50 protein-coding genes and 1 pseudogene (1 of these 51 only partly in view) are annotated in these 56,739 nt (G+C 73.4%); 26 read left to right on the forward strand and 25 right to left on the reverse strand.

What is annotated here, in order from left to right:
* Positions 1–323 precede the first annotated feature (323 nt).
* Positions 324–1,322, forward strand: a complete 999-nt coding sequence (locus tag LZG04_RS39880) for a class I SAM-dependent methyltransferase (RefSeq protein ID WP_233827149.1) — start codon at positions 324–326, stop codon at positions 1,320–1,322.
* An 85-nt stretch (positions 1,323–1,407) separates the two neighbouring features.
* On the opposite strand, the gene LZG04_RS39885 is transcribed toward LZG04_RS39880, so the two are convergent.
* Together LZG04_RS39885 and LZG04_RS39890 are read right to left on the reverse strand one after the other, a co-directional pair.
* On the reverse strand, positions 1,408–2,478 hold the full coding sequence (locus LZG04_RS39885; protein WP_233827150.1) for a methyltransferase: 1,071 nt from the start codon (positions 2,476–2,478) through the stop codon (positions 1,408–1,410).
* 43 nt (positions 2,479–2,521) lie between these two features.
* Positions 2,522–4,105 carry a class I adenylate-forming enzyme family protein gene (locus tag LZG04_RS39890; protein ID WP_233827151.1) on the reverse strand — a complete coding sequence of 528 codons (1,584 nt, stop codon included), beginning with the start codon at positions 4,103–4,105 and terminating at the stop codon, positions 2,522–2,524.
* Positions 4,106–4,543: 438 nt separating this feature from the next.
* Here LZG04_RS39890 and LZG04_RS39895 point away from each other — a divergent pair, with 438 nt between their 5' ends.
* Genes LZG04_RS39895 through LZG04_RS39905 form a run of 3 tightly spaced genes read left to right on the forward strand, consistent with a single transcriptional unit; the run spans position 4,544 to position 7,358 of the window.
* On the forward strand, positions 4,544–5,659 hold the full coding sequence (locus LZG04_RS39895) for a type III polyketide synthase (RefSeq protein ID WP_233827152.1): 1,116 nt from the start codon (positions 4,544–4,546) through the stop codon (positions 5,657–5,659).
* Entirely contained in the window at positions 5,647–6,213 is a 567-nt protein-coding gene (locus LZG04_RS39900) for a cupin domain-containing protein (protein ID WP_233827153.1), read from the forward strand. Before LZG04_RS39895 ends, LZG04_RS39900 begins: the two co-directional genes overlap by 13 nt.
* A 5-nt stretch (positions 6,214–6,218) precedes the next feature.
* On the forward strand, positions 6,219–7,358 hold the full coding sequence (locus tag LZG04_RS39905; protein WP_374202987.1) for a DegT/DnrJ/EryC1/StrS family aminotransferase: 1,140 nt from the start codon (positions 6,219–6,221) through the stop codon (positions 7,356–7,358).
* A 52-nt stretch (positions 7,359–7,410) separates the two neighbouring features.
* On the opposite strand, the gene LZG04_RS39910 is transcribed toward LZG04_RS39905, so the two are convergent.
* A complete protein-coding gene (locus tag LZG04_RS39910; protein WP_233827155.1) occupies positions 7,411–10,992 on the reverse strand; it encodes an AfsR/SARP family transcriptional regulator in 3,582 nt (1,193 codons plus the stop codon).
* An 890-nt stretch (positions 10,993–11,882) separates the two neighbouring features.
* Here LZG04_RS39910 and LZG04_RS39915 point away from each other — a divergent pair.
* From LZG04_RS39915 to LZG04_RS39925, 3 genes are all read left to right on the forward strand, one after another.
* Complete coding sequence (locus LZG04_RS39915; protein WP_233827156.1) at positions 11,883–12,737, forward strand: hypothetical protein; 855 nt, start codon at positions 11,883–11,885, stop codon at positions 12,735–12,737.
* 381 nt (positions 12,738–13,118) lie between these two features.
* Positions 13,119–15,467: a SpoIIE family protein phosphatase gene (locus tag LZG04_RS39920; RefSeq protein ID WP_233827157.1), complete on the forward strand. Its 2,349-nt coding sequence runs from the start codon at positions 13,119–13,121 to the stop codon at positions 15,465–15,467.
* A 40-nt stretch (positions 15,468–15,507) separates the two neighbouring features.
* Positions 15,508–15,891: a hypothetical protein gene (locus tag LZG04_RS39925; protein ID WP_233827158.1), complete on the forward strand. Its 384-nt coding sequence runs from the start codon at positions 15,508–15,510 to the stop codon at positions 15,889–15,891.
* Positions 15,892–15,939: 48 nt separating this feature from the next.
* On the opposite strand, the gene LZG04_RS39930 is transcribed toward LZG04_RS39925, so the two are convergent.
* The gene (locus tag LZG04_RS39930; protein ID WP_233827159.1) at positions 15,940–16,332 is read right to left on the reverse strand and encodes an STAS domain-containing protein; all 393 of its coding nucleotides are present in this window, start codon (positions 16,330–16,332) and stop codon (positions 15,940–15,942) included.
* Between the two features lie 263 nt (positions 16,333–16,595).
* On the opposite strand from LZG04_RS39930, the gene LZG04_RS39935 reads away from it, so the two are divergent.
* Positions 16,596–16,811, forward strand: coding sequence for a DUF2945 domain-containing protein (locus LZG04_RS39935; protein WP_233827160.1), 216 nt, complete (start codon positions 16,596–16,598; stop codon positions 16,809–16,811).
* Entirely contained in the window at positions 16,808–17,116 is a 309-nt protein-coding gene (locus LZG04_RS39940; protein WP_308199680.1) for a DUF3140 domain-containing protein, read from the forward strand. Before LZG04_RS39935 ends, LZG04_RS39940 begins: the two co-directional genes overlap by 4 nt.
* A gap of 3 nt (positions 17,117–17,119) precedes the next feature.
* Here the strand turns inward: LZG04_RS39940 and crtI are convergent, their stop codons facing one another.
* Positions 17,120–18,592, reverse strand: coding sequence for a phytoene desaturase family protein (crtI, locus tag LZG04_RS39945; protein WP_233827161.1), 1,473 nt, complete (start codon positions 18,590–18,592; stop codon positions 17,120–17,122).
* Positions 18,593–18,603: 11 nt separating this feature from the next.
* On the reverse strand, positions 18,604–19,710 hold the full coding sequence (locus LZG04_RS39950; protein ID WP_233827162.1) for a polyprenyl synthetase family protein: 1,107 nt from the start codon (positions 19,708–19,710) through the stop codon (positions 18,604–18,606).
* A gap of 148 nt (positions 19,711–19,858) precedes the next feature.
* On the opposite strand from LZG04_RS39950, the gene LZG04_RS39955 reads away from it, so the two are divergent.
* From LZG04_RS39955 to LZG04_RS39970, 4 genes are all read left to right on the forward strand, one after another.
* Positions 19,859–20,782 carry a phytoene/squalene synthase family protein gene (locus LZG04_RS39955; protein WP_233827163.1) on the forward strand — a complete coding sequence of 308 codons (924 nt, stop codon included), beginning with the start codon at positions 19,859–19,861 and terminating at the stop codon, positions 20,780–20,782.
* A gap of 16 nt (positions 20,783–20,798) precedes the next feature.
* Positions 20,799–21,761, forward strand: coding sequence for a DUF5914 domain-containing protein (locus LZG04_RS39960; protein ID WP_233827164.1), 963 nt, complete (start codon positions 20,799–20,801; stop codon positions 21,759–21,761).
* An 80-nt stretch (positions 21,762–21,841) separates the two neighbouring features.
* Positions 21,842–22,126 carry a WhiB family transcriptional regulator gene (locus LZG04_RS39965; RefSeq protein WP_233827165.1) on the forward strand — a complete coding sequence of 95 codons (285 nt, stop codon included), beginning with the start codon at positions 21,842–21,844 and terminating at the stop codon, positions 22,124–22,126.
* Between the two features lie 11 nt (positions 22,127–22,137).
* Positions 22,138–23,004 carry a MerR family transcriptional regulator gene (locus LZG04_RS39970; RefSeq protein ID WP_233827166.1) on the forward strand — a complete coding sequence of 289 codons (867 nt, stop codon included), beginning with the start codon at positions 22,138–22,140 and terminating at the stop codon, positions 23,002–23,004.
* Here LZG04_RS39970 and LZG04_RS39975 read toward each other — a convergent pair.
* The 5 genes from LZG04_RS39975 to LZG04_RS39995 all read right to left on the reverse strand — a co-directional run bounded on the left by LZG04_RS39975 (position 23,001) and on the right by LZG04_RS39995 (position 26,365).
* A complete protein-coding gene (locus LZG04_RS39975; RefSeq protein ID WP_308199681.1) occupies positions 23,001–24,527 on the reverse strand; it encodes an FAD-dependent oxidoreductase in 1,527 nt (508 codons plus the stop codon). The genes LZG04_RS39970 and LZG04_RS39975 overlap by 4 nt on opposite strands.
* A complete protein-coding gene (locus tag LZG04_RS39980) occupies positions 24,524–24,799 on the reverse strand; it encodes a hypothetical protein (RefSeq protein ID WP_233827167.1) in 276 nt (91 codons plus the stop codon). The genes LZG04_RS39975 and LZG04_RS39980 overlap by 4 nt, the downstream gene beginning before the upstream one ends.
* Entirely contained in the window at positions 24,777–25,103 is a 327-nt protein-coding gene (locus LZG04_RS39985; RefSeq protein WP_233827168.1) for a lycopene cyclase domain-containing protein, read from the reverse strand. Before LZG04_RS39985 ends, LZG04_RS39980 begins: the two co-directional genes overlap by 23 nt.
* The gene (locus tag LZG04_RS39990; RefSeq protein ID WP_233827169.1) at positions 25,096–25,410 is read right to left on the reverse strand and encodes a lycopene cyclase domain-containing protein; all 315 of its coding nucleotides are present in this window, start codon (positions 25,408–25,410) and stop codon (positions 25,096–25,098) included. Before LZG04_RS39990 ends, LZG04_RS39985 begins: the two co-directional genes overlap by 8 nt.
* 76 nt (positions 25,411–25,486) lie before the next feature.
* The gene (locus tag LZG04_RS39995; protein WP_233827170.1) at positions 25,487–26,365 is read right to left on the reverse strand and encodes an RNA polymerase sigma-70 factor; all 879 of its coding nucleotides are present in this window, start codon (positions 26,363–26,365) and stop codon (positions 25,487–25,489) included.
* A gap of 180 nt (positions 26,366–26,545) precedes the next feature.
* On the opposite strand from LZG04_RS39995, the gene LZG04_RS40000 reads away from it, so the two are divergent.
* From LZG04_RS40000 to LZG04_RS40010, 3 genes are all read left to right on the forward strand, one after another.
* Positions 26,546–27,283 (forward strand): SDR family oxidoreductase, encoded by a 738-nt coding sequence (locus LZG04_RS40000; RefSeq protein WP_233827171.1) that lies wholly within the window; start codon positions 26,546–26,548, stop codon positions 27,281–27,283.
* 207 nt (positions 27,284–27,490) lie between these two features.
* Entirely contained in the window at positions 27,491–29,995 is a 2,505-nt protein-coding gene (locus LZG04_RS40005) for a molybdopterin oxidoreductase family protein (RefSeq protein ID WP_233827172.1), read from the forward strand.
* A 4-nt stretch (positions 29,996–29,999) separates the two neighbouring features.
* Positions 30,000–30,458 carry a hypothetical protein gene (locus tag LZG04_RS40010; RefSeq protein WP_233827173.1) on the forward strand — a complete coding sequence of 153 codons (459 nt, stop codon included), beginning with the start codon at positions 30,000–30,002 and terminating at the stop codon, positions 30,456–30,458.
* 4 nt (positions 30,459–30,462) lie between these two features.
* On the opposite strand, the gene LZG04_RS40015 is transcribed toward LZG04_RS40010, so the two are convergent.
* Complete coding sequence (locus LZG04_RS40015; protein ID WP_233827174.1) at positions 30,463–31,068, reverse strand: dienelactone hydrolase family protein; 606 nt, start codon at positions 31,066–31,068, stop codon at positions 30,463–30,465.
* Between the two features lie 122 nt (positions 31,069–31,190).
* Between LZG04_RS40015 and LZG04_RS40020 the strand changes: the two genes are divergently transcribed.
* Positions 31,191–32,225: a radical SAM protein gene (locus tag LZG04_RS40020; protein ID WP_233827175.1), complete on the forward strand. Its 1,035-nt coding sequence runs from the start codon at positions 31,191–31,193 to the stop codon at positions 32,223–32,225.
* A 137-nt stretch (positions 32,226–32,362) separates the two neighbouring features.
* Positions 32,363–34,312, forward strand: a complete 1,950-nt coding sequence (locus LZG04_RS40025; protein ID WP_233827176.1) for an endo-1,4-beta-xylanase — start codon at positions 32,363–32,365, stop codon at positions 34,310–34,312.
* 4 nt (positions 34,313–34,316) lie between these two features.
* Here LZG04_RS40025 and LZG04_RS40030 read toward each other — a convergent pair whose 3' ends face one another.
* Positions 34,317–34,835, reverse strand: a complete 519-nt coding sequence (locus LZG04_RS40030) for a hypothetical protein (RefSeq protein WP_233827177.1) — start codon at positions 34,833–34,835, stop codon at positions 34,317–34,319.
* A 186-nt stretch (positions 34,836–35,021) separates the two neighbouring features.
* Between LZG04_RS40030 and LZG04_RS40035 the strand changes: the two genes are divergently transcribed.
* Complete coding sequence (locus tag LZG04_RS40035; protein WP_233827178.1) at positions 35,022–35,609, forward strand: superoxide dismutase; 588 nt, start codon at positions 35,022–35,024, stop codon at positions 35,607–35,609.
* 4 nt (positions 35,610–35,613) lie between these two features.
* Here the strand turns inward: LZG04_RS40035 and LZG04_RS40040 are convergent, their stop codons facing one another.
* The 5 genes and pseudogenes from LZG04_RS40040 to LZG04_RS40060 all read right to left on the reverse strand — a co-directional run bounded on the left by LZG04_RS40040 (position 35,614) and on the right by LZG04_RS40060 (position 39,984).
* Positions 35,614–35,919: a GNAT family N-acetyltransferase gene (locus LZG04_RS40040; protein ID WP_233827179.1), complete on the reverse strand. Its 306-nt coding sequence runs from the start codon at positions 35,917–35,919 to the stop codon at positions 35,614–35,616.
* A 215-nt stretch (positions 35,920–36,134) separates the two neighbouring features.
* Positions 36,135–36,797: pseudogene (locus LZG04_RS40045) on the reverse strand (S1C family serine protease); the annotation flags it as partial.
* Between the two features lie 94 nt (positions 36,798–36,891).
* Positions 36,892–38,109, reverse strand: a complete 1,218-nt coding sequence (locus LZG04_RS40050) for an SGNH/GDSL hydrolase family protein (protein WP_233827180.1) — start codon at positions 38,107–38,109, stop codon at positions 36,892–36,894.
* Between the two features lie 186 nt (positions 38,110–38,295).
* Entirely contained in the window at positions 38,296–39,435 is a 1,140-nt protein-coding gene (locus LZG04_RS40055; RefSeq protein ID WP_233827181.1) for a glycosyltransferase, read from the reverse strand.
* Positions 39,436–39,513: 78 nt separating this feature from the next.
* Positions 39,514–39,984, reverse strand: a complete 471-nt coding sequence (locus LZG04_RS40060; RefSeq protein ID WP_233827182.1) for a MarR family winged helix-turn-helix transcriptional regulator — start codon at positions 39,982–39,984, stop codon at positions 39,514–39,516.
* Between the two features lie 75 nt (positions 39,985–40,059).
* Here LZG04_RS40060 and LZG04_RS40065 point away from each other — a divergent pair, with 75 nt between their 5' ends.
* The 3 genes from LZG04_RS40065 (at position 40,060) to LZG04_RS40075 (ending at position 44,639) form a co-directional block, all read left to right on the forward strand.
* Positions 40,060–42,075, forward strand: coding sequence for an MMPL family transporter (locus tag LZG04_RS40065; protein WP_233827183.1), 2,016 nt, complete (start codon positions 40,060–40,062; stop codon positions 42,073–42,075).
* Positions 42,076–42,086: 11 nt separating this feature from the next.
* The gene (locus tag LZG04_RS40070; protein ID WP_233827184.1) at positions 42,087–42,338 is read left to right on the forward strand and encodes a hypothetical protein; all 252 of its coding nucleotides are present in this window, start codon (positions 42,087–42,089) and stop codon (positions 42,336–42,338) included.
* 486 nt (positions 42,339–42,824) lie between these two features.
* Complete coding sequence (locus LZG04_RS40075) at positions 42,825–44,639, forward strand: glycoside hydrolase family 55 protein (protein ID WP_233827185.1); 1,815 nt, start codon at positions 42,825–42,827, stop codon at positions 44,637–44,639.
* A 55-nt stretch (positions 44,640–44,694) separates the two neighbouring features.
* Here LZG04_RS40075 and ilvD read toward each other — a convergent pair whose 3' ends face one another.
* Entirely contained in the window at positions 44,695–46,392 is a 1,698-nt protein-coding gene (gene ilvD / locus LZG04_RS40080; RefSeq protein WP_233827186.1) for a dihydroxy-acid dehydratase, read from the reverse strand.
* A gap of 127 nt (positions 46,393–46,519) precedes the next feature.
* On the reverse strand, positions 46,520–47,248 hold the full coding sequence (locus LZG04_RS40085; RefSeq protein ID WP_233827187.1) for a hypothetical protein: 729 nt from the start codon (positions 47,246–47,248) through the stop codon (positions 46,520–46,522).
* A gap of 179 nt (positions 47,249–47,427) precedes the next feature.
* Here LZG04_RS40085 and LZG04_RS40090 point away from each other — a divergent pair, with 179 nt between their 5' ends.
* Complete coding sequence (locus LZG04_RS40090; RefSeq protein ID WP_233827188.1) at positions 47,428–48,384, forward strand: hypothetical protein; 957 nt, start codon at positions 47,428–47,430, stop codon at positions 48,382–48,384.
* Here LZG04_RS40090 and dacB read toward each other — a convergent pair.
* On the reverse strand, positions 48,381–49,925 hold the full coding sequence (gene dacB / locus LZG04_RS40095; protein WP_233827189.1) for a D-alanyl-D-alanine carboxypeptidase/D-alanyl-D-alanine-endopeptidase: 1,545 nt from the start codon (positions 49,923–49,925) through the stop codon (positions 48,381–48,383). The genes LZG04_RS40090 and dacB overlap by 4 nt on opposite strands.
* A 180-nt stretch (positions 49,926–50,105) precedes the next feature.
* Between dacB and LZG04_RS40100 the strand changes: the two genes are divergently transcribed.
* Positions 50,106–50,522 carry a cold-shock protein gene (locus tag LZG04_RS40100; RefSeq protein ID WP_233827190.1) on the forward strand — a complete coding sequence of 139 codons (417 nt, stop codon included), beginning with the start codon at positions 50,106–50,108 and terminating at the stop codon, positions 50,520–50,522.
* 249 nt (positions 50,523–50,771) lie between these two features.
* Here the strand turns inward: LZG04_RS40100 and LZG04_RS40105 are convergent, their stop codons facing one another.
* The 3 genes from LZG04_RS40105 to LZG04_RS40115 form a co-directional block, all read right to left on the reverse strand.
* The gene (locus tag LZG04_RS40105; RefSeq protein WP_233827191.1) at positions 50,772–51,275 is read right to left on the reverse strand and encodes a general stress protein; all 504 of its coding nucleotides are present in this window, start codon (positions 51,273–51,275) and stop codon (positions 50,772–50,774) included.
* Between the two features lie 206 nt (positions 51,276–51,481).
* The gene (locus LZG04_RS40110) at positions 51,482–52,639 is read right to left on the reverse strand and encodes a HAMP domain-containing sensor histidine kinase (RefSeq protein WP_233827192.1); all 1,158 of its coding nucleotides are present in this window, start codon (positions 52,637–52,639) and stop codon (positions 51,482–51,484) included.
* Positions 52,639–53,292: a response regulator transcription factor gene (locus tag LZG04_RS40115; RefSeq protein ID WP_233827193.1), complete on the reverse strand. Its 654-nt coding sequence runs from the start codon at positions 53,290–53,292 to the stop codon at positions 52,639–52,641. The genes LZG04_RS40110 and LZG04_RS40115 overlap by 1 nt, the downstream gene beginning before the upstream one ends.
* 121 nt (positions 53,293–53,413) lie before the next feature.
* Here LZG04_RS40115 and LZG04_RS40120 point away from each other — a divergent pair, with 121 nt between their 5' ends.
* Complete coding sequence (locus LZG04_RS40120) at positions 53,414–54,808, forward strand: S41 family peptidase (RefSeq protein ID WP_233827194.1); 1,395 nt, start codon at positions 53,414–53,416, stop codon at positions 54,806–54,808.
* Between the two features lie 36 nt (positions 54,809–54,844).
* On the opposite strand, the gene LZG04_RS40125 is transcribed toward LZG04_RS40120, so the two are convergent.
* Positions 54,845–55,738 (reverse strand): LysR family transcriptional regulator, encoded by an 894-nt coding sequence (locus LZG04_RS40125; RefSeq protein ID WP_233827195.1) that lies wholly within the window; start codon positions 55,736–55,738, stop codon positions 54,845–54,847.
* A 76-nt stretch (positions 55,739–55,814) separates the two neighbouring features.
* Here LZG04_RS40125 and LZG04_RS40130 point away from each other — a divergent pair, with 76 nt between their 5' ends.
* A protein-coding gene (locus LZG04_RS40130) for an alpha/beta fold hydrolase (RefSeq protein WP_233827196.1) crosses the window boundary here: on the forward strand, positions 55,815–56,739 show its 5' portion. It continues 122 nt past the right edge of the window; 925 of the gene's 1,047 nt are visible here — the first part of the coding sequence; the start codon lies at positions 55,815–55,817; its stop codon lies beyond the right edge, outside the window.

Below are 56,739 nucleotides of genomic sequence, written 5' to 3' on the forward strand. Positions count from 1 at the left end.
GATCGCCCGCGTCCTGCAACGCATCCTCGCCCTGACCGCCGCCATCTGGCACAACGACCACACCGGCCAGCCGATCATGCGCTCCCTGACCGCCTACGACCACTAACCCTAGGAATCAATCATCTAGTCCCGACCGGACACCCGCGCCCGCCGCGGCGACCGCCGGCACACCCGCCGGCGCCGCCGCGGCGCGCCAAGTCGGCCCCAAGCCGCCGGCAAGCGGGATGGGTGACGGTACTGGGCGTGTGCCCGGGCGCCGGAGTGGATCCGCTCGGCCGTGCCGGCGAGCCCGCGCGCACCCGCACAGGACCCAGGAGGGCAGCATGCACGACACCCAACCGACGCCGGATCGGATAATGCGGCTCATCAACGGCTACTGGGCCACCGGCATCCTCGGCGCGGCCGCGAGCCACTCGTTGTTCACCCACCTCGACGCGGGCGCGGACACCGCCGAGCGGGTCGCCGCCCTCGCCGGCATCTCCGAGCGGGGCGCGCAGACCCTGCTCGACGGGCTGGTGAGCCTGGAACTGGTCGAGGTGCGCGACGGCCGCTACCGCAACACCGCCGACGCGGCGGAGTTCCTGGTCGAGGGCCGACCGGCGGGCCTGAGCGAGTTCGCCAAGCTCAAGCTCGGCCACATGGGCACGATGGCGGCCCTGCCGGACGTGGTGCGCGCCGGGGGACCGGTGAGCGACGCGACGGTGGAGGTGGCCGACAACCCGCACTGGGAGAAGGTGGTCACGGCCATCGCCGCGCAGTCGGTGCCCGTGGCGACGATCGCCGCCGAGGCGCTGGGCCTGGCCGACGCCGGCGAGATCTCGATCCTCGACGTCGGCGGCGGCTCGGGCGTGTACTCCGCCATCTGGCTGTCGCTCAACCCCGACGCCCGCGCGACGCAGCTCGACTGGGGCCCGATCAACGCGATCGCCCGCCGGCTGCTGACCGAGCGTGGCGTGGCCGACCGGTTCACCTGCGTCGACGGCGACCTGCACACCACCGACTTCGGCACGGCCGCCTACGACATCGCGGTGTACTCCCACATCGCCCACCAGGAGGGGCCGGAGGACAACATCGCGACGTTCACCCGGTTGCGTGACGCGCTCAAGCCCGGCGGCACGCTGGTGGTGAACGACTACGTGGTCGACGACGACCGCAGCGGCCCGCCGTTCGCCCTGCTGTTCGCCTCGGAGATGCTGCTCAAGAGCAAGCAGGGTGGCACCTGGCGGCGCGCCGACTACCACGACTGGCTGACCAAGGCGGGCTTCGAGGACATCACGTTCCAGCCCACCTCGTCGCCCGCGACCCTCATCTTCGCCCGCTGACCGCTGACCGCTGACCGCTGACCGCTGACACGACCGCGGCCGTCCCCGTCGCCTGCACGACGGGGACGGCCGCGGTCGGTGCGGATCAGGCGGTCTTCGTCGCCGACAGGACGCCGGGGATCGGGATGACGTCGCCGGGGATCTCGGCCGGGCTCTTGGCGATCGCCTTGGTCACGGTGAACCCGCGCTCCTCCAGCCACCGCCGGTAGGTCGACAGCTTCTGCGGCCCGCCCTGGCCCATGGTGGCGCCCAGGAAGAACGACGGGAAGAAGTCGACGTTGTAGTTGTCGGTGTCCTTGATGTCCTCCGGGTAGACCGGCACCATCACGTGCACCTGCCCGCCCACGTTGAGCGACTTGTGCACGCCGTCGAGGATGCGGAAGACGTCGTCCTGGTCGAACATGTCCAGGAAGTGCTTGATCAGCACCACGTCGTAGCCCTCGGGGATGCTCTCGAACACGTTGCCGCCGATGAACGTGCAGTGCTCGGCCACGCCGTTGGCCCGGAAGTTCTCCAGGGCTTCCTGCTCCTTCTCGGGCAGGTCGAACGTCGTCACGCGCAGGCCGGGCGAGGCCTTGTGCCGGTAGGTGTGGATGGCGCCGAGGCCGGTGTTGCCGGCCAGGTCGAGCACCTGCGCGCCGGCCGGGATGTCGACGTTGTCGAAGAACCACGGGTCGATGCGCTCGGTCACCTTGTCCATCAGCGTGGACCACGCCTCGCGCAGGTCCCTGTGCTCGGCCACGGCGCCGTACAGGGTGCCCTCGAACCCGTAGAGCTCCTTGAGACCCGCCACCGTGCCGGTCCGCACGCTCTCGGTCAGGTAGAACAGCTGCCGCAGCGACACGACCTTGATCAGGTTCATGTAGGCCAGCGCCCGGTTGAGGTCGGGCGCGGGCACCTCGGCGAGCGCGTCGAGACGGTAGCCGTCGGTCGACGCGTCGTGGGCGATGAAGCCCTCCTTGACCGGCAGGTGCAGCAGCTGCTCCACGGCGTCGGCCTTGGCGCCCACCACCTTGCCGAGCTCGGCCGCGGTCGCGCCGGGCCGCTCCCGGATCGCGTCGACGAGGCCGAGCTCGAAGCAGGACAGCAGGTTCATGAACCGCGCCGGCCCCACCATGTACTCACGAAGTCGCGCCAGCGTTGCGTCCGGTGTCATCGCGCTGATCCCCTCGAAATTGGTTGCTTGTCGCGAAAGCTCGTCACGCCCGCTTCTCCAGCTGCTCCTGCAGGCGGCGGGACAACTCGATCCGCTGCACCTTCAGCGTGGCGGTGCGGGGCAGCTCGGCCCGCGGGATCTGGATCGGGTCGGCCAGCTGCGGGAAGTCGGCCACGGCCCGCCGCCACCGCTCCCGGTCCAGCGGCTGGTCGTCGGTGGTGCAGATGACCGGGATCGCCTCGGACTTCGGACCCGTGACGACGACGAGCTCGCTCAGCTCCGGCAGCCGGCCCAGCAGCAGGTCCTCGACCTCCAGGCTGCTCTGCACGCCGGGGATCATGTCGACCTCGCGGTCCAGCATGTGCAGGCAGCCGAACTTGGTGCGGTAGCCGACGTCCCCGGTCCGCCACCACTTGCCGTTGAGGTTCTCCGCGAACCGCTCGTCCTCGCCGTGGTAGTTCTTCGCCACGGCCTTCCAGCTGACCTCGATGAACCCGGGGTTGTCCTTGGACGGCCGCCTGCCGTCGCGGCTGACCACGCGCACCCGCGCGCAGCCCGGCATGGCGTAGCCGACGCAACGCCCGTCCGCCCGGTGCGCGGAGCCGCGGAAGTAGGGCCTGCCGACGGCCGGGCCGACCTCGCTCTGCCCGTAGATCTGGAAGAACAGCGGCCTGCGCCGTTCGGAGGACTTGAGCAGCCTGCTGATCGTGCGCGGGTGGATCGCGTCGAAGGTGGTGCTGAAGTACTTGATGGACGCGAACGGCTTGCGCGGGTCCTCGGCGAGGTGCTCCCAGTCCATCAACGAGTTGGGCAGCACCTCCAGGAAACCCGGCCGGTACCGGCGCAGCACGTCGGTGACCTCGTCGGGGTCGGCCTTCTTGATGAGCACGACCGGCATCGCCCGCACCAGCGCCAGGGCCATCGCCGCGAACATCCGCGAGTGCACGAACGGGATGTGGATCGCGACCGTCTCCCGGTTGCGCATCAACGACAGCAGCCACCGCTGCGGCCGCAGCCGCAGCTTCATGGTCTGCGGCGTGTGCACGACGAGCTTGGGCAGCCCGGTGGTGCCGGACGTGTGCGTGATCATCGCCGGTTCCTCGGGCACCCGGAACACCGGCCGCACGCGCGGCGACCCGGCGAGCTCGGCCAGCGACACCGCGCCCGGCCTGCTCCCGGCGACGACGATGATCCCCGCGGTGCGCTCGGCCAGCGGCACGTCGGCCATCGCGTCGAGCTTGGGCACGTCGGTGAGCAGGTGCGGCCGGTCGAGCCGGTCGAGCAGCGCGCCGACGGTCGGGCCCTTCAGGGCGGGCGACAGCATCACCGGGACCGCGCCGATCCGCGACGAGGCGGTGGCGAGCACCCACGCGTCGAAGTTGGCGGTCTTGTAGATCGCGACGTGCTCGGCGGGCCGGACCCCGGCCGCCCACAGGCGACCCGCCAGGTCGTCCACGTGGCCGGCGAGCTCGGACACGGTCATGCGCCGCCCGGCCTCGGGCAGCACGTCGAGGTCGTGGTCGAGGGTGAGCAGCGTCGAACCGTTCCTGGCCGCGGCCACGTCCGGCAAGATGCCGGGGTAGAAACCGCGTTTCCACATCGCGTTGTGGATCATGGACCCCTTCATCCAGAATTGCTCCTTCCGGGTGTTCGACGACGGTCGGGCCGTCACCGGCTCGGCGGAGCGCGAGGGCACGCCGAGGTGTCGCCGCCTCGGACCGCTTGCGCCGCTGCACGCCTAGCATCGACACCGCGACTTGGCCGGGACTGTGCGGCGGGTTGGCGTCGGCTTGGCGCGACCGGCGGACCGGCTCCCTGATCACACCCGCGCGCCGGGCACGACGTGCGCACCCACCACGACGGCGCCCGGCGGTCGTGCCGCGCGCCCGCGAACCCTTGGTGGGCGAGAAGTCCACGCCAAGCCGATCACAAGCGCCGTGCGGGACAGTGCTGGACGGATGCCCGAGCCGACCCTCGAACCGCGCCGTCGCAGCCCACCGGCTGGCACCGACGGGGCGTCGGGGTTTCGAGGAACACTCTTACGTGCAGGGGGTTGCGGCCAGACATGCCCATCTTATGCAAGCCGTCGGTGCGCGTGCCGGAGCACGTGATCACCATGGAACAGACCCTGGAATTTGCCGAGAGGGTGCATGCCGGGAAGCCGCAGCTCCCGCTGGCGCTTCGACTGATCCAGAACACGGGTGTGCGCAAGCGGCACATCGTGCAGCCCATCGAGGAGACGTTGCGGCACCCCGGTTTCGAGGAGCGCAACCGCATCTACGAGGTGGAGTCCAAGAAGCGGGTGCCGGAGGTCGTCGAGGAGGCCCTGGCCAACGCGGGCGTGGTGGCGCACGACATCGACGCGATCATCTACGTCTCGTGCACCGGGTTCCTGATGCCCTCGTTGACCGCGTGGCTGATCAACACCATGGGCTTCCGGTCCAACACCCGCCAGATCCCGATCGCGCAGCTGGGCTGCGCGGCGGGCGGCGCGGCGATCAGCCGGGCGCACGACTTCTGCACGGCTTACCCCGAGGGCAACGTGCTGATCGTGTCGTGCGAGCTGTGCTCGCTGTGCTACCAGCCCGAGGACGACGGCGTCGGCTCGCTGCTGTCGGACGGGCTGTTCGGCGACGCGGTCGCGGCGGCCGTGGTGCGCGGCAGCGGTGGCACCGGCGTGGCGCTGGAGCGCAACGCCTCGTACCTCATCCCGAACACCGAGGACTGGATCTCCTACGCCGTGCGCTCCACGGGCTTCCACTTCCAGCTCGACCGGCGGGTGCCGGGCACGATGGAACCGCTGGCGCCCGTGCTGCGCGAGCTGGCCACCGACCACGGCTGGGACATCGGCGACCTCGACTTCTACATCATCCACGCCGGCGGGCCGCGGATCCTGGACGACCTGAGCAAGTACCTCGGCGTCGACCGCACCGCGTTCCGGCACAGCTGGGCCACCCTCACCGAGCACGGCAACATCGCCAGCGCCGTCGTCCTGGACGCGCTGCGCCGCCTGTTCGAGGAGGACGAGCCGCTGCCCGGCGCCACCGGCGTGATCGCGGGCTTCGGGCCCGGCATCACCGCCGAGATGGCGGTGGGCCGGTGGGCCGTCGACCCGTCGACGTTGCACCCCGAGCGGGAGTTCGCGCACGAGGCAGGGAGGCAAGCGACATGGACGGCCTGATCGTCCCACCGGGTGGGGGTCGGCGGCTGACCACGAAGGCGCAGGACGTCACCTTCAAGGTCACCGGGGCGCACGGCTCCACCGCGTCGATCTTCGAGGTGGTGGTCCCGCCCGGGTTCGACGTCGGCGCGCACGTCCACGAGCGCACCGGTGAGTTCTTCTACGTCCTCGAAGGCGAACTCGACCTGCTGGCGTTCGAGCCCGTCGAGCGCAAGGGCGACCGGTGGGACGAGTGGGAGGCGCCCGACGGCCGCCGGTTCGTGCGCGGGGGCGTCGGCGCGTCCATGTTCGTCCCGACCGGGTGCCCGCACGCGTTCCGCAACTCGACCGACAAGCCGGCGCGGATGCTGTTCCAGAGCTCACCCGCGCCCGACCACGAGCGGTACTTCGAGGAGATCTGCGAGATCTTCGCGGCGGGCTCGGACGGCGTGGACCCCGAAGCCGTGCAACGGCTGCGCGACCGCTACGACGTCAAGCAGATCACGCCGCTGCGCTACGAGCCGCCGTCGTCCGCCCGCACCAACGGCAACCTGACGTCGGTGAGCGGGAGGTGACCGCGGTGGAACCCGTGCCGCTGGTCAAGGCGAGCCTCGGTGAGCGGGAGCTGGCCGCCGTCGCGGAGGTGTTCGCCTCCGCGTGGCAGGCGGGCCAGGGCCCGAAGGGCAAGGCGCTGGAAGCCGAGCTGATCGCGCGCTACGGCGTCGGTGACGCCGTGGCGCTGAACAACTGCGGCTCGGCGCTGCACCTGGCCCTGCTCGCGCTCGGCGTGCAGCCGGGTGACGAGGTGATCGTGGCCGACTACTCGTTCCCCGCGCCGGCCCACGCGGTGCACTACGTCGGCGCGACCCCGGTGTTCGCCGACGTGCGCGCCGACACCGGCACCGTGGACCCGGAGGCGGTGCGCGACCTCATCGGGCCGCGCACCGTCGGCGTGATCGCGGTGGACACGGTGGGCCTGCCCGCCGACTACGCCGAGCTGGAGGCGATCACCGAGCGGCACGGGCTGTTCCTCGTCGAGGACGCCGCGTGCGCCGTCGGTGCGACCTACCGGGGACGCGAGGCGGGCGCGCTGGCGCCGGTGGCGTGCCTGTCGTTCCACGGGCGCAAGGGCATCACCAGCGGCGAGGGCGGCGCGCTGCTCGCCACCGACCCGGCGGTCGCCGCGCACGCGAGGCTGCGGTCGTCGTTCGGCATCGGCAGCATCTTCGACCAGGCCAAGGTCGTCGGCCTGCCGATCCCGGAGTTCCACGAGATCGGCTACAACTACAAGCTGTCCGACATCGCGGCGGCGATCCTGCTGGTGCAGCTGAGCCGGATCGGCGAGCTGCTGGACCGCAGGCGCGCGGTCGCGGCGCGCTACGCCGAGCTGCTGGCCGACGAGGAGCTCGTCACGCTGCCGCACGTGCCGGAGGACCGCACGCACGCCTGGCAGTCGTTCCTGCTGACGCTGGACCCCGGCGTGGACCGCGCGGCGGTCGCCGCCGACCTGCGCGGCCAGGGGATCGGCTGCGGGCACGGCACGTGGGCGAGCCACCTGCAGCCGGTGTACGAGGCGAAGCAGCAGTGCCCGACCTCGGCGGACCTGTTCCAGCGCCAGCTCGCCATCCCGATGCACGCGGAGCTGCGCATGGACCAGGTGGAACGGGTGGTGGGCGCGTTGCGCACCGCGCTGCGCGCCCACGCCTCGGCCCGGGTCTGACCCGCTCGGTGTCCGTGCCCGCACGTCACGGGCACGGACACCGCAGGGCCGCTCAGCCGCAGGGCGCGGCCTCGAACCGGTGGGCCGGCTCGACCGCGTCACGCACCCTGGCCAACCACGGCAGCGCGCCCATCCGCCGGGCCACGTCGGTGGCCACGGCGAGGTCGGCCAGGGCCGCGTCCGGGTCGCCCAGGGCCAGCGCCGCCTCCGCGGTGAAGTAGGCCACCGGCCCGCTGACCACCAGGTCCGGCGCGGAGCACGCCAGGTGGCGGTAGGGCAGCAGCTGGGCCCGCCACCGCGCCACCAGGTCGGTCTCGCCCAGGCGTGCCGCGGCCAGGAGCGCCCAGCAGCGGGCGTAGAGCCACAGGTGGTCCTCCTCCGGCCCGCGCGGGAACCGGTGCAGGGCGATCCGGGCGTCCCGCGCCAGCCCGGCGTCGACCAGCGCCATCACCAGGATCGCCTGCAACGCGGGCCGGCCCGACGACTCCGCGGCGGAGCGCAGCTCGTCGACCAGGTGCTGCCCGCCGCCGGTGAGGTGCGCCGCCTCCCAGCGCTGGAGCACGCGGTTGAACCTCGCGTCGTCCCAGGACGCCCTGGCGCACCGGTCGTAGGTCGTCCGGCTCACCTCGTCGGCCTCGGCCCACCGGCCGTCGAGCAGGAGCAGCCCGGCGCGCGCCCAGCCCAGCCGCGTGCGCAGCGACGGGCTCTCCGCGTGCTCGGCCGCGAGCTCCAGCTCGGCGGCGGCCTCGTGGACGCGGCCCAGGACGACCAGCGCCTGCGCGCGCAACCGTCGTGCCCGCGCCTGCGCCAGGGGCGGCAGGTCGGGCAGCGCCAGCAGCTCGGCGACGGCTCGCAGGCGTTGGTCGAGGTGGTCGGGACCGCTGAGCGCCACCGCCCGCAGGTGCAGGAGGGTGGCCGACTCCGCGTTGCCGGTCGAGGCCCCGGCCAGCGCCAGCGCCTCGTCCGACATCGCGGCCCGCCCGGCCGGATCTTCGTCGTGGCGGCGGGCGACGGCCAGGCAGGCCAGCAGGCGACCCCGCTGCGCCGGGTCCACCACGTGCGGCAGCGCGCGTTCGATGACGCCGACGAGCCGGTCGTCGACCTCGCCGCGACCGTCCGGGCACAGGTCCAGCTCGCTCACGGCCGCGACCGCCGTGGCGACCAGCCGAGCCGTGTCCGGCGTGCCCGGCGCGGACAGGATCTCCTCCATCGCCCGGGTGAACACCCGCAGGCCGTCGCGGAAGTTCTCCGCCCGGTACAGCGAAGCGCCCAGGCCGATCAGCAGGGAGTGCCGGTCGAGGTCCTCCTGCTCGGCCAGGTCCGCGGCGGCCAGGGCCTGCCGCCACAGCCGCGCGGCGTCACCGGGGAGCGTGGCCTCGGCGACGCGGGCGGGGCCGGTGGTCGCGTCGAGCTGGGCCGCCGGCGGCCGGTGGCGGGCGATCCCGGCGGCCGTCTCCCCGCCGCCGGTCCACACCCGGGCCGCCGCCGCGCCGATCCGCCGGCGCACCAGGGCCCGGCGCATCCGCCCGGTCGTCTCGTACAGCGTCTCGGCGGCCAGGGCGTGGGTGAAGCGGAACCAGCCCAGCCGCTGGTCGTCCTCCACCACCAGCCCCGCCTCGATCGCGCGGTCGAGGGACTCCAACGCCTCCTCGACCTCGACCGAGGCCGCCTGGGCGACGATCTCGACGTCGAAGTGCCTGCCCGCGACGGCGGCCACGGACAGCAGCTCGGCCGTGCCGCGGGGCAGTCGGGCGACGCGCCGCGACACCACCTCGCGCACCGGCGTCGGCACCGGGTGGGGCTCGTCCAGGCCCTGGTCGGCGGCCGACAGCTTGATCAGCTCCCGCAGGAAGAACGGGTTGCCCTCGCTGCGCGACCACAGCGCCTGCGCGGTGTGCCCGCCGACCTCCCGGCGCAGCACGGTGCTCGCCAACGTCCGGGTCTCGTGCACGTCGAGGCCGGTGAGCCGGATCCGCGTCACGTCCGCGCGGGCCAGTGCGGCCAGCGTCCCGGCCAGCGCCGCCGCCTCGTCCGACCGGTAGGCCACGACCAGCAGGAGCCTGCTCGTCGGCGCCGACTCGGCCAGGTGCGCCAGCAGCCGCAGCGAGCCCGGGTCCGCCCGGTGCACGTGGTCGAGCAGGACCACCAGCGGCACGGTGTCCGACACCTCGCCGAGGTAGCGCACGACCGCCTCGAACCGCCGCAGGTCCGAGCCGGGGTCGTCGCCCCGCCGCCGGTCCTCGTCCAGCAGCTCGGCCACCGCCGCCGGCACGGGCACGTGCGGGAAGCAGGTGGCCGCGCCGCGCAGCACCTGTTCCCACAACCACAACGGTGGCGCGTCCACGTGCTCCGGGCCCGTGCCCCAGAGCACCGGCGCGCCCACCCGGTCGGCGAACCGGCGCAGCAGGCTGGTCTTGCCGATCTCCGGCTCGCCGCACACCGTCACCACCCGGCGTCGCCCGGCCGTCGCCGCGGCCAGCGCGTCGGCCAACTGCCGCAACTCCGCCTCACGGCCGACGAACACCTCACCGTCCGGGGCCGGCGTCGGCGGCGCGCCGGTCACGCGGACCTGCGGCACGACCGCTGCTCCGCCTTCCACCCGCGTGGCCGGGATGGTCGGTGTCGCGGGCTTTTGCGCGACCGGTGCCGAGGTGGGCGTGGATGCGGGTGTCGCCGCTGTGGCCGGTGGTGTCGCGGTGGCGGTGGTGAGGGTCGGCGTGGCCGGGGTCGGTGTGGTCGAGGTGGTCTGGGCCGGTTGCCAGTCCAGGCTCGGCGACTGGTTCAGGATCTCGTGCTCCAGCTGCTTGAGCGCGGGGCGCGGGTCGACGCCCAGCTCCTCCGCCAGCCGCGACTGGATGGTCCGCAGCACGGTCAGCGCGTCGGCCTGCCGACCGGCCCGGTACAGCGCCAGGGTCAGCAGTTCGCACCCGTATTCGCGCAGCGGGTGGGCCTGCACGAACGCTTCCAATTCGGCGACCGCGACCTCGTGCGCGCCGACCGCGAGCAGCGCGGCGCAGCGCGCCTCGACAACTGATAATCGCAATTCGTCGAGTCGGGCCACCTCGGGTGCGACCCAGGTCGCCCCGGCCACTTCCGAATAGGGCCGCCCGCGCCAGAGCGCCAAACCGGCCTCGAACTCGCCCAACGCCTGTCGGGAATCGTGCCGGGCCATTGCCTGCCAGCCGGCCGTGGCGTGCTCGCCGAACCGGTGGACGTCGACGTCGACCTCGCGGTCGTCCAGCACGTATCCCTGGGTGCAGGTGCGCAAGACTTTCGCCGGTGTCCGCGGCGCGCGATCCGGTTCCAACACCTTGCGCAAATTCGCCACGTACGCCTGCAACGAGGTCATGGCCGACGGCGGCGGGTGTCCCGCCCACAGCGCCTCGAGCATGACGTCCACCGCCACCGGCTGGCCGACCCGGCTCACCAGCAGCGCGAGCAGGGCGCGCTGCTTGGGCGTGCCCAGGTCGACCGGGCAGTCGCCGACCACCGCTTCGAGCGGGCCCAACGCGCTGATCCGCACCAGGGCCGGTGACGTGCCCGCAGGTCGCGCGTCGGCCCACCGGACGGAGCCCGGCAGGGCGCGACGGGTCGTCCCGACCGGTGCCGCGTCGGTCGTGCGTCGGGTTCTCATGGAAATTCCGGTGCGGTTGAGAAGAGCGGTCCGGTTGTCGCGTAGCAGGCTTCCAGGCAAGTGCGGAGTAGTTGCCGGTAATCGGTCTCTACGTTGCCCGAGTGCACGGAATTGGTCCTACCTTTCCCAGGACTCCACCAGTCATCGTCAACATGCTGCGCGATATTTCGACTTACCTACATCTATAGCATCACGTCGACCGCCGTGCAGACCTCCCACCGAACCCCTTCGAAGCTCGACGAACATGCTCCGGACGCCATTCGACGTGATTCGAATGGCGTCGTGTTCGGTTCGGCTTCGACCGCCCGCGGATCAGGGCGGAAAAGTGCGCCACCGCACGCGGCGGGCGGTCAGCGCTGTGGTCGGTGCCGTGGCCGGCGCTCTACCACCGCCCGGTCCGGCACGTCGATCTGACCGGACGAGCGGCGTCACCCTGATGTCTCCGGGCGCGCTCCTGCGTCTTGTCCGCTTCGCTCGTGCGCTTGGCTGTCACCAGGACCTACCCCCAGCAGGTGTTCACAGAGCCGAAACGTGCGTGGTCAAGGATTTCAACTCCGATACGGGACCGCAACCCCTCGGCGAGCGCAATGCCAAGTCCACCGGACTCGGGCGGGCGGTGCGGGCGGATCGGGCGCGGATCAGGGGAGTTCGGGCGTGCTCACGCGGGTCCGCGCCGGTCCCGTGCTGTCCATTGTGGTCGGTTCGGGTGTTGGGTTCGGGCCCGGCGGCCGGCGGTCGCCGCCCGGGCCCGTCCCGGTCGGCCATACCACCTGCCGCGGCACGCGCCGTGCGCCACCCCGCGGCTGCGCGTCCGAGCCGTTCGGGGCACCCTTGTCCCCGGCCCTGTTGTGCCCGCGCGGGGGTTGCCCACCACTACCGAGGACCGACACGTGACGCTGCCCTACGCGCCCGACGACGACCAAGCCGCCGACCGCTACATCAACGCCGCCCTGCGCAGCCGTGACGCCGAGGCGTGGCGGCTGTTGGCCGCCCAGTCCCACGTCGAGCAGACCGACCGGGTGCTGCGCGCGATGCTGGACCGGATCGCGGTGTCCCGCGTGCGCCGCACGGCCGAACGCGCCACCGCGCGGTCGCGGGCGCTCGACGGGGAGATCAGCCAGGCCGAGTACCAGCGCGACGCGGCCGAGGACGCCGATCGGGCTACGAAGGCGGCCCACTTCGAGACGTTGGTGCGCGAGCACCACCGGGTGATCGCGGCCGCCGCGCGCCGGCTGCGCGGCGACGACGTCCGCGACGAGCTGACCGACCTGGTCGTCGCCCTCGGGTCCGCGATCGACGCCCACCGCGCCGCGGTCCTCGCCGGCAGGGCCGAGCCGAGCGCCGCCGACCGGGCGCTGTGGGCGCGGTTGGCCACGCTCGACGTGCCCGACGACGACGGCCGCACGCCGGTGGAGGACCTGGTCCGACGCCGAGCGGCGCGGCAGGACGACTTCGGGCGGGTGCTGGCCGGGATCATCCTGGACGCGGCGGGCGAAGCCGCGTCGGTGCCGCGCGCCGCCGTGCTGCCCGCGTGGAAGAAGGCGGTCGCGCCGACCCTGGCGGTGGAGGAGAAGAGCGAGTTCGCCGCCAAGGGCAAGGGCTCGCTGACCACCGAGAAGCTGCGCAAGGCACTGGGCCACCTGGAGCGCCTGGGCCTGGTCAAGCGCACCGGCCCGCCGGACGCCCAGACGCTGGACCTGCTCGACCGGCCGGGCTTGGCGGCACTGGCCGACCGAACGGCGTAGTAACCGCCCGCCCGCCGGCAGCGGCTTGACCGGTCGGGCTTGGGAGCGCCGGCCGATCCGGGTGGTGACCGCCCGCCCGGCAGGGGCTTGACGGGGGCTTGGGAGCGCCGGCCGATCCGGGTGGTGACCGTTCGTCCGGCAGGGGCTCGACGGGGGGCTTGGCGGTGCGGCCGATCCGGTCGTGACCGTTCGTCCGGCAGGGGCTCGACGGGCCAGGGTTGGAGGCGTTGATCGGCCGGTCGGCGGCGTGACGTCACGCCCGCCCGCCGCCTCCCGGTGAACGGCCCGCCTCACCCGTCAGCGCACTGCCGGCCGCCACCCGGCACGTTCGGAGTCGGTTCGGCTGGCCGTGCGCGGGTGCGCGGACGATGCTGGACGGCGATGGCAGTCCAGCGGGATCCGAGTGGTTCTGCGCTGGCCGATCTCGTCGCCCGCCAACGCGAGGAGATCGACCGGCTGAGGGCGGCTGCCCGCAGGCAGGCCGTGGTGGAGCAGGCCAAGGGTGTGCTCGCCGAACGGCTGTCGTGCCGGCCCGACGAGGCGTTCGAGGACATGGTGCGGCTCGCCCAGGCCACGGGCAGCGACCTGGTGGTCATCGCCGCGGGCGTGCTCGACGTGCCGCCACCGCCCGGTCCGCCGCCGAACACGCCGCCCATGGCCGCCGAAGGCCTGTTCGACCCGATGCGGTACGTGGGACCGGTCGACATCCCCGAGCCCGCACCCGCGCCCCCGGGCGAGCGCACGCCGCAGCCGGTGGCGCTCGCCGCGGTCGGCACGGCGGCCGACGCCGAGGAGCTGGCCGAGCTCGTCCGCGAGCACGTCCACTGCGACGGCGTGCTGGTCTACCTGGTCGAACCCGACGGCGGCCTGCGGCTGGAGGCCGCCGCGGAGGTGCCCGCCAACGTGCGGCTGGAGTGGGAGCGCGTGCCGTTGCAGCTGGACACCGCCGTCCGCGCCGCGGTCCGCACCGGCCTGCCGCGGTGGCTGCCCGACCTCGACGAAGCACGCGAGCGGTACGTCCTGATCGGCGACCCGGGCGCGGTGTGGACGTCACGCGCGTGGGTGCCGATCCGGGACCAGACGCGCGTGGTGGGCGTGGTCGGCCTGCTGTGGACGGACCGGCACGACTTCTCGGCCGAGGAGCGCTGGGAGCTGGAGGTCCTGGTCCGCGCCGCCGGGTCCACGCTCCTGGCGCTGGTCAGCGCCGACAACGTCGCGCAAGGCCGCAACTGGACCCTGTGGGTGCAGCACCTGCTGGACGTGCTGCCGGGCTCGGTGGCGCTGCTCGGCGCGGTCCACGGCGAGGGCGGCGAGGTGGTCGACTTCCGGTTCGAGGCGGCCAGCCCCGACGCGGTGGACTTCACCGGCCGGCGCTACCGGCAGCTGGTCGGGCGGACCATCCTCACCAGCTACCCGACCGTCGCGGGCACCGAGCTCTGGGACGCCTACCACCGGGTGCTCGACACCGGCGTCAGGGAGGTGGTCAGCATCTTCGACTACGAGGAGAACTCACCCGGCCTGCCGCAGCACGGCCGGTACACGTTGACCATCGGCAAGTTCGGCGACGGCCTGATCCTGGCCTGGCACGAGCACGAGGACCCGTTGCAGCTCGAACGGCTGCGCAGCGTGCAGCGCCTGGGCAACATCGGCTGGGGCGAGTGGAACCTCGTGACCAACGAGATCGACTGGTCCGACCAGCTCTACGTCATCTTCGACCGCGACCCGGCGCTCGGGCCCATGTCGCTGGACGAGATCCGGGCGTCCGTGATCAGCGAGGACCTGCCGATCCTGCAGAACGCCGTGCGGCGGATGCTGGAACGCGGCGAGCGCACCGACTCCGAGCTGCACCTGAAGGCGGGCGAGCAGATCCGGTGCGGCCGGTTCATCGGCGAGCCGGTGCTCGACGTCGAGGGCCGGCCCGTGCGGCTGGACGTGGTGCTCCAGGACGTGACCGCGATGCGGCGCGCGGAGAAGCGGGTGTTCGACCTGAGCGAGCAGTTCGCGCAGGAGCACCAGGTCGCCGACCACCTGCGTTCCGCCGTGCTGCCCCTGCCCAGCCGCCCGCTGGAGCTGCCCGGGATGAAGGTCGCGGTGCGCTACCTGGCGGCCGAGCAGTGGGCGGAGGTCGGCGGCGACTGGTACCACGCGTTCCCGATCGACGACGGCAGCACGGTGCTCGCGATCGGCGACGTGGCCGGGCACGGCCTGGCGACCGCGGCGGCGATGGCGAAGCTGCGGTACGCGCTCACCGGTGCCGCGCTGACCAACCCCGATCCGGCCCGCGTGCTCGACGTGCTCAACCGCATGCTGACCGGTGGCGACGGCGTGACGCTGGCGTCGGCGATCGTCGCCCGGTTCGAGCCGACCACGCACCGGCTGTCGTGGGCGCAGGCGGGCCACCCCGCGCCGCTGCTGCTGCGGTCGCACGAGGTGCACCCGCTGGACCGCCCGGACGGGCCGATCCTGGGCGCGGTGCGGGGCGCGGTGTACGCGACGGCGCGGACGTTGCTCGCGCCCGAGGACACCGTGCTGATGTTCACCGACGGCCTGATCGAGCGGCGGCCGTCCGCCGGCGCCCGCGGCGACGACCTGGAGCGGCTGATGGACGAGATCCGCGGGTTCATCGCGGACCTGGACCCGGTCGAGATGCCCGAGGTCTTGACGTCACGCCTGGTGCCGGCGACGCCGTTGGACGACACGTGCATCGTGGCCGCGACGATCATGGCGTGAAGGCCGGTTGCGCGCGGCCTGAGCGGGTACACGTCCCGGTATGAGCACGGAGGACCTGAACTCTTACTCGGATCCGCAGGCCACCGGGTCGCCCGACGCGGTCGAGACCGACCCGGCGGCCCTGAGCAGCGCCGAGGACCTGGACGAGGACCGGATCAGGAAGGACCCGTTGGAGGCGGGCATGGATCCGCCGGAGCAGTGGTCCGGCGTGACGAAGTACGGCATGACGCCGTGGGAGGAGTCCCACCCGCGGCCGCTGGCCGACCGGCTCGCGGAGGAGCAGCCGGACGTGCGGCCCGAGCAGCCCGCGGGCGACCCGGTGGACCAGGACGAGGGCGTGGTCAGCCTGGACGCCGTGGACCGCCGGGAGTCGGAGATCCGCAGCGAGGCCGAGCGGCGCGGCCAGGCGGCCGACGACAGCTGAGCACCCGCTCCCGTGGTGGTGCCGCGGCACCACCACGGGAACGGATCGTCAGTACGCCATGCGGTGCGACCTCGACGGGGCGTCGGATCTCAGCGCGGCGAGCGCGTCACCCAAGGTCGGGTGGATTTCCACCGTCTCGATGATGAGCGTGATCTCCAGGGGGCGCAGGACCGCACGCCGGTCAGTGGCCACGGCCAGCGCCACGCCCCGGCGCTCGGCGGACGCGACGGCCTCCACGAGCAGTTGGATGCCGGAGGAGCCGAAGAAGTCGACCCGGGTGAGGTCGACGACGAGCCCGGCGGGCCGGTCGTCGAGCAGGGAGGTGAGGACGGCGCGGACCGGCTTCTCGCAGGCCATGTCGATCTCGCCGATGACCTCGACCACGGTGATGTCGTCGTGGTGGTGGACCCGGGTGATCGTGTCGGACGTGGTGTCGCCCACAGGGCACACTCCTCGGGTGGGTTGGTACGAGAACCAACAACCGAGCTTCTGCTCAACCCGAATCGTCGTTCCGCGCAGCTTGGTGTGGCGGTTGACTACCACCACGGTACGGCTCTTGCCTGTGAACCACAACCGCGAAGCGGTGCGGGGTGATACCCAGAGTCTCACCGGGAGCGCTCCCAATGTCACCGGAACGGAGTAATCCGCAGAACGGCAGGCGGAACCTCACTGGTGGGCTTTGTGCGCCGACGCAGACTGCACCCATGGCCGACGAGGAGTTCCACAAGGGCGACAAGGTCACCTGGTCCAGTCACGGGCAGACCGTGCACGGCGAGGTGGTCGAGGAGATCACCGACGACACCGAGGCCGCGGGCAGGCGGGTGCGCGCGTCCGACGAGGACCCGCAGTACCGGGTGCGCAGTGACAAGACAGGCAAGGACGCGGTGCACAAGCCGAGCGCCTTGGGCGACGACTCGTGAGCGACGGGTTCGACGACGCCGTGAACATGACGGCCGCGGAGCTGGAACGGTGGTTGGCGACCGATGAGTCGCGGTCCGTCGGCCAGTCCGACGGCGGCGAGTCGGTCGGGCACGAATCCGGCAGGAGGATCGTGGCGCTCCTGCGCAAGAAGAAGGGCGAGCTGACCGACGACGACCACGCGCACATGCGCAAGGTGGTCGGGTACGTCCACCGCCACCTCGCGCAACGGCCCGACGGCGACGTGGAGCGCACGAGGTGGCGGTACTCGCTGATGAACTGGGGTCACGACCCGCTCAAGGACTGACGGTCACCTCCGCAACCGCTCGGCGGCGAGCCTGCCCGAGATGAGCACCGGCGGGATGCCGACGCCCGGGGTGGTGCCGCTGCCCGCCAGCACGACGTTGCCCTCGCGCGACGGCAGGTTGCGCGGTCGGAACGGACCGGTCTGGGCGAGCGTGTGGGCCACCGAGAACGGGGTGCCCGCCGCCTGGCCCGACCGGGCCCAGTCGTCCGGCGTCACGACGGACAGCACGTCGACGCCCGGGTCGAGCAGCTTGCGCGCGACGAGTTCGCCGACGACCTCCTCGGCGTAGCGGGGGCCGACCACGTCCCACCGGATCGGCGCGACGTCCAGGTTCGGGCACGGCGCGAGCACGTACTGGAGGTGCCGACCTCGGGGAGCGAGCCGGGGATCGGTGAGGGTCGGGGTGGTCAGCAGCAGGGACGGGTCGCTCATGAGCGTGCCCCGGCGGATGATCTCGTCGAACGTGCGCTCCCACGCCCCGCCGAAGGAGATGGTGTGGTGGCCCAGCCCGGCCACCACGCGCGGTGCGCTGAGGTGCACCACCACCGCCGACGGCGACCACCGCAGCGGACGCGGCCGCCGCGGTGCTCCCCCCAGCAGGCGCGCGCTCTGCGCCGGACCCGTGGCGAGCACGGCCGCGTCGCACGGGAAGCGGTCGGTCGCGGTGCGGACGGCGACCACCCGCGAGCCGGCGCGGTCGAGCCGGACCACCTCGGCGTCGTAGTGGAACCGCACGCCCGCCACCGTCGCGGCGTCCGCGAGCGCCCGGGGCACCGCGCGCATGCCGCCGCGCGGGAACCACACCCCGGCGACGGTGTCCATGTAGGCGATCACGGCGTAGGCGGCGAGCGCGTCGGCGGGCGACACCCCGGCGTACAGGGCCTGGAACGTGAACACGCGCCGCAGGCGGTCGTCGCGCAGGAACCGGCCGACCGCCCGGGACAGCGAGCCGAAGCCGCCGAGCCGCGCGAGCGCGACCAGGTCCCGGCCGAGCAGGTCCAGCGGCGAGTCGAAGCTCGAGCCGATGAACCGGTCCCGTTCGACCTCGTGCAGCCGGGTGAGCCAGGCGCGCAGCGCGAGGTAGCCGTCGGCTTCCCGGTCGCCCGCGAACCCGGCGACCTCCCGTGCCATCGCGGCGGCGTCGGTGTGCACGTCGAGGCCGCTGCCGTCGGCGAACTCGGCGCGGTAGGCCGGGTGCAGCGGCACGAGGTCGAGGTGGTCGGCGAGCCGCGCGCCCACCGCCGCGAACGCCTCGTCCAGCAGTTCCGGCATGGTCAGCACGGTCGGCCCGGTGTCGACGAGGTGCCCGGCGACGTCGAGCCTGCCCGCCAGGCCGCCGGGGTGGCCGGCCCGCTCCAGCACCGTCACCTCGTGCCCGGCTCCGCGCAGGTGCAGGGCGGCGGACAGACCGGCCAACCCCGCGCCGACCACGACCACCGAGTCGGTCCGGCCTCGCACCACACGTGCCACGGTCATCCCCTCGTCGGTCAGTCGCGGCGGTGGACGGCCCTGGCCGCCAACCGCTCCAGGTTCTCGCGGGCGACCTCGTCGACGTCCGCGCGGTCCAGCGCGGCGAGACCGCTCGCGGTCAGCGCGTCGATGTGCCGCTCGACGGCCTCGACCGCGCCGAGCCCGACCAGCAGCGCCCGCACGGCGGCGACCGCCTCGTCCGTGACCGGCACGCCGGTGAAGCACTGCCGCAGCACCCGCTGCGCGGCGTGGTCGCCCGCCGCGGTGGCGCGGGCCATCGCGATGGCCATCAGCGGGGTCCGCTTGCCCTCGCGCAGGTCCCCGCCGACGGGCTTGCCGGTCACCTCGCCGTCGCCGAACACCCCGATCAGGTCGTCGCGCAGCTGGAACGCCACCCCGACGTCACGGCCGAACGCCCGCAGGCACTCGACCACGTCGGCCGGCGCGCCGGCGAGCGCCGCGCCCAGGTGCAGCGGGCGTTCGACGGTGTACGCGGCGGTCTTGAGCGCCGCGACGCGCAACGCGCCTTCCATCGACCCGTCCCGGCGCGCGGTCGCGAGCAGGTCCAAGTGCTGGCCCGCCATCATCTCCGTCCGCATCTCCTGCCACGGCCCCCATGCGCGGCGCAGGGCGGCGGCGGGCAACCCGGCCGTGACGAGCGCGTCGTCGGCCCACGCCAGGGCGAGGTCGCCGACCAGGATCGCGGCGCAGTCGCCGTGGTGGCGGGCGCTGCCGGACCACCGGTGCCGCCGGTGCCGCGCGGCGAACACCTCGTGCACGGCCTGCCTGCCGCGCCGGGTCGCCGAACGGTCCATCACGTCGTCGTGGACCAAAGCGCAGCACTGGAGCAGTTCCAACGACACCAGTGCCCGCACGGTGGCTTCCGCCGCGTCACCGCTCGCCGCACCGCCCGCCGCGCGCCAGCCCCACCACGCGAACGCGGGTCGCAGGCGCTTGCCTCCCGCCAGGACCAGCGCACACACCTCGCCGGCGAGGTCCCGCGCGGCCTCCACGTCCGGCCGGGTGCGGAGGAAGCGGTCCAGCGCGACGCCGAACCGCGCCGGGAAGTCCTCGTTGGCCGGGGGACCGGGTGCGCCGGTGTCCGCGTCTGCCAACAGCGACATCGTCGCCCCCTCGCCTGTCGTCGGACTTCGGTGGTTCGAGCTAAGCAGCGCCACCAACGCCGCGCATGACGAGCGGCGCTGGTCGTGCGGAGCCCGGCGGGCCGACTTAGCGTGGGCGCAGTGCCACCGCCGGAAGGAACCACAGAGCATGTCCGCTGATCGGGAAATGGACGCCGCGGGCATCACCGGGCCGCTGCGCGAGGCGTACCGGCGGTGTCGCGCGCTGAACGCCGAACACGGCCGCACCTACTACCTCGCGACGAGGATGCTCAGCCCGGAGCAACGGCCCGCGGTGCACGCGCTGTACGGGTTCGCCCGCTGGGTCGACGACATCGTGGACGACCTGCGCGACGGACCGGAGCGCAAGGCGGAACGGCTCGCGGCCGTCGAGGTCGCCCTCGCGTCCGCGATGGACCGGCGCACCAGCTCCGACGCCGTCCTGAGCGCGTTGCTGGACACCCTGCGGCGCTACGACATCCCCGACACCCACATCCGCGACTTCATGGCGTCGATGCGGATGGACCTGACCGTCACCGACTACGCGACGCGCGCCGAACTGCTGAGGTACGTGCACGGTTCGGCGGCCGTCATCGGCTTGCAGGTGCTGCCCGTGCTGGGCACAGTCGTGCCGCGGCGGGACGCGGAGCCGGCCGCCGCCGCGCTCGGCATCGCCTTCCAGCTCACCAACTTCCTGCGCGACGTGGGCGAGGACCTCGACCGCGGCCGGGTGTACCTGCCCGCCGACGAGCTGGCCGCGTTCGGCGTGGACCGGGACCGGCTGGTGTGGGCGCGGGCCGCGGGGCGGGCGGACGACCGGATCGGTGCGGCGCTGCGCGACCAGGTCGGCCTGGCCCGCCGCGAGTACGCCCGCGCCCGGCCGGGCATCGCGATGCTCGCGCCGCGATCGCGGCCGTGCGTCGCCACCGCCTACCGGCTCTACGGCCGGATCCTCGACCTGGTCGAGGAAGCGGGCTGCGACGTGCTGTCCCGGCGCGTCGCGGTGTCGGGCGGCAGGCGGCTCGCCGTCGCGCTGCCCGCCTTCGCCAGGGCCGTGCTCGCCCGCGCGGCCTGACCACGACAGGAGAGACATGCCGAACCGCTTGCCGCTGCGCACGTTCACCAGCCCTGCCTGGCCTCGGCAGGAGCCGACGTGGCGCGAGGCGAAACCCGCGCTCATCGAGGCGGTGCTGAAACGCGCGACCGCCAAGCCGTCGGGCAACTGGTTCGTGGTCGGCGCGAGCCGCGACGTGGTGCGCGGCAAGGCGTCGGGCCGCACGGTCGCCGGTCGCGAGGTGGTGCTGTGGCGTGGGCCGGGTGGCGTGCTCAGGGCCGGTCCCGGCGCGTGCCCGCACCTCGGCGCGCCGTTGTGCGACGGCGCGGTCGCCGACGGCAGGCTGGTCTGCCGCTGGCACGGGCTCGCGCTGGGCGGTGGGAGGTTCGGGTCGTGGAGCCCGTTGCCCGCGCATGACGACGGCGTGCTGGTGTGGGTGCGCCTGGACGACGTGGGCGGCGAGGAGCCGCTGCCCGCGCCGGTGCTGCCCGCGCGGCCACCGGCGGGCTCGCTGGACGCGGTCGCGACGGTGGTCGGTCGGTGCGAGCCCGAGGACGTGATCGCGAACCGGCTCGACCCGTGGCACGGCGCGTGGTTCCACCCGTACTCGTTCGCGAACCTGCGGGTGCTCCGGACGCCCACCGAGGAGGAGGACCGGTTCCTGGTCGAGGTGACGTTCCGGGTGGCGGGCCGGTTGGGCGTGCCGGTCACCGCCGAGTTCGCCTGCCCGGAGCCGCGGACGGTGGTCATGCGCATCGTGGCCGGCGAGGGGGAGGGCAGCGTGGTCGAGACGCACGCCACGCCGCTGGGCAGTGGGCGGACGGCGGTCGTCGAGGCCGTCGTCGCGCAGTCCGATCGCCGTGGCTTCGCGCTGGCCAGGGCGTTGGCCCCGCTGATCCGGCCGGTGCTGCGCCAGGCCGCCACGCGGTTGTGGCGTGACGACCTGGCCTACGCCGAGCGCCGGTACGCGCTTCGGTCGAAGGGCGCTTTCCCCGGCTGAGCATCGTCAACTTGCATCGGTTCTGAGTCGATTTTAAGGTGGAGTCCGTCACCGAAGTCGACTCGCAGAGGACGTGCGCCATGCCCGAGCTCTCCCGCCTGCCTCGCCCGGTCTCCGAGTCGTGGGACTGGCAGCTGTCCGGCCTGTGCCGCGGCATGGACAGCACCTACTTCTTCCACACGCCCAACGAGCGCGGTGCCGCGCGCGAGCGGCGGGAGGCGATGGCGAAGGCCATCTGCCGTCGGTGCCCCGTCATGCGGCAGTGCCGCGAGCACGCGCTGGAGGTGCACGAGACGTTCGGCATCTGGGGTGGCCTCGGCGAGAGCGAGCTGCGGGCTATGCTCTCCGAACGCGCCAGGAAGTGAGCCCGGAGTCGATGAGCTGGACACCCCGCGCGGTCGCGGCGATGCTCGGCATCTCGCCCACCACGCTGCGCACGTGGGACCAGCGCTACGGGCTGGGGCCGACCGGTCGCACGGCGGGCGGCCACCGCCGCTACCGCGACGACGAGGTCGAGCGGCTGCGGCGCATGGTCGCGCTGACCGCGCAGGGCGTGGCGCCGGCCGAGGCCGCCCGACAGTCGGTCGAGCCCGCGCCGGACCTCCCGCGACGGCTCGGGCAGGCGCTGACGCCGGACGCCGCGCGGTCCTCCCGGCGTGGTTTCCTCGCCGCCGCCGACCGGCTCGACGAGCCGCGGGTGCGCCGGCTCGCCACCGACCTCATCACCCGTCACGGCGTCGTGGCGGCGTGGCAGTCGGTGCTCGGGCCGTTCCTGGTCGAGTTGGGCGACCGGGTTGCCCGGCGCGGCACGGGCGTGGAGGTGGAGCACCTGGCCAGCGCCGGGCTGCTGCACGCGCTGCGCTCGGTGCCGTACCCGGAGGGCGGTGGCGCGCTGGCCGCGTTGCTGTCGTGCGCGCCGGACGAGCAGCACACGTTGGCGCTCGAAGCCCTGGGCGCCGCACTGTCCGAAGAGGACTGCCGGTGGCGCGGCCTCGGCGCGCGGGTGCCCGCGGTGGCGCTGTGCGACGCGCTGGAACGGCTGCGGCCCGCCGTGACCGTGATCTGGGCCCACCGCGCCGACCTCGCCGCCGCCGTGCCGGTCGAGGAGCTGCACCGGCGCGCCGACGCGGTGGTGGTGGCCGCCGGACCGGGCTGGGCCGGGCTCCCGCTGCCCGACTCCGTGCGGCGGCCCGCGACGCTGGCCGACGCCGTGCGACTGGTCGTGGACCAGGTCCGGGTCTAGGGCGTGCGACCCCACCGGCGGGCGGCGGCGCGCAAGAGCGGTGCCCGGCCCGCGGTCGGCACGGACCACAGGTCGGTCCCGGCCACACCCCACCGGCTCAGCAGCCGGTTCGCCGCGGCGAACCCCGTGGTCGCGGCGCGTTCCATCAGCGCGACGGGCAGGTCCACCCGCACCAGGTCGCCCGCCAGCACGAGGAAGTCGTCCGGGGTGCGCACGGTCGGTCGGTGGTCGAACCCGCCCGCCGGGAACAACGGGCAGTCGGCGCGCAACTCGTGGCGCTCGTCCACCACACCGGCCCGCTTGGTCTCGGGGTAGACCTCGGTGAGCTGTTCCCACAGCCGCGCGCGGGCGTCGGGCTCGTCGGACGGCAGCGCGTACCCGTGCAGCTCCACCACCGAACCGCCGGTGCGCGCGGCCCACGCCCGCGCCTCGTGCTCGTAGTGGTTCAGCACCGTCACGTTGTCCAGCAGGCCGTACCCGCTGGTGCCGAGGAAACCCGGCCGGTCCGGGTCCACCGGCCGGTCCAACCAGTACCGCGACACCAGGAACGGCGGCGCGGTGCGCAGGTCGGCGATCCGCCCGCGCCACGCCGCGTCGCCCAAGCGCGGTGACGCGCCCACGAGCCGGCGCAGACCGGGCACGTCGGCGGCCAGCACGACGGCGTCCGCGTCGAGCACGTCACCGGCCACGTCCACCGCGAACCGCTTGGCCCCACCGGGAGCCACCGACCGCACCTCGACGCCCCGGCGCACGACGGCGCCCAGCTCGGCGAGGTGACGGGCCAGCGGCTCCCACAGGCCGTGCGGGAACGGGTCGGCGGCCACGTCGAACAGCAGCCCCTCGGCCGAGCCGAGGAAGTAGATGTGGAACATCAGCGCCAGCTCGGCCGCCGACATGCGGCTCGGGTGGGCGAAGAAGCTGCGGGAGAACACCTCGAACGCCAGCGCGTGCGCGGGCCGGGGGAAGCGGATCCGCTCCAGGTACGCGGCCGCGTCGAGGTGGTCCAGTTCCCGGTAGACGCGCGGCACGGACACGTCCAGCAGCGGCAGCGCGGCCCGCGCGTCCACCGAGGGCAGGTCGGCCCAGCGGAACGTCGGGCTGCGGCGCAGGAAGGCCAGCGCGTTCCACGGCAGCGCCGTGGGCAGCCCGGCGAACCCGTCCCGGTGGCCGTCGGTGTGCCACAGCGGGTAGTCCGGCAGGCCGACCAGGGCCGTGCCGCCGGGGTCGACGCGGCGCAGCAACGCGCGCAGGTTGTAGTACTGCCGGAAGAACGCGTGGAAACCGCGGGTCATCGTGACGTCGCTGCCGTCGGCGAGCCGGGTCGGCCACCCGCCCACCCGGCCGCCGAGGTGGTGCTCCCGCTCGCACACCACGACCCGCGCGCCGCGTTCGGCCAGCACCGTCGCGGCCGCCAGCCCGGCGATGCCCGCGCCGACCACGGCCACGGTCGGCTCGTCCCCGTCGAACCGCGCGCGCCCGACGGGGCCGGCGATGCGCACGGCCTTGCGATCCCGAGGTTTCACAGGTGCTCCTGTCGTGGTGCACGGCCGGTGGACGTGTGCGTGACGCCGGAACCGTTGCGCCGCAGGCGGTCCCCGGTGAGCAGCCTCTCGACCAGCCCGCACATCGCGGTCCGGACGGCCGTGCGCACCGAGCACTCGCGCGGTACCGAGGGCGTGCCGGGGCGCGTCACGGCACGCGCCCCGCAGTCCGGGTCGGGCAGGTCGCGCGCGAGGCAGGCGGCGAACACCGCGCCGAACGACCCCGGCACCTCAACGGCGGTCGACCGAGCCATGCGCGCCCCTCCTCCGTTCCCACAGCAACAGCACCGCGGTCACCATCGCGAAGCCGTACAGGAAGTCCTCGACGGGGATGTCCCACGGGATGCGCACGCCGCTGATCGCCCAGTCCGCGTACAGCACGACCGGCGCGTCGAGCTTGGTCAGCCACCCGTCCACCGGCACCTGGAAGCCGAGCACGATCACCATCGTGATCCAGTAGGCGGGACGGCGGAACAGACCCGTGCGCAGCGCCAGGAGTTCCAGCAGCACCACCAGCACCGCCGCCGCCACCGCGGCGACCAGGTATTCCCTAGCCATCGCGCGCCAACCGGCGGACGGCCTCGTAGGTCAGCAACGCGCACAGCGGGATGGCCACGAAGAACAGCACCTCTTCGATCGGCAGGACACCGGCCAGCACCACGCCGGTCGTGCCCTCGTGGTGGAAGCTCCAGTGCCCGCGCGCGATCGCCACCACGTCCCAGGCCACCAGCACGGCCAGCACGGGCAGCACCGCGCGGGCGACGTCGGGTGCCCGGCGGTACACGCCGCCACCGAGCCACTCCAACGGCGCGGTGACGAGCAGGCACGCGAACAACACGGCCAGGTACTCGTACTGGCTCCTCATCACACCTCCGCGCACTGGTCCCGCCTCGACCGTAGGAGCGCGCGGGACGGTCCGCACGACGAGCGGGCTCGGCGGCTCAGGCGATCGCGCCGAGCTTGTCCGGGTTCATCATCCAGAAGACCCGGTCGATGCCCTCCGCCGACGCCGCCACCGCCAGCACCGCGAACGTGACGCCGTCTCGGCGCAGCACGGCGGCGGTGTCGCCGTTGACCGTCGCCCAGGAGACCTCGACGCCCGTCCAGAAGTGCCCGGCGAACGCCCGGACGTACCTGGCCGCGGTGACCGCGCCGTGCACCGGGATCCGCGAGGCCCGCACCGCGCCGCCGCCGTCGGAGTAGCTGACCACGTCGGCGGCGAACAGCTCCTCCAAGGCGGCCAGGTCGCCGTCCCGTGCCGCGGCCACGAACGCGGTCAGCAACCGGCGCTGCTCGGGACCGGTCACGGGGGCGCGCCGTTCGTCGGCGAGCCGGCGGCGGGCGCGGCTGACGTGCTGCCGGGCCGCCGTCTCGGTGGCCTGGATGATCTCGGCGATCTGGTTGTAGGGGTAGTCGAACGCCTCGCGCAGCACGTAGGCCGCCCGCTGGGTCGGCGTGAGCTTCTCCAGCAGGAAGAGCACGGCGACTTCGAGCGCGGAGTCCCGTTCCGCGCCGAGCAGCGGGTCGGCCGAGGTGTCCACGGGTTCGGGCAGCCAGGGTCCGACGTAGACCTCGCGCCGCGCCCGCGCCGTGCGCCCGGCGTTGATGGCCAGCCGCGTGGTGGCGGTGGCCAGGTAGGCGAGCGGGTCGCGCACGGTCGACCGGTCGCTGGACTGCCAGCGCAGCCACACGTCCTGCACGAGGTCCTCCGCGTCGACGGCGCTGCCCAGCATCCGGTAGGCGATGCCGAACAACCTCGGCCGCACCCGCGCGAACACGGTGGCAGCCTGGTCGAGGCCCGCGCCGGCGGTGTCCTCCATGGCCGTGATCTCCCGTCGTGGAACGCGCCGTCGTCGACAACAGGATGCCCTGCCCGCCGGAGGTCTGATCGGGTGACCGCCATGCCGACGGGTGAACCCGCTGTCACGAACCGGCCCCCTGCACTGTCCTGGTTGGCGAGGGTGTGCCGGACGTGCCGGCCGCCGGTGAGAGGAGTCACCATGAAGGTTGTCGTGATCGGTGGTACCGGCCTGATCGGGTCGAACGTCGTCGCACGGCTCGGCGAACACGGTCACGAGGCGGTGGCGGCCGCGCCCTCGACGGGGGTGGACACGATCACCGGCGAAGGGCTGGCGGAGGCGGTGCGGGACGCGGACGCGCTGGTCGACGTGTCGAACTCGCCGTCCTTCGCCGACGACGACGTGCTGGCGTTCTTCCGCACCTCCACCGCGAACCTGGTCGCGGCCGCGAAGGGCTCGGGTGTCGGGCACTACGTCGCGTTGTCCGTGGTGGGCGCGGAGCGTGCGCCGGACTCGGGTTACCTGCGGGCGAAGGTGGCCCAGGAGGAGCTGGTCCGGGCGTCCGGGCTGCCCTTCTCGCTGGTGCGCGCCACCCAGTTCTTCGAGTTCGCGGGCGGTGTCGCGGACGCGACGGCGGACGGCGTGGTGACGCTGCCCGGCGGCGGCGTGCAGCCGGTGGCCGCCGCCGACGTGGCCGCCGTCGTGGCCCGGACCTCGGTGGGTGCGCCGGTGAACGGCGTGGTGGAGGTCGGCGGGCCCGAGGTGTTCGGCATGGACGCCTGGATCCGCACGGTGCTGCGGGCCCGGGACGACCGGCGCGAGGTGGTCGGCGACCCGGAGGCCCGCTACTTCGGCACGCTGCTGGACGAGAAGACCCTGCTGCCCGGTTCCGACGCGCTGGTCGGCCCGACCCGGCTGGAGGAGTGGCTGGCCGGGTGATCCGCTCACCCGCGCGGGCGACAACCGCCCGCGCGGGCCCGCCGGGGTCCGGCAGCGGGCCGAGGGGTCGGGCGGCTGGGTGCCGAGGGCTTGCCGACCGGCCGGTGCGACTCGGGCGCGGCGCGGGTTCGGCGACGGCCGGCGGGGGTTGGCGGCGACCGGCGTGGGTAGCCACCCGGCGACGGCACCGCGTGGACGGAGGAGCGCATGTCCGACCGGATAGCGGACATCTGGGGCACGCGCACGCCGCACGCGAAGGACGCGCCGTGGCCGGTGCGGGTCGACCTGCACCTCGACGACGGCCTCGCGGAGTCCGACGTGGACCAGTGGGTGCAGTCGGCGTGCGTGTTGTGCAGCAACGGCTGCGGCTGCGACATCGCGGTCAGGGACGGCCGCGTGGTCGGGATCCGCGGCCGCGCGGGTGACGTGGTCAACCACGGGCGGCTGGGGCCGAAAGGGCTGTACGGGTCGTGGCAGCACCTGGGCGAAGACCGGTTGACGCGTCCGCTCGTGCGGCGCGGCGGCGTGCTGGTCGAGTCCGACTGGGACACCGCGATGGACCTGGTGGTGCGGCGGTCGCGCGAGCTGCTGGCCGAGGTGGGGCCGCTGTCGCACGGGTTCTACACCAGCGGGCAGCTGTTCCTGGAGGAGTACTACACGCTCGCCGTGATCGGCAAGGCCGGCATCGGCACGCCGCACATGGACGGCAACACCCGGCTGTGCACGGCCACGGCCGCGGCGGCGATGAAGGAGAGCTTCGGCTCCGACGGCCAACCCGGCAGCTGCACCGACGTCGACTCGTGCGACGCGTTGTTCCTCTTCGGGCACAACATGGCCGAGACGCAGACCGTGCTGTGGTCGCGGGTGCTGGACCGGCTGCACGGCCCGGACCGGCCGGTCGTCGTCGCGGTCGACCCCCGGCGCACCAAGGTCGCCGAGGCCGCGGTGGCGTCCGGGGGAGTGCACCTGGCCCCGCTGCCGGGCACCAACCAGGCGTTGATGAACGGCCTGGTCCGCGAGGTCATCGCGAACGGCTGGGTGGACCGCGACTACGTCGACGCGCACACCCTCGGCTACGACGAGCTGGCCGTCACCGTTGAGCCCTGCACCCCTGAGCACGTGGCCGGCATCTGCCGGGTCGACCCGGACGACCTGCGCCGCGCGGCCCGGGTCTTCGGCACGTCCGACCGCGTGCTGTCCACCGTGTTGCAGGGCTTCTACCAGTCGCACCAGGCCACCGCGGCGTCCTGCCAGGTCAACAACCTGCACCTGCTGCGCGGGCTGATCGGCCGGCCGGGGTGCGGCATCCTGCAGATGAACGGCCAGCCCACCGCGCAGAACACGCGCGAGTGCGGCGCGGACGGCGACCTGCCCGGCTTCCGCAACTGGGACAACCCCGGGCACGTCGAGCAGTTGGCCCGGTTGTGGAACGTCGACCCGCTGACCATCCCGCACTGGGCCCCGCCGACGCACGCGATGCAGATCTGGCGTTACGCCGAGCAGGGCTCCATCAAGTTCCTGTGGATCTCGGGGACCAACCCGGCCGTGTCGCTGCCCGAGCTGCCGCGCATCCGGGAGATCCTGGCCCGGGAAGACCTGTTCGTGGTGGTGCAGGACGGTTTCCTCACCGAGACCGCCCAGTACGCCGACGTGGTGCTGCCGGCGGCGTTGTGGGGCGAGAAGCAGGGCACGTTCACCAACGTCAACCGCACCGTGCACCTGTCGGAGCAGGCGGTCGCGCCGCCCGGCCAGGCGCGGTCCGACCTGGACGTCTTCCTGGACTACGCCCGCCGCATGGACTTCCGCGACCGCGACGGCGAGCCGCTGGTGAAGTGGCACGACCCGGAGGGCGCGTTCGCGGCGTGGCGGGAGTGCAGCCGGGGCCGGTTGTGCGACTACACCGGCCTGTCCTACGACAAGCTGCGCGGCGGCAGCGGCATCCCCTGGCCGTGCGACGAGGACCACCCGGACGGGTGCGACCGGCTCTACGCCGACGGCGTCTTCCCCACCCACCCGGACGTGTGCGAGGACTACGGCCACGACCTGCTCACCGGCGGTACCACCTCGCCCGAGCAGTACAAGGCGCAACGCCCCGACGGCCGGGCGTTCCTCAAGGCCGCCGAGTACGCGCCGCCGCCGGAGCAGCCGAGCGCGGACTACCCGTTCGTGTGCACCACGGGCCGCACCGCCTACCACTTCCACACCCGCACCAAGACCGGCCGGTCGCGGCGCCTGCGCCGGGCCGCGCCCGAGCCGTGGGTGGAGCTGTCCGCCGCCGACGCCGCCGCGCTGGGCGTGCGGGAGGGCGACCTGGTCCGCGTCGAGTCGCCGCGCGGCCGGGTGGAGGCACCCGCCCGGGTCGGGCGCGGCCGCGACGGCGTGGTGTTCGTGCCGTTCCACTACGGCTACTGGGACACCGGCGGCGACGGGCACACGCGCGCGGCCAACGAGCTGACCCTGACCGAGTGGGACCCGGTGTCCAAGCAGCCGCTGTTCAAGGTCGCCGCGGTCCGGGTGACCAAGCTGGCCGACGGCACGCGCCCGGCGCCCGCGCCCACCACGACGGCGTCCGCCCCGCACGACCCGGCGGGCGTCCCGGCGACGGCGGGGGAGGACGACGTGCGCGAGGACGTGACGCCGACCGACCCGCCCGCGCCGCCGCCGACCCCCGAGCGGACGCCGAACGTGCCGCACCCCGCGTCGAAGGGCTGAACCCGTGCACCTGGCCACCTACCTGGGACTGCTGCACTCCTCGCTGACCACCCTCGCCGACGCCTTCCGCCAGGTCGGCCAGGGCCACGGCGACGAGCCCGACGTGTGGCACACCTGCCAGGTCCTCGCCGGTCGCGTCGACCGCCAGACCGAGGCGTTGCTGCCGGTCGTGCGGCGGTACGGCGAGCACCGCGAGACCGAGCCGGAGCGCCTGCACGCCACCGGCCTGGAGTCCACCCGCGGCGGTCCGGTCGGCTTGTTGCGCGACCTCCAGGACCTCTACACGCTGGCCGGCTTGGCCGACATCACGTGGACCGTCGTCGGCCAGGCCGCCCAGGGGCTGCGCGACCGCGAACTGCTCGACGTCGTCACCTCGTGCGAGCAGGACACCGCCCGTCAGCTCACCTGGCTGCGCACCCGCATCAAGCAGGCCGCGCCTCAGGCGCTGATCGCGGCGAGGTGACCGGTCAGGACGTCGCCGGCCGCAGCGGGGTGGTCCCGACGTGCCGGTGGAACCACCACGCGGTCAACCGGGTCACCCGGTCGAGCGATTCGGGCTCCTCGAACCGCTGATCGGCGGTCGGCACGACCTCCACGCGCCCGCCGGACGGCAACCGGCGCGCGGGGTGGTCGTCCCGCTCGGCCACGATGAACAGGGTCGGCGCGAGCACCCGCGTCAGCGCGTCCCCGGCCAGGGACGCCTGCCCGCCGCAGGCGACCACGGCGTGCACGGCGGCCGGCCGCTCCGCGGCGACGACCAGCGCGATCGCCGCCTCGACGTCCGCGCCGAACAGGCCGATCGGGTGCCCGCCGGTCGGGGTCTGGTCGGCCAGCCAGTCCACCACCGCGGCCAGCCTGCCCGCGCGCACCGGCACGTCCCGCTCGCCGTCCGGGCACAGGTCGACCAGCACGGTGCCCAGGTGCTCGTGCCGCAGCGTCCGCGCCACGTGCTCGTCACGCGACCCGCCGCCGCGCGCGAACACGACCACGCCGCTGCCCCGGGTCGGCAGGCACAGGCGGGCGTCCAGGGGGAGCCCGTCCAGCGGGATCCGCACGTCCTCGTCGATGAACACGAGTCCCGGGTTGCCGCCGTCGACCGGTCGAAACCCGCCGGGCGCGACGTCCGCGCGGAGGTTTGCGCGGCCCGCTGCCGGGCAGGTTGGAGGGGCGGGGGTACCGGACGAGGAGTGGTCGCATGACGCGGACGGCCGGTTATTCGTTGACGCCGCCGTTGCCGGGCGAGGTGCAGGTGGAGGTGACCGGCGCGTGCAACCTGCGGTGCCGGATGTGCCTGGTCCGGTACGCGCCCGCGGTGGGCCGGGCCGAGGGCGCGTTGTCCTATGAGGACTTCCGGGCCCTGGTCGACGGCCTGCCCGCGCTGACCCGGCTGACGCTGCAGGGGCTCGGCGAGCCGCTGCTCGCGCCGCACCTGCTGGACATGGTCCGCCACGCCGTCGGCCGGGGCGTCGAGGTGGGGTTCAACACCAACGCCGTGCTGCTGGACCGGCGGTGGTCGCGCGACCTCGTCCGGGCCGGCGCGGGCTGGGTGCACGTCTCGCTGGACGGCGCCACCGCCGCGACCTACGAGGACGTCCGCCACGGCACGACGTTCGCGCCGCGGCCGGGCCAGTTCGACCGGGTGGTGGCCAACCTGCGCGGGCTGCTCGCCGAGCGCGCCGCGGCGGGGGTCGCGCGGCCGGTGGTGAAGCTGGTGTTCGTGGCGATGCGCCGCAACGTCGCGGAACTGCCCGACCTGGTGGCGTTGGCGGCCGACCTGGGCGTGGACGAGCTGTGGGTGCAGAACCTCAGCCACTCGTTCAGCGACACCGACCCCGCCGGGCGGTACGCCGCGATCCGCGAGTACGCCGCCGGCGAGAGCGTGGAGCTCGAACCCCGTGCGAGCCACGAGAGCTTCGCCGCCGCCCGCGCCGTCGCCGCCGAGCGCGGGCTGGCGATCCGGCTGCCGCGCGTCGAGGAGCACGCGCCGGTCGACCCCGGCCGGCCAAGCTGCACGTGGCCGTGGGACTCGGCCTACGTCACCCACCGGGGCGAGGTGCAGCCGTGCTGCATGGTGATGGGCAGCGACCGGGCCACGCTCGGGCGGCTCGGCGGGCGCACGTTCGCCGAGGTCTGGCACGGCGAGGCGTACCAGGCGTTCCGCGCGGGGCTGCTGGACCACCGGCCGGCCGAGGTGTGCCGGGGCTGCGCGTTGTACCGCGGCACGTTCTGATGGCACGTTCCATCGCCCGCCGATCACGCCGTTTGGGCTGAACGGCGGCTGGGCGGGGGTCGAAGCGGCTGCCTATAGTCCGGGCGAGATGTTCTGGGAGCGCTCCCAGAACGCGTCCGACGGAAGAGGGATTCTCGATGAGGAGAGTTCTCGCCGGTGTGCTCGCGACCTCGGTCGTGGCCGGCCTGGTCACGTTGGCGGCGCACGCGAGCCCCCGAGCCGCCGCCGACGAACCCGTGGTCGTCGTCTCCAGCACGTTCGACGACGGCACCGCGCAGGGCTGGACGTCACGGGCGGGCGAGGTGGTCGAGCCGAGCACCGCCGTGGCGCGCAGCGGCACGCACGGCCTCGCGGTCACCGGCCGCGCCCAGAGCTGGCAGGGCCCGACGTTGAGCCTGCTGGACAAGGCGCAGAAGGGGATCCGCTACGACCTGTCGGTGTGGGTGCGCCTGGCCGCCGGGGAGGCGCCGACGCAGGCGCGGCTGTCCGTCGAGCGCCGCACCGCGGGCACGCCGAGCTACGACCAGGTCGTGGGCGACACCGCGGTCACCGCGAACGGCTGGGTCAACCTGCGCGGCAGCTACACGCTGGCCGCCGACGTCGACTTCCTCGCCACCTACGTCGAGTTGAGCAGCGCCACGGCGTCCCTGCACATCGACGACTTCGCCCTCTCCTACACGCCGCTGCCGCCGATCCAGACCGACATCCCGTCGGTGAAGGACGTGCTGGCCGCCCACTTCGCCGTGGGCGCGGCGGTGGAGACCGCGCAACTGCTCAACAACCACGGGCAGCTGCTCGCCAAGCACTTCAACTCGATCACGCCCGGCAACACGTTGAAGTGGGACGCCACCGAGCCGACCGAGGGCGCGTTCCGCTTCACCGACGCCGAGACCCTCGTGGCCTGGGCCAAGGCCAACGGCGCGGCCGTGCGCGGGCACACGCTGGTGTGGCACCAGCAGACCCCGGCGTGGGTGTTCAAGGACGCGGCGGGCAACGACATGACCGCCACGCCCGAGAACAAGGCGTTGCTGCTGTCCCGGCTGGAGGCGCACATCCGCGGGGTCGTCGGCCACTTCGGCGACGACATCGGGGTGTGGGACGTGGTGAACGAGGTCGTCGACGAGAACCAGGCCGACGGCCTGCGCCGCAGCAAGTGGTTCGAGATCACCGGGCTGGACTACCTGCGCACGGCGTTCCGGGTGGCCCGCGAGGTCGCGCCGAACGCCCGGCTGGTGATCAACGACTACAACACCAACGTCCCGGCCAAGCGCGACAAGCTCTACGACCTGGTCGTGAAGCTGCGCGCGGAGGGTGTGCCGATCGACGCGGTGGGCCACCAGATGCACGTCAACGTGCAGTGGCCGGCGCTGGCGGAGACCGAGGCGATGCTGACCAAGTTCGCCGCGCTGGGCGTCGACCAGCAGATCACCGAGATGGACGTCTCGATCTACACCGACAACAGCCAGTCCTACCCGACACCGCCGGCTGACGTGCTGCTCACGCAGGCGTACCGGTACCGGGACTTCTTCGAGCTGTACAAGAAGCACGCGGCCGACATCAGCTCCGTGACGCTGTGGGGCCTGGCGGACGACAGCACGTGGCTGGACAGCTTCCCGGTGACCCGCAAGGACCACCCCCTGCTGTTCGACACGCGCTTGCAGGCCAAGGGCGCGTACTGGGGCGTGGTCGACCCGGGCCGGATCACCTCCACTACCACCACGACCACGACGACCACCACCACGACCACGACGTCCATGACGATGCCGCCGGTGCGGTGCACGGTCGACTACCGGGTCGGCGGCCAGTGGCAGGGCGGTTTCCAGGCCGAGGTCCGGATCACGAACGCGACCACCACCGCGATCGACGGGTGGACGTTGGCGTGGTCGTTCCCGGACGGTCAGCGGATCAGCCAACTGTGGAACGGCGCCCACACGCAGGACGGCGCGGCGGTGACCGTCAAGCACGCGTCGTGGAACAGCGCGCTGCCGCCGGGCGGTTCGGTGTCGTTCGGGTTCCTCGGCACCTGGACGGGTTCGAACGGCAAGCCGGGGCCGTTCACGCTGAACGGCACGCGTTGCGTGGGCTGACGAATCAGGGTTCGGTCACCTTGTAGTAGCGGACCGGGGTGTAGGCGCTCGCCGTCTGCGCCGTCCACTTCCGCTCCACCGGTGGCGCGCCGTCGGGGCCGGTCTGCTCGCGCACGACCGGCTCCGACTTGGCGTCGTCGGCCCAGCGCACGAACAGCGCGGCGTGGTAGGACGCGAGGAGGGCGTCACCGGGGCGCAGGTCGGCGCGGGGGACCTCGGCGGCGACCTCGCGCAACGTGGTCGTGGTGCGGGAGTGGGTGAGGCCCCAGGCGAGCGAGACGTAGCCCGAGCAGTCGGTGCGGTAGCTGCCGTACTCGTTCTCGTGGCACGCCTGCTGGCTGTACGGCACCCGTGCGTCCAACCAGGACTGCGACCGGGTCAGCGCTTCCTCGCGCGAGGTCGCCAGGTCGGCCGACGTCGTGCCGCACGCGATCAACGCGCCGGGATCGCCGGCCGCGTGCGCGACCGGCGCCTGGAACGCCGCCGCGCAGGCGAGTGCGGCGATCAGGGTGCGGGTGCTCATCGAACCCCCTCGGGTCACGGTGTGCCGCCGGCGGTGTGGCGGCGGACTGCCACCACGGGGATTCCCGGCGCCCGCCGGGATCGCGCCCGAACCACTCGGTGGAGTGGTCCGCCGCACCTGCGGTTTTCACCCGGATCGGCGAGGGTAGTCGGCCGGTGATCGCAGCGGACGTGGGAGGGCAGCGGCATGCGCGTCGTCATCGTGGTGGTCGCGCTGTGCGCCGCGACGGCGTGCGGCGGCGGCACCGAGCCGGGTGGCGCCAAGCCGTCCGAGGCGGATGTCGGCACGCGGGAGATCGGCGTGCTGGCGCCACCGGAGGCCGCGGTCACGGCGTTCACCTACGACCAGGCGGCCGCGCCGCCGGGCGCGGAGCTGGAGCTGGAGGTGATCGAGCGCGACGGCGAGACGACCGTGCGGCTCTCGGCCGACCTGCTCGTGCCCGACCGCGGGTACGCCGCCCACGCCCACACCGACCCGTGCGGCAAGAAGGGCACCGACGCCGGTCCCCACTACCAGCACGAGGTCGACCCGGCCGCGACGCCCGAGCGGCCCTCGGTCGACCCGGCCTACGCCAACCCGCGCAACGAGATCTGGCTGGAGCTGACCACCGACGGCCGGGGCAACGGCACGGCGGAGACCACGGTGCCGTTCGTGTTCGGCGACCGCACGCCCGCCTCGATCGTCCTGCACGAACACCCGAAGACCGAGACCGCCCAGGGCCGGGCGGGCAGCGCGGGCGGGCGGATCGCCTGCTTCACCGCCCCGTTCCGCTGACGGCTCAGTCGACCGCGGTCGACTTCGGGGTGCGGTAGACGATGTCGACGTACTCGCGGTGCCGCTCGATGAAGCCCTTGATGAACGGGCACAGCGGCAGCACCGGCTGCTCCCACGCGCGCGCCTGGTCGAGCGCGGCCCGGGCCAGCGCGCTGCCCACGCCCTTGCCCTCGAACGCCGGCTCGACCTCCGTGTGCGTGAACACGATCAGGTCGGGGGTGCGGATGTAGACCGCCTTGCCGGCGGGCGTCCCGTCGACCACCGCCGCGAAGTGCTTCTCCGCGGGCACGTCCCGCACCTCGATCGCCATGGCCCGATCCTCGCACGCCCCACCGCGCGGCGTCCGCGAGGACCGGCCACCGCCGCGGTCGACGGCGAGCCCGGGGGCAACGCTCGCACGCGGCCGTCCCCTGCGCCCCCTGGCTTCGGCGAGAGCGACCACTGCCCGCCCGCGATCGCCGACCACCACACTTCGGCCGACGCGGCGGTCGTTCGCGCGCGTGCGGGCGGCGCGCGGTGGCGTTGTCCGGTGAGTTCGCCGGGGGTGGCGATGACGTCGACCATCGCGCCGTTGCGCAGCACGGTCACCGGCAGGCCGATGGCCTCGGCGAACAGTTGCCGTTGGATGCCTGGGGGGTCGCTGACCAGTGTGCGCCACGCTGAGCACGAGGTCGCCGCCGCGCAGGCACGACCCGCACCAGCCGCACGCCCGCGCGTTGCCCGCTCGGCGACGGCGTCCGGCAGGGGCGCGGGCGCGCCGACCACGCCCGGGTGGGCCCGTCGCACCCGGCCTTCGACCATCAGCGTCGACAGGGTCCGCCGGGTGGTGCTGTTCATCGGGATGGCCGGCCCAGCCCGATGCCCGCCACCGCGGTGGTGATGCCGACGACCTCGCCGACGGTCACCGAACCGGCGAGCCCAAGGGGTTGCCGACCGCGATGACGAGCCGGCCGACCCGCAAGCGGTCGGCGTCGCCGAACCTCGCGGGGCCGGGCGCGTCACCGCCGGTCGAGCACGGCCAGGTCGGCGAGGGGATCGCAGCCCACGACGGTGAACAGCGACTCGGTGCCGTCAGCGAACACGACCGCCGACCCCGGTGCCGCGCGGCATCCGCACGCCGGCCACGTGCGGCGTGACCGACTTCGCCACCGCGATCACGGCTTGCGAGTGGGCGTCCAGCGGATCCATCGGCACCTCCCGGTCACAGCTGCGTCGTGCGCTCGGGGACGCCGTGCCGTCCGGGGCGTTCGCCGACGGCGGAGCCGCCCCGGACGGCACCGGTTCAGCGCTTGAGCAGCATCGCCAGGTCGACCGCGTTCGCCATGGCCTCGGTGCCCGCGTCGTTGGGGTGCAGGTGGTCGCCGCTGTCGTAGGCCGGGTTCAGCGTGGCCGGGTCGCCCGGCACGGCGGTCGCGGCGGCGAAGTCCACCACGCCGTCGAACTCGCCGGACGTGCGGATCCAGTCGTTGAGCGCGCGCCAGGTCGCCTCGCGCTCCTCGGTCCAGATGAACGACCCCTTGAACGGCAGGATCGTGCCGCCGTAGACCTTCACTCCCTTGGCCCGGGCCTGCGCGATCACGGCGCGGTGCCCGGCGATCAGGTCCTCGGCCGAGGCGCTGTAGCCGATGTCGTTGACCGCCTCCAGCAGGATCATCGCCTTGACGCCGGTCTGCGACAGCACGTCGCGCCGCACCCGCGTCACGCCCGCGACGCCCCAGTACGGCTCGTCCCGGTCGGCGATGAGCCGGTTGCCGCCCAGGCCCGCGTTGACCACGGACAGCGTGCGCCCCGGCACCGCGTCCAGCCGCCTGGCCAGGAAGTCCGGCCAGCGCCGGTTGGCGTTGCCGGTGGTGCTGGCGGTGTCGGTGATCGAGTCGCCGAACGCCACCACCGTGCCCGCGACCCGCCGCGCGGGCGCGACGTCCACGCCGTTGACGACCATCCAGCACGGGGTGTCCTGGAAGCCGCCCGACGGCACGCCGGTCCGGTCGCCGGCCGCCAGGTAGTTGCCCTGCGCGGTGAACGGGTGGTTGGTCAGCGGTCCGGTGGCCTCCGGCACGTACGCGCTCACCAGCAGCGTGGACAGCGCCTCGACGTCCAGCCGCACGGGGTCGCTGAACAGCTCCCGACCCGGCGGCACCGTCACGGCCCGCTTGCCGTCGAACGTCAGCGCGCGCATCGTGCCGGGCACCGCCGCGTCGCCCGCGGCCTGCACCGCGACCGTCGCCCGGCCGACCCGCAACGGCGTCGTGCCGAACGCGTTGGTCAGCCGGACCCGCACCGACTCGCCGCCCGCGCTGAGGAACACCACGTTGCGCACGGTCTGGTCCCGCAGCCCCTCACCCGCCGGGCAGTCGCTCCACGGGATCTCGCTGCCCACCACGGGACTGGCCGCCCAGCTCGCCACCCAGGGCTTGCCGTGCGCGGTCGCGGTCGGCTGGAGCACGGCCGTCGCCACGAGCGCGGCTGTCGCGGCCAGTGTGCCCACGTGTCTTGCCATGGAGGTCTCCCAACGCCGGGTCGTCTTCGGTGGCGTCGCCGACGGTGGCAGCGGTGAAATTAACCGGTCAAGGACGCCACGACGAGCGGCGTGATCGTTGCGACGAGTGGCCTGTGCTTACGTGTTAAGCGCCCGCCCGGCCGCGACCCCAGGTGGCACGGTCGGGCGGGCGCCGAAGGTCGGGGCTCAGGCGTAGTCGGGCAGGGTGCGGGCCACGTCGTGCGGCGACGGCATGGCGGCCACCTCGGCGGCGATCGCCCGCGCCGCGTCCCGCACGGCCTCGTCGGCGAGCAGGTGCCGGGCCCGCGCGGTGATCGCCTCGGCGGTCACGTCCGCGCCCAGCAGTTGCTCGCCCAGCCCGGCCGCGGTCACCGCCTCGGCGTTGCTGAACTGGTCCGCGCCCTGCGGCAGGACCAGCTGCGGCACACCCGCGCCGAACGTGCCCAGCGTGGTGCCGCTGCCGCCGTGGTGCACCACGAGGTCCACGTGCGGCAGCAGGTCGGCCTGCGGCACCCACGGCCGCACGACGACGTTGTCCGGCAGCTCGCCGAGCGCGTCCGCGTCGACCGTGGGCCCGGCGGCCACCAGCACCTTGGCGTCCACCGCGGCCAGGCCCTCGATGGCCGTGCGCAGCACGCCGGCCTCGCCGAACATCGTGCCCAACGTCAGGTACACCAACGGCTCGCGGTGATCGAGCACCCACTGCGGCAGCTCGCCTGGCTCGGCGAAGGGCACCGGCCGCAGCGGGATCCGGTCCCGTGCCGCGGCCAGGAAGCCCGGGTCCTGCACCGAGGGCGGACAGATGTCGAGGTACGGGTTGCCCAACGCCATCAGGTCGCCGTCGGGCAGCTCCACGCCGAGGTCCGCGGCGACCGCCTCCAGGTGGCCCTGCGCGAGGTCGGTGAGCTCGTTGGCCCGCCACATTCGCCCGAACGAGTGGCACAGGGCGGGCACGCCCGCGAGCTTCGCGGCCAGGCCCGCGCCGGGGTTGGCGAACTCGTGCACGACCAGGTCGGGTTTGCGGTCGGCGATGACCGGAGCCACGTCCGCGACGAAGCGGCGCGGCAGCACGGAGCCGAACACGAACGAGACGAGCTCGGGCTCGACGTCCTGCGCCTGCTGCACCTCCGCGCCCGCCTGCGCCGCGGCCTCGCGCATGCCCAGGCCGCCGGGGACGTGCTCGATGCCGTGCGCGGTCAAGGCGTTCGCGAACGCCTCGCCGGTGACGAAGGTGACGTCGTGGCCCAGCTCGCGGGCGGCGATCGCGAGCGGCAGCAGCGGGTAGGTGTGTCCGTGGGAGCCGAGGCTCGAGAAGAGGATTCGCACTGGTTCGAGCGTAGCCAGAACTTTTCTACGTCGGGTGAATTTCGTCCGATTGGGGCGCATCGCGCGACGAGGCGAAGATCACTTCCGGTCCGGTCCCGCGGCCAGGCCCGCCCGCACGCCCACGGTCGCCTCGATGCTCGCGACCAGGAAGCGGGCGATCACCTCCCGGTCGGCGTCGCCGAACTGTTCCCACGCGCGGGTGAACGCGCCGTCGAGCGGTTCGAAGAAGTCGCGACCCAGCGCCAGTGCCTTGTCCGACACGTGCAGCTCGACCTTGCGCCGGTCGTGCGGGTTGCGGGCGCGTTCGACGTGGCCGGACGCCTCCAGCCGGTCGAGCACGGACGTGGTCGCGGACGCGCTCAGGTGCAGCGCCTCGGCCAGCCGGGTGGGTGACATCGGCTCGCCGCCCCACCGCGCGTCCATGATCACCGCGAGCGCGTTGAGGTCCGTCCGGTGCATCCGCTGCTTCTCGCCGAAGATCTCCGCGAACCGATCGGTTTCGACCGTGAGCTGCCGGAGCAACCTGACCAGGGCCGAGTGGTCGGTCATGCGCCCTCCCGTTATTATTTCGACGGCCGAACTATTGGATCGTCGAACCTTTGTGACCTCGGAGGTCATTCTCCCGTGCACGCGACCCGTTCCCGCACCCGCTGGCTGCTCCCCGCCCTCGTGGCGGTCGCGTGGCTGGCGCTGGGCGGCTTCTCCGGCCCGTTCGCGGGCAAGCTGAGCGAGGTCGCGGTCAACGACAGCACCGCGTTCCTGCCCTCGTCCGCCGAGGCGACCGAGGTGGCCGAGCAGGTCAAGGCGTTCGGCGACGCGCGCGGCCTGCCCGCGGTCGTGGTGGCCGAGCGCCCCTCCGGCCTCACCCAGGCCGACCGCGACTACCTGGCCGGACGGGGGTTCCCCGGTGAGGCGTCCCCGGTGATCCCGTCACCGCGCGACGACCAGGCCGCCCAGGTCGTCATCGCGGTCGACCCGCTCGACCCGGCCGGCGCGGTAGAGGACATCCGGGCGAAGGTCTCCGACCCGCCCGACGGCCTCACCGTGCTGGTGACCGGGCCCGCCGCCCAGGTCGCCGACCTGAAGGAGGCGTTCGGCGGCATCGACGGGTTGCTGCTGCTGGTCGCGGGCGCGGTGGTCGCGGTGATCCTGGTGCTGGTCTACCGCAGCCCGCTGCTGCCGCTGGTGGTGCTGCTGTCCGGGGTGTTCGCGCTGGGCCTGGCCAGCCTCGCGGTGTACCTGCTCGCCGACGGTGACGTGATCGACCTCAACGGCCAGAGCCAGGGCATCCTGTTCATCCTCGTGTTCGGCGCGGCCACGGACTACGCGTTGCTGCTCGTGTCGCGGTTCCGGGAGGAGTTGCGCGACACGGAGGACCGCTTCGCGGCGATGCGGGTGGCGTGGCGGGCCACGATCGAGCCGATCGCCGCGTCGGCGGGCACGGTCGTGCTGGGCGTGCTGTGCCTGCTGTTCAGCGACCTCAACTCCAACAAGGGTCTCGGCCCGGTGGCCGCGATCGGGATCGGCGCGGCGTTGCTGGCCTCGGTGACGTTCCTGCCCGCGGTGCTGGTGCTGCTCGGCCGGTCGGCGTTCTGGCCACTGCGGCCCAAGCACGGCTCGCCGCACCCGGAGGCGAGCGGGCTGTGGGCGCGCGTCGCCCGCGTGATCGCCGCCAAGCCGCGCGCGACGTGGGTCGTCACGGCGTTGGTGCTGCTCGTGGCCGTCGCGTTCGTGCCGCAGCTCAAGGCGTCCGGCACGGCCCAGTCGGACGTGTTCCTCACCGAGGTCGACTCGGTGGCCGGGCAGGAGGTGCTGTCCCGGCACTTCCCCGGCGGCAGCGGCGCGCCGGCGATCGTGCTGGCGCGGGCCGGGCAGGCGGCGGCGGTGACCGGTGCGGCGGACGTGGACGGCGTGTCGGAGGTGCGGCCCGCGGGCGAGGCCGCGGGGCTCGTGCGGCTCGACGTCGTGCTGGAGGACCCGGCCGACTCCGAGGCGGCGCTGGCGACCGTGCAGCGGCTGCGCGAGGCGGTGCACGCGGTGCCGGGCGCGGACGCCAAGGTCGGTGGGCCCACCGCCACCCAGTTGGACACGCAGAAGACCTCGGAGCGCGACCGGCTGGTGATCATCCCGATCGTGCTGCTGGTGATCTTCCTGGTGCTGGCGCTGCTGCTGCGGTCGCTGCTCGCGCCGTTGCTGCTGATCGCCACCGTGGTGCTGTCGTTCGCCGCGACCATGGGCGTGGCCGCCCTGGTGTTCAACGGCCTCTTCGACTTCCCGGGGGCCGACCCGGTGGTGCCGCTGTTCGGGTTCGTGTTCCTGGTGGCGCTCGGCATCGACTACAACATCTTCCTGATGACGCGGGTGCGCGAGGAGTCCGTCGAGCTCGGCACGCGGGCCGGGGTGCTGCGCGGGCTGACCATCACCGGCGGCGTGATCACCTCGGCCGGGGTGGTGCTGGCGGCGACGTTCTCGGCGCTGGCGGTGCTGCCCATCCTGTTCCTGGCGCAGATCGCGTTCATCGTGGCGTTCGGCGTGCTGCTGGACACCTTCGTGGTGCGGTCGCTGCTGGTCCCGGCCCTGGCCGTGGACGTGGGCCGGCGCATCTGGTGGCCGTCGCGCCTGGCCCGGGGACGCGACTGACGGGCGCGGGATTGCGCCGGATCGTCCTGTTCGCCGCCCTCGTCCTCGGTCTCGGCCTGGCCACCGCGCCCGTCGCCTCCGCCGACGCCTTGGACTGCATCGACTACCTCTACTGGAAGCACTTCGACGGCCTCATCATCAGCCACGCGTGCGTGCTGGGCGAGGAGGGCGACGCGCAAGCCTGCGAGGCGACCCTCACCTGGATGAACGTCACCCCGCCCGCGGTCGTCGAAGAAGCCTGCGAGCCGGCCACCCGGCCCTGAGCCGTCCGTCGCGGCACGGGCACTCGATCGCGGTCCGGGGGGCCGGGGTGGTCCGGGGCCCACGCGGCCGTCGAGCCGCCCCGGTGCTCGGCACCACCTCCGCCTCGCGGTCCGACCGGTACGCGGCCACGGCCACGCGCCCTCGCCGCGGTCGAGGTCGGGCAGGTGGGGCGCGGCGATGAGGTGGTCCATGCGCGCGAGGGCGCTGAGGGTTCGTCGATCCACGATCGGTGACCACTACACCGCGCTGGGGAACCGCGCGTGCTCTTCCCGGTCCGACCGGGACCGAATGGGCGGATTCCGGGCATGGCGTTCGGCTCGATCGTGAAGTAGAAATAGCCAACTCAACATCGCCGCCGCCCGGCCCCGTCGAACCTGAGAGAGCGCTCTCTCCTTCGGCGATCGGGCGTCACAACCCCCAGAGGCATGTCAATGACGATCATGCGCCACGCCAGTCGTGAGAGCGCTCCCGCGAGAGTGCGCCGGGTGTTCGTGCTCGGTCTCGCCCTGGCCGCCGCCACCACCGCCGGTGCACCCGCGGTCAGCGCCGACCCGCCCCGGCGCACGCAGGACCTGGGCGTGAACGTGAGGGTGTTCGACCCCTCCACCCCGGTCGCCGAGATCCAAGCCGCCCTCGACGCCACGCACGCCGCCCAGGTCGACAACGAGATGGGCACCCAGCGCTACGCCTACCTGTTCAAGCCCGGCCGCTACGGCACGCCCGAGCAGCCGTTGCAGCTCAAGGTCGGCTACTACACCGAGATCGCGGGCCTGGGCGCGTCGCCCACCGACGTCGTGATCCACGGCAAGGTCGAGGTCTACAACCGCTGCCTCGCCGACGGCGGCACGTCCAACTGCCTCGCCCTGGTCAACTTCTGGCGCACCCTGGGCAACCTCACCATCGACATCGACGGCAAGGGCCAGGACGGCTGCCGCGCCGGCGCGAACTTCTGGGCCGTGTCCCAGGCGGTCTCGCTGCGCCGCCTCAACGTCACCAGCGGCACGTTCACGTTGATGGACTACTGCACCGCCGGCCCGCAGTACGCCAGCGGCGGCTTCATCGCCGACTCCCGGCTGCCCTCCGTCGTCAACGGCTCGCAGCAGCAGTGGCTGACCCGCAACAGCGAGCTGGGCAGCTGGTCGAACGGCGTGTGGAACCAGGTGTTCTCCGGCGTCACGGGCGCGCCCGACGACGCGGCCTTCCCGAACCCGCCGTACACCACGCTCGACACCACGTCGGTGAGCCGCGAGAAGCCCTACCTGTTCGTGGACGACAAGGGCCGGTACAACGTCCGCGTCCCGTCCGCCCGCCGCGACACCAGCGGTGTCTCCTGGGCGAACGGCCTCACGCCGGGCCGCACGATCCCGCTGTCGGACTTCTTCGTCGCCAAGCCCGGCGACTCCGCGCGCGACATCAACAACCAGCTCGCCCGCGGCAAGCACCTGCTGCTCACGCCGGGCGTGTACGACATCGCCCGCGGCATCGAGGTCAAGCGGGCGAACACGGTCGTCCTCGGTCTCGGCCACGCCACGCTGACCGCGGTGGACGGTGCCATCCCGCTGGACGTCGCGGACGTGCCGGGCGTCGTCGTCGCGGGCGTCACGATCGACGCGGGCACGCAGCTGTCCCCGGTGCTGCTGCGCGTGGGCAAGAAGCACGGCCACCGGCCCTCCGACCCGGCCAACCCGACCACGCTGTCGGACGTGTACTTCCGCGTCGGCGGCCCGCACGTCGGCAAGGTCGACACCGCGCTGGAGGTCAACAGCGACCACGTGCTCATCGACCACACGTGGGTGTGGCGGGCCGACCACGGCGTCGAGGGCTTCACCGACACGCAGCGCTGGAACACCAACACCGGCCTGACCGGCGTGGTCGTCAACGGCGACGACGTCACCGCGACCGGCCTGTTCGTGGAGCACTTCCAGCGCCACAACACCGTCTGGAACGGCGAGCGCGGCACGGTCGTGCTCTACCAGAACGAGCTGCCCTACGACCCGCCGACGCAGGCCGACTGGATGAAGGGCGACGTCGAGGGCTGGGCCGGCTACAAGGTCGGCGACCACGTGCGCAAGCACACCCTGCACGGCGGTGGCGTGTACGTGTTCAACCAGAACAACCCGTCGATCCACACCGAGAACGGCTTCGAGGTCCCCGAGACGCCGGGTGTGAAGCTGCACCACATCATGACCGTGAACCTCAGCGCGGGCGTGATCGACCACGTCGTCAACGGCGTGGGCGGACCGGCCGACCTGACCAACGTCGGCGCTCCGGTCTACATCGCGGAGTACCCGGCCCCGTGACGCCCGACGCGGTGCCCGATCCCCGGAGCCGGGGGTCGGGCACCGCCCGCGCGCGTCAGCCGCAGACCGCGCCGCCGGACGCGGAGCCCACGAGCTTCGAGTACTTCGCCAGCACGCCACGCTGGTAGCGGGCGGGCAGCGGCGACCAGCCCTCGCGGCGCGCGGCCAGCTCGGCGGGGTCGATGTCGACGTCCAACCGGCCGTTGGCCACGTCGAGCGTGATCGGGTCGCCGTCGCGGACGAACGCGATCGGGCCACCGTCCACCGCCTCCGGCGCGACGTGGCCCACGCACAGGCCGGTCGTGCCGCCGGAGAACCGGCCGTCGGTGAGCAGCAGGACGTCCTTGCCCAGCCCGGCTCCCTTGATCGCCGCCGTGATGGCCAGCATCTCGCGCATCCCGGGACCGCCCTTGGGGCCCTCGTAGCGGATGACGACCACGTCGCCCGCGGTGATCGTGCCGTCCTCCAGCGCGTCCATCGCCGCCCGCTCGCGGTCGAACACGCGGGCGGTGCCGGTGAACACGTCCGAGTCGAACCCGGCGGACTTCACCACCGCGCCGTCGGGCGCGAGCGAGCCGCGCAGGATCGTGATGCCGCCGGTGCGGTGGATCGGCTCGTTCATCGCGCGCAGCACCGTGCCGTCGGGGTCGGGCGGCGCGATGTCGGCCAGGTTCTCGGCGACCGTGCGGCCGGTGACGGTCAGGCAGTCGCCGTGCAGCAGGCCCGCGTCCAGCAGCGCCTTCATCACCACGGGCACGCCGCCGATGCGGTCCACGTCGGTCATCACGTGCCGGCCGAACGGCTTGACGTCGGCCAGGTGCGGCACCTTCGCGCCGATCCGGGTGAAGTCGTCCAGGCTCAGCTCGACCTCGGCCTCGTGCGCGATGGCCAGCAGGTGCAGCACGGCGTTGGTGGACCCGCCGAACGCCATCACCACCGCGATCGCGTTCTCGAACGCCTCCCGGGTCATGATCTGCCGCGCGGTGATGCCCCTGCGCAGCATCTCCACCACGGCCTGGCCGGACTTGCGGGCGAAACCGTCGCGCCGCCGGTCGGTGGCGGGTGGGGCCGCGCTGCCGGGCAGGGACATGCCCAGCGCCTCGGCCGCGCTCGCCATCGTGTTCGCCGTGTACATGCCGCCGCACGCGCCCTCACCGGGGCAGATGGCGCGTTCGATCAGGTCGACGTCCTCGCGGCTCATCAGGCCGCGCGCGCACGCGCCGACGGCCTCGAACGCGTCGATGATCGTCACGTCGCGCTCGCTGCCGTCGCTCAGGGTGACCCGGCCGGGCAGGATCGAGCCCGCGTAGAGGAACACGCTGGCCAGGTCGAGCCGCGCGGCGGCCATGAGCATGCCCGGCAGCGACTTGTCGCAGCCCGCGAGCAGCACCGACCCGTCCAGCCGCTCGGCCTGCATGACCGTCTCGACGCTGTCCGCGATGACCTCGCGTGACACGAGGGAGAAGTGCATGCCCTCGTGGCCCATGGAGATGCCGTCGGACACCGAGATCGTGCCGAACTCCAGCGGGTAGCCGCCCGCCGCGTGCACGCCGTCCTTGCTCGCCTTCGCCAGCCGGTCCAACGGCAGGTTGCACGGGGTGATCTCGTTCCACGACGAGGCGACACCGATCTGGGGCTTGGCCCAGTCGTCGTCACCCATCCCGACCGCCCGCAGCATCCCGCGCGCGGCGGTCCTCTCCAGGCCGTCGGTGACGTCGCGACTGCGCGGCTTGATGTCCGGGGTCTCGTTCATGTCCCGAAACCTAGTCGACCCGGGCGGGCCGGAGGGACTTCGGCTCCGCGGACCGGCCTCGATCCGCCCGGTCAGGTGGTGCGGCGCCCGGCCCCGACCGGGACGGGCGGTCGGGGCCGGGTGGTCGTCAGATCTCCGCGTAGCTCTTGAGGCCGACCAGGGTGGTCAGCTCCAGCGAGTTCGCGCCGGCGGGGGAGGGCAGGCCGAACCGCTTGTCCACCAAGCGGTCCAAGCCGCCGCAGCCGTGGGCCGCGGGCGTGGCGAACGCGGTGTCCTCGATGGTGAACCTCAGCACCGGCGGGTCGGTCGAGACGCGGTCGGGCCCGCTGGTCCGCACGGGCCGGAACACGAGCGGGTCGGTGTCGTCGCCGATCGTGCACGTCGGCGGCAGCAGGCCGTTGAGCACGCGCAGCTTCAGGTGCTGCACGCCCATCCGGTCGCCGTCGGAGAGGAAGTCGGCGTACCCCGCGTACTCGATGCGCAGGTCCGTGCGCAGCAACGGGTTGCGGTCGCCGACACCGAGCAGGCCGCCGGGCACGCGCGTCGGCTCGGCCCGCAGCGCGCCGAAGACCTGCGCGGACCGGCCGGCCAACTGCCCTTCGGCGAACGTCAGCCGCATCACGCCGGTGCCCATCTCCGCCGACTGCCCGACCTTCAGGGTGCCCTCGGACACCAGCACCTCGCAACGCCACCGCGCCGGGTCGGCCCCGGCGGGCAACGCGGGGCAGTCGGTGAAGTCGAACGCCGGCACCGGGGCCGGCTGGGCGGCGGCCTGCTGCGGCACGGTCGCGCCCAGGGCGATCAGCGCGGTGCTCGCCAGGGCCGCGACGGCGGCGCGGCGGGAGGTTCTCGTCATGTCGCAGAGCCTTCCGCCCCGCGCCGCGTCCATGATCCGGCGGATCCCCGGGATCGCCCCCGGTTCCACCCCCGAGGCGTGGCCGGGGTCGGCCGAGGGGGACCGAGCCGCCCGTGAACGAGGTGGAACGCCGCGCGCCCGTTCGCCGTCGAAGGCGCGAACGACGAACGGGAGGCACCGTGAACTACCCGCAGCAACCGCCGAACGGGCACGACCCCTACGGGCAACCGGCCCAGTACGGCGGTTACCAGTACGGCGGGTTCGCCCCGCAGCCTCCTCCCGCGCCGAAGAAGCGGACCGGCGCGATCGTCGCCGCCGCGGTGGTGGTCGTGCTCCTGCTCGGCGGTCTGGCGTTCACCGGGTTCGTCCAGCCCGGGTTCTTCGTGGGCGCGGCGACCACCACGACGACCACGACCACGTCACCGACCACGTCGTCGTCCGCCCCGGCGAAGAACGACGGGGCCGAGAAGCTGCTGGAAGACGTGGTGGCCGGGCTGGACGCCCAGGACGCCACCGCGCTCAAGAAGCTGACCTGCCCGAACGCCAAGTCCGTGGTGAACAGCGCCATCGACGACGTGTCGTCGCTGAAGAAGGCGAAGCTCGTCGACAGCGACGAGGTCACCGAGACCAAGGTGGTGGCCACCGTCGAGGTCACCACGGCGTCCAAGACGTCGCAGGTCGAGGTCACGGCGATCCGCGAGGACGGCGACTGGTGCTGGCAGGACATCGCGCGCGCCAAGGGCGCGTCGCCGTCCACCGAACGGCCGTCGCCGACCGGCAAGCCGACCACCGACCGCGAACCCACCGCCGGCGGCAAGCCGGTCCCGCCGGAGGCGCTCGCCGCCATGCGGTCGTTCCTGGACGCCGTGAACGCGGGCGACGCGGCGACCGCGACCGGCCTGCTGTGCGCGGACGCCATCGCCGACGCCGCCGACGTGCGGGAACTGGTCGGGCACGAGCCGGACCTGGCCGTCGACCCGGCCATGGACGGCATCTCGACCAGCGAGGACTCCGTCCAGCTCTACCTCAAGGGCACGGCCAAGGGCAAGAAGCTGGGCGGCTACTCCACGAACCTCTGGGTGACCGGTTACGACGGCCCGTGGTGCGTGCACGCGTTCCGCGCGGTGGTCGGCTAGCAGGACTTGGTCCAGCTGCACTCCAGCTCCGGGCCGGCGACGGGCGCGACCCGGACCGCGGGCGGCGACTGCCCGTCCCGGTGCCCGGCCAACCGGATCGCGACGGCGTCCTCGAACGGCTTCGCCGAGGTCAGCGTGTTGTTGCTGATCATGGCGAACACCAGCGGGACGCCGTCGGCGGTGGTCGCGTAGCCGGACAGGGCGCTGACACCGGTGAGGCTGCCGGTCTTGGCGCGCACCGTGCCCTCGGCCGGGGTGCCGCGCATCCGGTTGCGCAGCGTGCCGCCGACCAGCCGGTCGGCCACCCCGGCCACGGGCAGCGAGTCGTGCCAGACGGCGAACCAGGGCTCGTGCCGGGCGGCGAGCAGCAGGGCGGCCACCTGGTCTGGTGACACCTGGTCCATCCGGGACAGCCCGGAGCCGTCGCGCAGCGACAGCGCCGAAGCGTCCACGCCCCACTGGCCGAGCTGGGCCGTCATCGCGCGCAGGCCCGCGGCCCAGCTGCCCTCGCCGAACACCGCGCGCCCGGCGGTCTTGACCAGGATCTCGGCGTGCATGTTGTTGCTCAGCTTCATGAACGGGACCATCAGCCGGGACAGCGGCATGGACAGGTGCTCGGCGAGCACCCGCGCGTCGGCAGGGGTCGCGCCGGTGCCCGTGCCGCCGAGCACGCGGACGCCGTGCCGGGCGAGCGCGTCGTGGAACAGGGACGTGACCAGGCCGGTCGGCTCCCAGACCGTGCTCCACTCGTTCTCCGCGGCACCGCCGGCGGGGATGCTGCCGCGCACCTCGATCACGTTGGTGCCGTGCCGCCGCTCGACGGAGACGGTCGAGGCGGAGCCGGGCGGGCCGGTGACGGCGGTGTTGGCGATCGTGACGTAGTCCGTCGGCGGGTCGGTGGTGACGGTCGCCGGCCGGCCCGCCGCGCCGGGCGCGACCCGGACGATGACGGAGCCGGCGTCGTAGTCGGTGTCCGGCGAGACGGTCAGCGCCGAGATCTGGGCGTTGTAGTAGTAGGGCTCGTCGTCCCAGGCCCAGCCGGTGCCCAGGCGCACGGCGTCGAACCAGGTGTCGTCGGCGAGCAACCGGCCGCGGACCAGCTTGACACCCCCGCGCGCGACCTCGGCGGCCAGCGCGTCGTAGTCGGCGGCCAGCACGGTCGGGTCGCCGGTGCCCCGCAGGTGCAGGTCGCCGGCCAGCACCCCGGCGCGCACCGGGCCGGTCGCGGCCACGCTGGTGCGGAAGCGGTGGTCGGGTCCGAGGATCTCCAGCGCCGCAGCGGAGCTGATCAGCTTGCCGTTGGACGCGGGCTGGCGGCGCTTGTCGCTGTCGCGGGCGTACAGCACCGCGCCGGTGTCGGCGTTGCGCACCACGAGCCCGACGTCCGCGCCGTCGAGGGCGTCGTGGGTGAGGATCGCGTCGAGGTCGCGGACCAGCGTGCCGTCGGCCTGCGCCGACGCGGGGCTCGCGAGGTCGGCCGCCGGCACCGCGGCGAACGCGACGGCGGCCAGGACGAGCGCGAACGAGCGTGATCCGGGCATGGGAGCTCCTCCAGGACGCCAATGCGACTTCTGGTCAAGGATTCTCCACGTGTGCCAGTCCCTTGTGAAGTTCTTACAAGTCGCCGCGTCGCGGGCACGAGTCGCGCGATCGGGCAGGGGATAGGATCGTGGTGATGTCGCCACGGGTGTGGCGCGTGCTGCTGGTAAGGGGTTGCGGTGGTGGTGAAGGGCAAGGTCGTCCGGTTCGACGAGGTGCGCGGGTACGGGTTCGTGTCGCCCGAGGAGGGTGGCGAGGACGTCTTCATCCACGTCAACGACATCGACTTCGACAAGCGGCTGATGGCGCCCGGCGCGCTGGTCGAGTTCCTGGTGGAGATGGGCGACCGGGGCCCGAAGGCGTCCCGGGTGAGCCTGGTGCGCGAAGCGTCGGTGCGGTCGGCCACGCCGTCGTTCCACGCGGGTGACGACGTCAACGGCAACGACGTGTTCTGCGAGGTCGTGTCGACGAAGAGGTACCTGCAGGAGGTCACCGAGACGCTGCTCGTCGCGGCTCCCGGCATGACGGCCGAGCAGATCCTGAACGTGCGCAAGAACCTCGTCGGCATGGCGCGCAAGTACAACTGGATCGAGGACTGAGCCGCCGGCTGTCCACTTCGGACGGACCCGGCCGGGAGTCGGACGGTGGCCCGGTGTGGCGGCGACGGTGCGGGTGCGGTCGGCGCTGAGCCACCGCACCCGGGCCCGCCTTCCTGGTCAAGGGTCCGGCGGTGCGCACCGGGTGTGCGTGCCGCCGGGTCGGATTCCGGTGTGTCGGGTTCGGGTGGGCACCGGGTGCGCGTCGCCGGGTCGGGTTCCGGTCTCGGGTTCGGGTGCGCACCGGCCCGGTCACGGGCTCGGCGGCGCGGCGAGGGCCAGCTTGGCCAGCAGGTCCCGGCCCTTCTCGGCGTTGCGCGGCTCGCACAGCACGTCGTAGCGGCCCGCCACGAGCTGGGTGGTGGACGCGAAGTCCCGCCTGCCCCGCACCGAGGCGTAGCCCACGGCGGCGAACGTGGTGCCGAACACGACACCGGTGACCAGGCCGGTCACGATCGCGACCGGCAGCGGTCCGGTGCCGAACACGCCGAGCAGCAGCCCGACGAACAGGCCGAACCAGGCTCCCGACGCCGCGCCGCCCGCCAGCACGCGGCCCCAGGTCAGGCGGGCCGTCACCCGTTCCACGACCATCGGGTCGACGCCGACGATCGTGACGTCCCTCACCGGGAAGTCCTGGTCGGCCAGGTGGTCCACGGCCCGTTGCGCCTCGGCGTAGGTGGCGTAGGAGCCGATGGGCCAGCCCGTGGGCGGTGTCGGCACGGTCGTCGGCCGACCGGTCGTCAGCGGTGTGGTCATGGGGGGCGTCCTCTCCGCGGGTTCTTGCCGGTGATGCGCCGGCGCTTCACCGTCTCGGCCCGGGGTACCCGGACCGACGGCACGCCACCGGCCGGCGTCGCCTAGACCGGGTAGGCGTCACCGGCCTCGCTCACGTGCGCCGACGGCGCTCATCCACACCAACGGACCTGAGCGATCGCGTGTTCCCATCGTTGAGCCGGCCAGGCTCAACCCGTGAACGTGATGGTGACGGTCAGCCCGCCCCGCGATCTCGGCGTCAGGTCGACCGTCGCATCGTGCGCGGTGGCGATGGCCTGCACGATCGACAGCCCCAACCCCAGCCCGTGCCCCGTCCGCGCGGGCCCGAGCCGGTGGAACGGCTGCAAGAGGCGCTGCACCTCGTCGGCGGGCACGACCGGGCCGGTGTTGGTCACGGTCAGCACGCCGGACCCGCACGACACCTCGACCCACCCGCCGGGCACGTTGTGCCGGATCGCGTTGTCCACCAGGTTCACCACCAGGCGCTCGGCCAGCGCGCGGTGCCCGGAGACCGCGCACGGCTCGACCGACACCCGCAGGTCCACGTCCGGGGTGCGGCGGAGGTCCACGACCTCGGTGACCACCTCGCCGAGGTCGAACGGGTGGCGCACGTCGATGCCACCGTGCCCGCGGGCCAGGGTCACCATGGCCTCGATCAGCCGTTCCTGCTGCTCGCCCGCCGCGAGCACCCGCTCGTGCGCCGCGCGCAACGACGACGTGGTCGCGTCCGGGTCGTCCAACGCCACCTGCCCGATCGCCCGCTGGCGGGCCAGGGGCGTGCGCAGCTCGTGCGAGGCGTTGGCCACGAACCGGCGCTGCGCCTCGAACGACGCCTCCAACCGGCCGAGCAGCTCGTCGAACGTGTCGCCCAGCTCCTTGAGCTCGTCCTCCGGGCCGGTCAGGGCCAGGCGTCGGTGCAGGTTGGTCGCGGAGATCTGGCGTGCCGCCGCGGTGATGGTGCGCAGCCGGCGCAGCACGCGACCCGCCACCCACCAGCCCAGCGCGAGCGCCAGCACCACCGTCAGGCCGAGCGCGACCGCGGACTGGACCAGCAGTTGGCGCAGCACGTCGTGCCGCTGCTCGGTCAGGGCCGCCTCGGCCTGCGCGACGATCTCCTCGGCCAGGCCGCTGGGCGGCGGGAGTGGACTGGTCCGCGGTTCGGGATCGGCCGCCACGCCGGGGTAGCGGAACAGCGTCCTGTCGTCCACCGGTGTCACGGCGTGCCGCACCAGGAAGAACGTGACCGCGAGCAACCCCGCCCCGCACAGCACGAAGAGGCCGCCGTACAGCAGGGTCAGCCGCAGCCGCACGGTGCGGCGCGGCAGCCGGAGCCGGGTGCGCCCCATCAGACCCGGTACCCGCTGCGGGCGACGGTCTCCACCACCGGCGGGTCACCGAGCTTGGCCCGAAGCCGGCTGACGGTGATCTTCACCGCGTTGGTGAACGGGTCGGCCGCCTCGTCCCACACCCGTTCCAGCAGTTCCTCGGCCGACACCGCCCGGCCTCCCGCCGCCAGCAGCACCTCCAGCACGCCGAACTCCTTCGGTGCGAGGTCCAGTGGCCGGTCGCCCCGCGCGGCGCGGCGGCGCGCCGTGTCCACCACCAGGTCACCGTGGCGCAGCACCGGCGGCACGGCCGGGTGGGCCCGCCGCGACAGCGCCCCGATCCGAGCCACGAGCGCCCGGAAGTCGAACGGCTTGGGCAGGTAGTCGTCCGCGCCGAGGCCGAGCCCGTCGACCAGGTCGTCGGTGGTGGCCGCCGCGGTCAGCATGAGGATCCGGCCCCGGCGACCGGCCGCGATCAGCGCCGCGCACACGTCGTCACCGTGCGTACCGGGCAGGTCCCGGTCGAGCACGACCACGTCGTAGTCGGTGCGCAACGCGCGTTCCAAGCCGTCGCTCCCGTCGAACGCCACGTCGACGGCCATCTGCGCCCGGCGCAGCCCCGCCGCCACCGTGAGCGCCATTTCCTCGTCGTCCTCGACCACCAACACCCGCACGCGCACCAGTATCGGACGCCACGGGTTTCGCCCGGGTCTCATCAGGAGTGAAACCGCGCCGAAACTCCTCCCCGCGTACAACTCGCCCTGTCAAGGACCGGCGACACCAAGGGGAATTCTCGTGACAACCAGATGGCGCCCGCTCGCCACCGCGGCCGTGCTGCTGACCGTGGCCGCCGCACTCGTCGGCACGGGGGCCGGCACCTCCTCGGCGGGTCCCGAACGACCTCCGGCCTGTGCCCGGCCCAACCCCCCGCAGCCGCCCCCGGCGCCGAAACCGGCCACGCTGACCACGGTCGGCCAGGCGTACTACTGCATCTTCGACAACTACTTCAGCGGGCCGGTGCTCGACAGCCGCTCCCTGCTGGTGCCCGCGTTCGCCGCGCTCACGCGGGAACTGCAACGCCGAGGCCTCGACCGGGCCGACGCCACCCTGCCCGCGCTCACCGGGCGCAAGGACGCGGACTGGGCCGCGTTCGGCAAGGTCTACCGGCGGATCGCGGACGCGCTGCCGGACGACGACGCCCGCGCGGCCATCGCCGCGGCGGCCATCCAAGCCATGGTGGACGCCCTGGACGACAACCACGCCCGGTGGATGGGCGAGTTCAAGCCCAACCTCTACGGGCTCGACCTCTCGGTGACCGTGGGCCCCGGTGACGTGGACCCGGTGGCCACCGAGCCCGCCCACGTCAACCGGCTCATGGCCGGCAGCCCGGCCGAGGCCGCGGGGCTGAAGCTGGGCGACGAGGTGCTGGCGATCAATGACGTGCCGGTGTTCGTGAACGGGATCCTCAACACGGCCGTGCTGTCGTGGCTCACCGACGGCCAGGTCGGGTCGACGGTGCGGTTCACCGTGCGCCGCCCGGCCACCGGCGAGACGTTCGCCGCCACCGCGACCGCCGCCCAGTTCCCGCCCCAGCGGCCCGCCGTCGACTCCCGGCTGGTGGACGGCGGCGTCGCTCACGTGACGCTGCCCGGCTTCACGCCCCAACTGGCCGACGAGGTGCTCGCGGCCATCGCCCGCCTGCGTGCGGGCACCGCGTTGCGCGGCGTGGTCCTGGACCTGCGGGGCAACGGCGGCGGCAGCCCGGAGGCCGTCGCCAAGCTGCTCGGCGCGCTCGCGCACGGCAAGGTCACCAGCTACTGGTGCGACGTCCGGGACCGCTGCACGCCCAACCGCACCGACGACTCGGTCGAACTGCTGAACCTGCCGTTCGTCGCGCTCACCGATCGGCGGTGCGCGTCGGCGTGCGACTCGTTCGCGAGCGCGGTGAAGGACCTGAAGCTCGGCACGCTGGTCGGCACGCGCACCGCCGGCGCGGTGTCCGGGCCGGGGCAGGCGTACCTGCTGGACAACGGGACCGCCCTCGGGCTGCCCAAGCACCACGAGATCGCCGCGAACAGGGAGATCGTGAACACCATCGGCGTCGCACCGGACCACCACGTCCCGACGACGGCGGCCGACCTGTCCACCGGTCGTGACCCGGCCCTGGACAAGGCGGTCTCACTGCTGTGACCCGCCGGGTGGCCGGGCGTCGGCGGCCCGGCCACCTCAGCGGACCTGGGTCAGGTCACGGGCCAGCGCGGTGAAGTTGGCGGCCACCACCGACCGTCCCGCCACGGGCAGCGCGATCGCCAGGTCGACCAACCGGACCGTGGGGCTCAACGGCAGGAACACGACCTCCGGCCGGGGCTGGGCGGCCGACGAGCCGGGCACGATGCTCACCCCGCAGCCCGCCGCGACCAGGCCCACGATCGTCGGCATCTGCACGGCCTCCTGCACGACCCGCGGGGTGAACCCGCCGCGTCGGCACAGCGCGGTGATCTCGTCGTGCAGGCCGGGCCCGAGGTGGCGCGGGAACAGCACGAACGGCTCACCGGCCAGCGAGCGGACGTGCACGCGTCGCCGACCGGCCAGTCGGTGGTCGTTCGGCACCACGGCGACCAGCGGCTCGCGGGACACCGGCACCAGCTCCAGGTCGTCGGCCGGGCCGGGCAGCGGCGGGCGGAGCAGGCCAACGTCCAGCGCCGCCGTGCGCAACTGCTCGACCTGCGACATCGTCGGCAGCACCGAGAACGACAGCGTCACGGCCGGGTAGCGCGACCGGAACTCCCGGATGATCATCGGCAGCGGGTGCAGGACCGCCGAGCCCACCATGCCGATCGACAGCGAGCCCTGCTCGCCGCGGCCCGCCGCACGTGCCCGGCGGGCCGCGGCGTCCACCATGGACAGCGCCGCGCGGGCGTCCGCGACGAACACCTCGCCGGCCCGCGTCAGCTCGACGTTCCGGGTGTCGCGGTGGAACAGCGACACGCCGAGCTCGGTCTCCAGCGCCTTCACGGCCTGGCTCAACGGCGGTTGCGCCATCCCGAGCGCGGCGGCGGCCCGGCCGAAGTGCAGGTGGTCGGCGACCGCGACGGCCGCCCGCAGGTGCTTGAGATCCATACTGTCCCCGAATCAGTCACCTCTGATTACGTGCACAATCAGACCAGGTGGCGAGCCGCGGCGGCATCCTGGCCGCATGGTGAAGACGATCCTCACGCTCGCGGTGGCCGCGTCGATCACGCACGCCCCGCCGGCGGACCGGGTGGTGCGCAAGGACTGGAAGGTGCGGGGCGAGGCCGGGAACCTGGGGGTCCGCGAGGTGCGGCCGGAGCGGTCGTCGCGCGGGCGGCCGGTCCTGCTGCTGCACGGCGCGCGCGTGCCCGGCGTCGCGTCGTTCGACCTGCCCGTGCCCGGCGGGTCGACGGCCGCCGACCTCGCCCGCGCGGGCCACCGGGTGTTCATCGTGGACGTTCGCGGTTACGGCGCGTCCGACCGCCCCGCGGCGCTGGACGCCCCGCCGTCGGCCAACCCGCCCGCGGTCACGGGGGAGCAGGTGGTGCGCGACATCGCGTCGGTGGTGGACTGGGTGCGCGGGAAGACCGGCCACCGCCGGGTCGACCTCGTCGGCTGGGCGACCGGCGGGCACTGGGCCGCGTGGTACGCGAGCGTGCACCCGGACCGGGTCGAGCACCTGGTCGTCCACAACAGCTTGTACGGCGCGCTCGACGGCCACCCGATGCTGGGCCGCGGCTCGGAGTACGAGGACCCGGCGCGGCCCGGCTCGTTCGACGACGCCCGGCACGGCGCGTACCGGCTGTCGACCGCGCCGAGCCTGCTCGGCGGGTGGGACGCGAGCATCCCGGTGGCCGACAAGGCCGAGTGGCGTGATCCGCGCGTGGCGGCGGCCTACGTCGAGCACGCGTTGGCGAGCGACCCGACGTCGGCCGACCGCGAACCGCCGAGCTTCCGCGCGCCGACCGGCGCGATGAAGGACAGCTTCCACCTCGCGACCGGCCGGCGGCTCTGGCACGCGGGCACGATCACCGCCCGCACGCTGGTCCTGCGCGGCGAACTGGACTTCTGGTCCCGCGAGGGCGACGTCACCACGCTGGTCGCCGACC

The sequence above is a fragment of the Saccharothrix sp. S26 genome, from assembly GCF_021390395.1.
Taxonomy (GTDB): Bacteria; Actinomycetota; Actinomycetes; order Mycobacteriales; family Pseudonocardiaceae; genus Actinosynnema.

Coding starts and splice junctions, on each gene's coding strand:
- LZG04_RS39965 (WP_233827165.1), top strand. CDS start 21,842: ATGCCCGAGCTCTCCCGCCTGCCTCGCCCGGTCTCCGAGTCGTGGGAC.
- LZG04_RS39880 (WP_233827149.1), top strand. CDS start 324: ATGCACGACACCCAACCGACGCCGGATCGGATAATGCGGCTCATCAAC.
- LZG04_RS40050 (WP_233827180.1), bottom strand. CDS start 38,109: ATGGCAAGACACGTGGGCACACTGGCCGCGACAGCCGCGCTCGTGGCG.
- LZG04_RS39935 (WP_233827160.1), top strand. CDS start 16,596: ATGGCCGACGAGGAGTTCCACAAGGGCGACAAGGTCACCTGGTCCAGT.
- LZG04_RS39900 (WP_233827153.1), top strand. CDS start 5,647: ATGGACGGCCTGATCGTCCCACCGGGTGGGGGTCGGCGGCTGACCACG.
- crtI (WP_233827161.1), bottom strand. CDS start 18,592: ATGACCGTGGCACGTGTGGTGCGAGGCCGGACCGACTCGGTGGTCGTG.
- LZG04_RS40000 (WP_233827171.1), top strand. CDS start 26,546: ATGAAGGTTGTCGTGATCGGTGGTACCGGCCTGATCGGGTCGAACGTC.
- LZG04_RS40060 (WP_233827182.1), bottom strand. CDS start 39,984: ATGACCGACCACTCGGCCCTGGTCAGGTTGCTCCGGCAGCTCACGGTC.
- LZG04_RS40085 (WP_233827187.1), bottom strand. CDS start 47,248: ATGACGAGAACCTCCCGCCGCGCCGCCGTCGCGGCCCTGGCGAGCACC.
- LZG04_RS40105 (WP_233827191.1), bottom strand. CDS start 51,275: ATGACCACACCGCTGACGACCGGTCGGCCGACGACCGTGCCGACACCG.
- LZG04_RS40020 (WP_233827175.1), top strand. CDS start 31,191: ATGACGCGGACGGCCGGTTATTCGTTGACGCCGCCGTTGCCGGGCGAG.
- LZG04_RS39920 (WP_233827157.1), top strand. CDS start 13,119: ATGGCAGTCCAGCGGGATCCGAGTGGTTCTGCGCTGGCCGATCTCGTC.
- LZG04_RS40040 (WP_233827179.1), bottom strand. CDS start 35,919: ATGGCGATCGAGGTGCGGGACGTGCCCGCGGAGAAGCACTTCGCGGCG.
- LZG04_RS39925 (WP_233827158.1), top strand. CDS start 15,508: ATGAGCACGGAGGACCTGAACTCTTACTCGGATCCGCAGGCCACCGGG.
- dacB (WP_233827189.1), bottom strand. CDS start 49,925: ATGCCCGGATCACGCTCGTTCGCGCTCGTCCTGGCCGCCGTCGCGTTC.
- LZG04_RS39890 (WP_233827151.1), bottom strand. CDS start 4,105: ATGAAGGGGTCCATGATCCACAACGCGATGTGGAAACGCGGTTTCTAC.
- LZG04_RS40025 (WP_233827176.1), top strand. CDS start 32,363: ATGAGGAGAGTTCTCGCCGGTGTGCTCGCGACCTCGGTCGTGGCCGGC.
- LZG04_RS39895 (WP_233827152.1), top strand. CDS start 4,544: ATGCCCATCTTATGCAAGCCGTCGGTGCGCGTGCCGGAGCACGTGATC.
- LZG04_RS39990 (WP_233827169.1), bottom strand. CDS start 25,410: ATGAGGAGCCAGTACGAGTACCTGGCCGTGTTGTTCGCGTGCCTGCTC.
- LZG04_RS39910 (WP_233827155.1), bottom strand. CDS start 10,992: ATGAGAACCCGACGCACGACCGACGCGGCACCGGTCGGGACGACCCGT.
- LZG04_RS39995 (WP_233827170.1), bottom strand. CDS start 26,365: ATGGAGGACACCGCCGGCGCGGGCCTCGACCAGGCTGCCACCGTGTTC.
- LZG04_RS40035 (WP_233827178.1), top strand. CDS start 35,022: ATGCGCGTCGTCATCGTGGTGGTCGCGCTGTGCGCCGCGACGGCGTGC.
- LZG04_RS40110 (WP_233827192.1), bottom strand. CDS start 52,639: ATGGGGCGCACCCGGCTCCGGCTGCCGCGCCGCACCGTGCGGCTGCGG.
- LZG04_RS39885 (WP_233827150.1), bottom strand. CDS start 2,478: ATGACACCGGACGCAACGCTGGCGCGACTTCGTGAGTACATGGTGGGG.
- LZG04_RS39960 (WP_233827164.1), top strand. CDS start 20,799: ATGCCGAACCGCTTGCCGCTGCGCACGTTCACCAGCCCTGCCTGGCCT.
- LZG04_RS39970 (WP_233827166.1), top strand. CDS start 22,138: ATGAGCTGGACACCCCGCGCGGTCGCGGCGATGCTCGGCATCTCGCCC.
- LZG04_RS39955 (WP_233827163.1), top strand. CDS start 19,859: ATGTCCGCTGATCGGGAAATGGACGCCGCGGGCATCACCGGGCCGCTG.
- LZG04_RS40005 (WP_233827172.1), top strand. CDS start 27,491: ATGTCCGACCGGATAGCGGACATCTGGGGCACGCGCACGCCGCACGCG.
- LZG04_RS40030 (WP_233827177.1), bottom strand. CDS start 34,835: ATGAGCACCCGCACCCTGATCGCCGCACTCGCCTGCGCGGCGGCGTTC.
- LZG04_RS39950 (WP_233827162.1), bottom strand. CDS start 19,710: ATGTCGCTGTTGGCAGACGCGGACACCGGCGCACCCGGTCCCCCGGCC.
- LZG04_RS40125 (WP_233827195.1), bottom strand. CDS start 55,738: ATGGATCTCAAGCACCTGCGGGCGGCCGTCGCGGTCGCCGACCACCTG.
- LZG04_RS39980 (WP_233827167.1), bottom strand. CDS start 24,799: ATGGCTCGGTCGACCGCCGTTGAGGTGCCGGGGTCGTTCGGCGCGGTG.
- ilvD (WP_233827186.1), bottom strand. CDS start 46,392: ATGAACGAGACCCCGGACATCAAGCCGCGCAGTCGCGACGTCACCGAC.
- LZG04_RS39985 (WP_233827168.1), bottom strand. CDS start 25,103: ATGGCTAGGGAATACCTGGTCGCCGCGGTGGCGGCGGCGGTGCTGGTG.